The organism is Gilliamella sp. X-57, from assembly GCF_057063565.1.
Genome location: NZ_JBXSQI010000006.1, coordinates 1 through 57,671, shown reverse-complemented (window position 1 = coordinate 57,671; position 57,671 = coordinate 1). Strand labels below are relative to the sequence as shown.

General features: G+C 36.4%; 54 protein-coding genes and 3 CRISPR repeat arrays (1 of these 57 running past the window's edge). Of the genes, 27 read left to right on the top strand and 27 right to left on the bottom strand.

Features of this window, described 5'->3' with window-relative positions; genetic code table 11:
* A protein-coding gene (locus ACYIAL_RS04305; protein ID WP_174796335.1) for an AzlD domain-containing protein crosses the window boundary here: on the top strand, nucleotides 1–270 show its 3' portion. 54 nt of this gene lie to the left of the window's left edge; 270 of the gene's 324 nt are visible here — the last part of the coding sequence; the start codon falls outside the window, past its left edge; it ends in the stop codon at nucleotides 268–270.
* Nucleotides 271–349: 79 nt separating this feature from the next.
* On the opposite strand, the gene ACYIAL_RS04300 is transcribed toward ACYIAL_RS04305, so the two are convergent.
* The 8 genes from ACYIAL_RS04300 to ACYIAL_RS04265 all read right to left on the bottom strand — a co-directional run bounded on the left by ACYIAL_RS04300 (nucleotide 350) and on the right by ACYIAL_RS04265 (nucleotide 8,897).
* Nucleotides 350–1,249 carry a heme biosynthesis HemY N-terminal domain-containing protein gene (locus ACYIAL_RS04300; RefSeq protein ID WP_483751076.1) on the bottom strand — a complete coding sequence of 300 codons (900 nt, stop codon included), beginning with the start codon at nucleotides 1,247–1,249 and terminating at the stop codon, nucleotides 350–352.
* A 10-nt stretch (nucleotides 1,250–1,259) separates the two neighbouring features.
* The gene (locus ACYIAL_RS04295; protein ID WP_483751075.1) at nucleotides 1,260–2,729 is read right to left on the bottom strand and encodes a uroporphyrinogen-III C-methyltransferase; all 1,470 of its coding nucleotides are present in this window, start codon (nucleotides 2,727–2,729) and stop codon (nucleotides 1,260–1,262) included.
* 242 nt (nucleotides 2,730–2,971) lie between these two features.
* Nucleotides 2,972–3,700 (bottom strand): uroporphyrinogen-III synthase, encoded by a 729-nt coding sequence (locus ACYIAL_RS04290; protein ID WP_483751074.1) that lies wholly within the window; start codon nucleotides 3,698–3,700, stop codon nucleotides 2,972–2,974.
* Entirely contained in the window at nucleotides 3,697–4,617 is a 921-nt protein-coding gene (hemC, locus tag ACYIAL_RS04285) for a hydroxymethylbilane synthase (protein ID WP_483751073.1), read from the bottom strand. Before hemC ends, ACYIAL_RS04290 begins: the two co-directional genes overlap by 4 nt.
* Nucleotides 4,618–4,739: 122 nt before the next feature.
* A complete protein-coding gene (purB, locus tag ACYIAL_RS04280; protein ID WP_483751072.1) occupies nucleotides 4,740–6,116 on the bottom strand; it encodes an adenylosuccinate lyase in 1,377 nt (458 codons plus the stop codon).
* Between the two features lie 47 nt (nucleotides 6,117–6,163).
* On the bottom strand, nucleotides 6,164–6,811 hold the full coding sequence (gene hflD, locus ACYIAL_RS04275) for a high frequency lysogenization protein HflD (protein WP_483751071.1): 648 nt from the start codon (nucleotides 6,809–6,811) through the stop codon (nucleotides 6,164–6,166).
* A 1-nt stretch (nucleotide 6,812) separates the two neighbouring features.
* Nucleotides 6,813–7,931 carry a tRNA 2-thiouridine(34) synthase MnmA gene (gene mnmA / locus ACYIAL_RS04270; protein WP_483751070.1) on the bottom strand — a complete coding sequence of 373 codons (1,119 nt, stop codon included), beginning with the start codon at nucleotides 7,929–7,931 and terminating at the stop codon, nucleotides 6,813–6,815.
* A 276-nt stretch (nucleotides 7,932–8,207) separates the two neighbouring features.
* Entirely contained in the window at nucleotides 8,208–8,897 is a 690-nt protein-coding gene (locus tag ACYIAL_RS04265; RefSeq protein WP_174796343.1) for a LexA family transcriptional regulator, read from the bottom strand.
* A gap of 151 nt (nucleotides 8,898–9,048) precedes the next feature.
* On the opposite strand from ACYIAL_RS04265, the gene ACYIAL_RS04260 reads away from it, so the two are divergent.
* The gene (locus ACYIAL_RS04260; RefSeq protein WP_065637466.1) at nucleotides 9,049–9,285 is read left to right on the top strand and encodes a helix-turn-helix domain-containing protein; all 237 of its coding nucleotides are present in this window, start codon (nucleotides 9,049–9,051) and stop codon (nucleotides 9,283–9,285) included.
* Nucleotides 9,286–9,338: 53 nt separating this feature from the next.
* Here ACYIAL_RS04260 and tpiA read toward each other — a convergent pair whose 3' ends face one another.
* A complete protein-coding gene (gene tpiA / locus ACYIAL_RS04255) occupies nucleotides 9,339–10,103 on the bottom strand; it encodes a triose-phosphate isomerase (RefSeq protein WP_483751069.1) in 765 nt (254 codons plus the stop codon).
* Nucleotides 10,104–10,203: 100 nt separating this feature from the next.
* On the opposite strand from tpiA, the gene zapB reads away from it, so the two are divergent.
* From zapB to ACYIAL_RS04235, 4 genes are all read left to right on the top strand, one after another.
* Complete coding sequence (gene zapB, locus ACYIAL_RS04250; protein WP_160431283.1) at nucleotides 10,204–10,449, top strand: cell division protein ZapB; 246 nt, start codon at nucleotides 10,204–10,206, stop codon at nucleotides 10,447–10,449.
* Between the two features lie 78 nt (nucleotides 10,450–10,527).
* Nucleotides 10,528–11,835: a DUF2868 domain-containing protein gene (locus ACYIAL_RS04245; RefSeq protein ID WP_483751068.1), complete on the top strand. Its 1,308-nt coding sequence runs from the start codon at nucleotides 10,528–10,530 to the stop codon at nucleotides 11,833–11,835.
* 1 nt (nucleotide 11,836) lies between these two features.
* Nucleotides 11,837–13,195 (top strand): DUF3482 domain-containing protein, encoded by a 1,359-nt coding sequence (locus ACYIAL_RS04240; RefSeq protein WP_174796346.1) that lies wholly within the window; start codon nucleotides 11,837–11,839, stop codon nucleotides 13,193–13,195.
* Nucleotides 13,143–13,676: a C40 family peptidase gene (locus tag ACYIAL_RS04235; RefSeq protein WP_174796347.1), complete on the top strand. Its 534-nt coding sequence runs from the start codon at nucleotides 13,143–13,145 to the stop codon at nucleotides 13,674–13,676. Before ACYIAL_RS04240 ends, ACYIAL_RS04235 begins: the two co-directional genes overlap by 53 nt.
* 79 nt (nucleotides 13,677–13,755) lie before the next feature.
* On the opposite strand, the gene ACYIAL_RS04230 is transcribed toward ACYIAL_RS04235, so the two are convergent.
* The 8 genes from ACYIAL_RS04230 to rsmE form a co-directional block, all read right to left on the bottom strand.
* A complete protein-coding gene (locus tag ACYIAL_RS04230; protein WP_483751067.1) occupies nucleotides 13,756–14,940 on the bottom strand; it encodes a pyridoxal phosphate-dependent aminotransferase in 1,185 nt (394 codons plus the stop codon).
* A 264-nt stretch (nucleotides 14,941–15,204) separates the two neighbouring features.
* Nucleotides 15,205–18,747 carry a pyruvate:ferredoxin (flavodoxin) oxidoreductase gene (gene nifJ / locus ACYIAL_RS04225; RefSeq protein ID WP_483751066.1) on the bottom strand — a complete coding sequence of 1,181 codons (3,543 nt, stop codon included), beginning with the start codon at nucleotides 18,745–18,747 and terminating at the stop codon, nucleotides 15,205–15,207.
* Nucleotides 18,748–19,036: 289 nt separating this feature from the next.
* Nucleotides 19,037–20,074 carry a phosphoribosylformylglycinamidine cyclo-ligase gene (gene purM, locus ACYIAL_RS04220; protein WP_483751065.1) on the bottom strand — a complete coding sequence of 346 codons (1,038 nt, stop codon included), beginning with the start codon at nucleotides 20,072–20,074 and terminating at the stop codon, nucleotides 19,037–19,039.
* A gap of 100 nt (nucleotides 20,075–20,174) precedes the next feature.
* Entirely contained in the window at nucleotides 20,175–20,585 is a 411-nt protein-coding gene (gene ruvX, locus ACYIAL_RS04215) for a Holliday junction resolvase RuvX (RefSeq protein ID WP_174796351.1), read from the bottom strand.
* A gap of 3 nt (nucleotides 20,586–20,588) precedes the next feature.
* Complete coding sequence (locus ACYIAL_RS04210) at nucleotides 20,589–21,146, bottom strand: YqgE/AlgH family protein (RefSeq protein ID WP_174796352.1); 558 nt, start codon at nucleotides 21,144–21,146, stop codon at nucleotides 20,589–20,591.
* 21 nt (nucleotides 21,147–21,167) lie between these two features.
* Nucleotides 21,168–21,620, bottom strand: coding sequence for a GNAT family N-acetyltransferase (locus tag ACYIAL_RS04205; RefSeq protein ID WP_065637849.1), 453 nt, complete (start codon nucleotides 21,618–21,620; stop codon nucleotides 21,168–21,170).
* Nucleotides 21,621–21,623: 3 nt separating this feature from the next.
* Nucleotides 21,624–22,580 carry a glutathione synthase gene (gene gshB, locus ACYIAL_RS04200; RefSeq protein WP_483751064.1) on the bottom strand — a complete coding sequence of 319 codons (957 nt, stop codon included), beginning with the start codon at nucleotides 22,578–22,580 and terminating at the stop codon, nucleotides 21,624–21,626.
* A gap of 178 nt (nucleotides 22,581–22,758) precedes the next feature.
* Nucleotides 22,759–23,484, bottom strand: coding sequence for a 16S rRNA (uracil(1498)-N(3))-methyltransferase (rsmE, locus tag ACYIAL_RS04195; RefSeq protein WP_174796354.1), 726 nt, complete (start codon nucleotides 23,482–23,484; stop codon nucleotides 22,759–22,761).
* Nucleotides 23,485–23,581: 97 nt separating this feature from the next.
* Between rsmE and folB the strand changes: the two genes are divergently transcribed.
* The 4 genes from folB (at nucleotide 23,582) to ACYIAL_RS04175 (ending at nucleotide 25,685) form a co-directional block, all read left to right on the top strand.
* Nucleotides 23,582–23,953 (top strand): dihydroneopterin aldolase, encoded by a 372-nt coding sequence (gene folB / locus ACYIAL_RS04190; protein ID WP_483751063.1) that lies wholly within the window; start codon nucleotides 23,582–23,584, stop codon nucleotides 23,951–23,953.
* A 29-nt stretch (nucleotides 23,954–23,982) separates the two neighbouring features.
* A complete protein-coding gene (locus ACYIAL_RS04185) occupies nucleotides 23,983–24,984 on the top strand; it encodes an MBL fold metallo-hydrolase (protein WP_483751062.1) in 1,002 nt (333 codons plus the stop codon).
* A 64-nt stretch (nucleotides 24,985–25,048) separates the two neighbouring features.
* Nucleotides 25,049–25,255 (top strand): hypothetical protein, encoded by a 207-nt coding sequence (locus tag ACYIAL_RS04180; RefSeq protein WP_174796357.1) that lies wholly within the window; start codon nucleotides 25,049–25,051, stop codon nucleotides 25,253–25,255.
* A gap of 1 nt (nucleotide 25,256) precedes the next feature.
* Complete coding sequence (locus ACYIAL_RS04175; protein WP_483751061.1) at nucleotides 25,257–25,685, top strand: EamA family transporter; 429 nt, start codon at nucleotides 25,257–25,259, stop codon at nucleotides 25,683–25,685.
* Nucleotides 25,686–25,736: 51 nt separating this feature from the next.
* Here the strand turns inward: ACYIAL_RS04175 and ACYIAL_RS04170 are convergent, their stop codons facing one another.
* Nucleotides 25,737–25,889 (bottom strand): integrase core domain-containing protein, encoded by a 153-nt coding sequence (locus tag ACYIAL_RS04170; protein ID WP_194240589.1) that lies wholly within the window; start codon nucleotides 25,887–25,889, stop codon nucleotides 25,737–25,739.
* Nucleotides 25,890–26,387: 498 nt separating this feature from the next.
* A CRISPR array of direct repeats spans nucleotides 26,388–26,660; the repeat unit is 29 nt; unit sequence CTGTTCCCTATGCACATAGGGATAAACCG.
* An 831-nt stretch (nucleotides 26,661–27,491) separates the two neighbouring features.
* Here ACYIAL_RS04170 and ACYIAL_RS04165 point away from each other — a divergent pair.
* A complete protein-coding gene (locus tag ACYIAL_RS04165) occupies nucleotides 27,492–28,487 on the top strand; it encodes a hypothetical protein (RefSeq protein ID WP_483751060.1) in 996 nt (331 codons plus the stop codon).
* 308 nt (nucleotides 28,488–28,795) lie between these two features.
* On the opposite strand, the gene moeA is transcribed toward ACYIAL_RS04165, so the two are convergent.
* The 3 genes from moeA to rsmI all read right to left on the bottom strand — a co-directional run bounded on the left by moeA (nucleotide 28,796) and on the right by rsmI (nucleotide 33,112).
* The gene (moeA, locus tag ACYIAL_RS04160; RefSeq protein ID WP_483751059.1) at nucleotides 28,796–30,022 is read right to left on the bottom strand and encodes a molybdopterin molybdotransferase MoeA; all 1,227 of its coding nucleotides are present in this window, start codon (nucleotides 30,020–30,022) and stop codon (nucleotides 28,796–28,798) included.
* Between the two features lie 164 nt (nucleotides 30,023–30,186).
* Nucleotides 30,187–31,278 carry a redox-regulated ATPase YchF gene (ychF, locus tag ACYIAL_RS04155; protein WP_160431299.1) on the bottom strand — a complete coding sequence of 364 codons (1,092 nt, stop codon included), beginning with the start codon at nucleotides 31,276–31,278 and terminating at the stop codon, nucleotides 30,187–30,189.
* Between the two features lie 1,006 nt (nucleotides 31,279–32,284).
* Nucleotides 32,285–33,112: a 16S rRNA (cytidine(1402)-2'-O)-methyltransferase gene (gene rsmI, locus ACYIAL_RS04150; protein WP_483751058.1), complete on the bottom strand. Its 828-nt coding sequence runs from the start codon at nucleotides 33,110–33,112 to the stop codon at nucleotides 32,285–32,287.
* A 425-nt stretch (nucleotides 33,113–33,537) separates the two neighbouring features.
* Between rsmI and nlpD the strand changes: the two genes are divergently transcribed.
* From nlpD to ACYIAL_RS04110, 8 genes are all read left to right on the top strand, one after another.
* Entirely contained in the window at nucleotides 33,538–34,608 is a 1,071-nt protein-coding gene (nlpD, locus tag ACYIAL_RS04145; RefSeq protein ID WP_483751057.1) for a murein hydrolase activator NlpD, read from the top strand.
* A 121-nt stretch (nucleotides 34,609–34,729) separates the two neighbouring features.
* Nucleotides 34,730–35,482 (top strand): 2,3-diphosphoglycerate-dependent phosphoglycerate mutase, encoded by a 753-nt coding sequence (gpmA, locus tag ACYIAL_RS04140; RefSeq protein ID WP_065637836.1) that lies wholly within the window; start codon nucleotides 34,730–34,732, stop codon nucleotides 35,480–35,482.
* A 115-nt stretch (nucleotides 35,483–35,597) separates the two neighbouring features.
* Nucleotides 35,598–36,176 (top strand): thymidine kinase, encoded by a 579-nt coding sequence (locus ACYIAL_RS04135; protein WP_065637863.1) that lies wholly within the window; start codon nucleotides 35,598–35,600, stop codon nucleotides 36,174–36,176.
* A 180-nt stretch (nucleotides 36,177–36,356) separates the two neighbouring features.
* Nucleotides 36,357–37,565: an aldose 1-epimerase family protein gene (locus ACYIAL_RS04130; protein WP_483751056.1), complete on the top strand. Its 1,209-nt coding sequence runs from the start codon at nucleotides 36,357–36,359 to the stop codon at nucleotides 37,563–37,565.
* A 266-nt stretch (nucleotides 37,566–37,831) separates the two neighbouring features.
* Entirely contained in the window at nucleotides 37,832–38,440 is a 609-nt protein-coding gene (locus tag ACYIAL_RS04125) for a UbiX family flavin prenyltransferase (protein WP_065637834.1), read from the top strand.
* Nucleotides 38,424–38,888, top strand: a complete 465-nt coding sequence (locus tag ACYIAL_RS04120; protein WP_174796365.1) for a PNPOx family protein — start codon at nucleotides 38,424–38,426, stop codon at nucleotides 38,886–38,888. Before ACYIAL_RS04125 ends, ACYIAL_RS04120 begins: the two co-directional genes overlap by 17 nt.
* A 292-nt stretch (nucleotides 38,889–39,180) precedes the next feature.
* Nucleotides 39,181–39,568: direct repeats of the CRISPR family, unit length 28 nt; unit sequence GTTCACCGCCGTGTAGGCGGTTTAGAAA.
* Between the two features lie 431 nt (nucleotides 39,569–39,999).
* Nucleotides 40,000–42,222 carry a DNA polymerase III subunit gamma/tau gene (gene dnaX / locus ACYIAL_RS04115; RefSeq protein ID WP_483751055.1) on the top strand — a complete coding sequence of 741 codons (2,223 nt, stop codon included), beginning with the start codon at nucleotides 40,000–40,002 and terminating at the stop codon, nucleotides 42,220–42,222.
* 32 nt (nucleotides 42,223–42,254) lie between these two features.
* Entirely contained in the window at nucleotides 42,255–42,593 is a 339-nt protein-coding gene (locus ACYIAL_RS04110) for a YbaB/EbfC family nucleoid-associated protein (RefSeq protein ID WP_160431306.1), read from the top strand.
* Between the two features lie 65 nt (nucleotides 42,594–42,658).
* Here the strand turns inward: ACYIAL_RS04110 and ACYIAL_RS04105 are convergent, their stop codons facing one another.
* Complete coding sequence (locus tag ACYIAL_RS04105; protein WP_483751054.1) at nucleotides 42,659–43,465, bottom strand: cold-shock protein; 807 nt, start codon at nucleotides 43,463–43,465, stop codon at nucleotides 42,659–42,661.
* Between the two features lie 270 nt (nucleotides 43,466–43,735).
* Between ACYIAL_RS04105 and ruvA the strand changes: the two genes are divergently transcribed.
* Together ruvA and ruvB are read left to right on the top strand one after the other, a co-directional pair.
* The gene (gene ruvA / locus ACYIAL_RS04100) at nucleotides 43,736–44,344 is read left to right on the top strand and encodes a Holliday junction branch migration protein RuvA (RefSeq protein ID WP_174796368.1); all 609 of its coding nucleotides are present in this window, start codon (nucleotides 43,736–43,738) and stop codon (nucleotides 44,342–44,344) included.
* Nucleotides 44,345–44,357: 13 nt separating this feature from the next.
* Complete coding sequence (ruvB, locus tag ACYIAL_RS04095; protein ID WP_174796369.1) at nucleotides 44,358–45,362, top strand: Holliday junction branch migration DNA helicase RuvB; 1,005 nt, start codon at nucleotides 44,358–44,360, stop codon at nucleotides 45,360–45,362.
* Between the two features lie 93 nt (nucleotides 45,363–45,455).
* On the opposite strand, the gene cysK is transcribed toward ruvB, so the two are convergent.
* Nucleotides 45,456–46,421 (bottom strand): cysteine synthase A, encoded by a 966-nt coding sequence (gene cysK, locus ACYIAL_RS04090; protein WP_174796370.1) that lies wholly within the window; start codon nucleotides 46,419–46,421, stop codon nucleotides 45,456–45,458.
* A 594-nt stretch (nucleotides 46,422–47,015) separates the two neighbouring features.
* On the opposite strand from cysK, the gene ACYIAL_RS04085 reads away from it, so the two are divergent.
* Both ACYIAL_RS04085 and ACYIAL_RS04080 read left to right on the top strand, forming a co-directional pair.
* Nucleotides 47,016–47,234, top strand: a complete 219-nt coding sequence (locus ACYIAL_RS04085) for a DUF7710 domain-containing protein (RefSeq protein ID WP_174796371.1) — start codon at nucleotides 47,016–47,018, stop codon at nucleotides 47,232–47,234.
* 107 nt (nucleotides 47,235–47,341) lie between these two features.
* Nucleotides 47,342–47,728, top strand: coding sequence for a hypothetical protein (locus ACYIAL_RS04080; RefSeq protein WP_065637827.1), 387 nt, complete (start codon nucleotides 47,342–47,344; stop codon nucleotides 47,726–47,728).
* A 298-nt stretch (nucleotides 47,729–48,026) separates the two neighbouring features.
* Here ACYIAL_RS04080 and priC read toward each other — a convergent pair whose 3' ends face one another.
* Together priC and yfbV are read right to left on the bottom strand one after the other, a co-directional pair.
* Nucleotides 48,027–48,533, bottom strand: a complete 507-nt coding sequence (gene priC, locus ACYIAL_RS04075) for a primosomal replication protein PriC (protein ID WP_483751053.1) — start codon at nucleotides 48,531–48,533, stop codon at nucleotides 48,027–48,029.
* A 5-nt stretch (nucleotides 48,534–48,538) separates the two neighbouring features.
* Nucleotides 48,539–49,000: a terminus macrodomain insulation protein YfbV gene (yfbV, locus tag ACYIAL_RS04070; protein ID WP_483751052.1), complete on the bottom strand. Its 462-nt coding sequence runs from the start codon at nucleotides 48,998–49,000 to the stop codon at nucleotides 48,539–48,541.
* 194 nt (nucleotides 49,001–49,194) lie between these two features.
* On the opposite strand from yfbV, the gene ACYIAL_RS04065 reads away from it, so the two are divergent.
* On the top strand, nucleotides 49,195–50,400 hold the full coding sequence (locus ACYIAL_RS04065) for an acetate kinase (protein ID WP_483747438.1): 1,206 nt from the start codon (nucleotides 49,195–49,197) through the stop codon (nucleotides 50,398–50,400).
* A 66-nt stretch (nucleotides 50,401–50,466) separates the two neighbouring features.
* Nucleotides 50,467–52,617 (top strand): phosphate acetyltransferase, encoded by a 2,151-nt coding sequence (gene pta / locus ACYIAL_RS04060; protein WP_483751051.1) that lies wholly within the window; start codon nucleotides 50,467–50,469, stop codon nucleotides 52,615–52,617.
* A 223-nt stretch (nucleotides 52,618–52,840) separates the two neighbouring features.
* On the opposite strand, the gene ACYIAL_RS04055 is transcribed toward pta, so the two are convergent.
* The gene (locus ACYIAL_RS04055; protein WP_483751050.1) at nucleotides 52,841–53,308 is read right to left on the bottom strand and encodes a MarR family winged helix-turn-helix transcriptional regulator; all 468 of its coding nucleotides are present in this window, start codon (nucleotides 53,306–53,308) and stop codon (nucleotides 52,841–52,843) included.
* Between the two features lie 3 nt (nucleotides 53,309–53,311).
* Nucleotides 53,312–53,743, bottom strand: coding sequence for an SRPBCC family protein (locus ACYIAL_RS04050; protein ID WP_483751049.1), 432 nt, complete (start codon nucleotides 53,741–53,743; stop codon nucleotides 53,312–53,314).
* A 271-nt stretch (nucleotides 53,744–54,014) separates the two neighbouring features.
* Here ACYIAL_RS04050 and guaA point away from each other — a divergent pair, with 271 nt between their 5' ends.
* Together guaA and ACYIAL_RS04040 are read left to right on the top strand one after the other, a co-directional pair.
* On the top strand, nucleotides 54,015–55,598 hold the full coding sequence (gene guaA / locus ACYIAL_RS04045) for a glutamine-hydrolyzing GMP synthase (RefSeq protein WP_483751048.1): 1,584 nt from the start codon (nucleotides 54,015–54,017) through the stop codon (nucleotides 55,596–55,598).
* Nucleotides 55,599–55,982: 384 nt separating this feature from the next.
* A CRISPR array of direct repeats spans nucleotides 55,983–56,317; the repeat unit is 30 nt; unit sequence CGGTTTATCCCTATGTGTATAGGGAACAGG.
* A gap of 1,092 nt (nucleotides 56,318–57,409) precedes the next feature.
* Nucleotides 57,410–57,671, top strand: a 262-nt coding sequence (locus ACYIAL_RS04040; RefSeq protein WP_483751047.1) for a hypothetical protein, incomplete at its 3' end; no start/stop codon positions are given.

Genomic DNA, 57,671 nt, shown 5'->3' with positions numbered 1-57,671 from the left:
CCAAGAGTCATGCCATTTATGTTAGTTCGAAAGTTTCAGTTACCTGATATTATCATTCGTTTTTTGTCGTACGTGCCTTTATGTATTTTAACTGCGCTATTTGTACAAAACCTATTTGTGGCAAAACAAGGGCAGTTTCCAGATTTTAATGTGGAATACTGTTTAGCAACAATTCCAACCGCAGTTGTTGCCTTTTTAACTAAGAACTTGATGTGCATTGTAGTTGCTGGTGTGTCCTTTATGGCGTTAATTCGTTATTTTATGGTTTGATTGAGCAATAACTGATTTTTAATGTTGTTTTGGCAAATTGTTATGTTGAGCAGGAGCAAAAACAGGGCAAATGCCCTGTTTATGTTCTTTCTTTTGCCTCAAGTTTGCTAATCGATTTTGATAGCTTTTTAGCTTCACTATCTTGTCCCAGTTGTTGAAGATAGTTGGCCATTGCTTTTTGATAAGTAATATTATTCAAAATAGCCCTTGGTTGTGAATTCCACCATTTTACGAGTGTTTGTACATCACTATTAGTCGCTAATTGCTCGATTCGACCAATATAAGCTGTTTGTTTAAACTGATCTAATTGGGATTCGCTATACACTTTAGCTTTGTACATTGCAGGCAATAGGTCAATAATTGCTTGGTAGTCACTTATTTCATAATAAAGTTGATTTGCCAATTTAAGTACTTCAACATGACGAGGTTTTTCGTTTAGTAACTGATCTAACGTTATTCGAGCAGCAGTGTATTCACGGTTTTTTAGTTGCAATCGAATTTGTACTAATTGGAAGGCAAATAACGCTTTAGGTTGACAATTTCTAGCGGCTTGTTCAAGTGATTGATTGGCCTTAATGAATTCATTATTATCGATTTGGGTTTGTGCGGCAAGCAAATATGATAAGGTGGTATTTTTTGCCCCTTTAGCACTTTTGAGAAAGAGTTTAGCCGCTTGTTGGTAATCACCCTCTAGCAATAACATTTGCGCTTGTTCTATGCGTTTTATCGATTTTTGAGGTGACTTTAAGCGTAACCAATTGCCTAATGCCGTTTTGGAGTTAAATATTTTGTTAAAAAAACAATAAATTAAATAAAGACACAGCAGGCCAATTAATTCGAGAATGATAAATGAATAAAATGACATACTGACACGATACCTAGCAAATTCAAATATCGCTGAGCCTTGGTGTCCTTGCAATAATGGTCCCAAAAAGAATCCGCCCACTAACACTAAGAAAATAATTAGTATTTTTATCATTATTATTCTCCTATTTTGTCAACGTCGAACGAACACGGGTTTGCATTAGTTTTTCAAGCTCGCCAATGCTAGTTAGGTTGTCTGGTACGTTTTGATTGCTGATGGGTTGATTTTGCAAATTATCAAGCTCATCAATGAAGGCTTTAACGCTTGGTGCATTTCCATCAAAATAAGCATTCCCCCAAATTGCAGCATCATTAAGCGCACGTTGATAAATGAGATCTTGATGTCTTGGCACTGCTTGTGCGGCAATCAGTAGTCGGAAGCGAATGTTTTCGCGTAAATAAAGTGACTGTTCTAAACTCAATGGCGCTTTTAATATTTGGCATTTGGCAATTTGTTTTTCATCTTTTTCCGCTTGTTCTAAGCACGCTTTAAAGTTGTTATCTTTATCGTCAAGCTTTTCAATGGTAATAAATTTATCCACAAAGGTTTTGGCACTAGTTAATAAATTACTCGACCAATTATTGACTGATGATGATACATCATTATTAAACTTATCAGTTGCATTGTGCGCTCGGGTTTGCTGATTGCTACCTGCATCTGCCTTTTCTGTTTGAGCGTCATTGGTTTGTGTACTTGTAGTATCTTCGTTATATAAGGTCATGCCAAGATCGATATCTTTATAATTACCCACTAAAGGTAATTCGGTAAGCGATTCAGATAAACCAATGAGTTTCATAATAATGCCATCAGTATCAATAAAACTTACTTGAGCAAGCGAATTGATATCTTTACTAATGGCTTGTCGTGCTGGTAATAGGCTCGGGTCATCAGCTTGGGCTAGGCTTTCGTCGGCACTTTTTAGAAGTAATCGAGCTGATGTGTAATCTTGGTCATTCCAAATTTTTCGGCCTGCTAAATGTACTAAATAATTTGCTTGTGAAATTAGCCAGACATGGTGATCAGTCGTTGACATGGCAGATAAACGTTCGTTAATGCTTTGTAGACTTTGTTCGGTAAGTTTTGAAGTATCATTTATTTGATTACTTAACTGTTGTTGTATTTTTTGCTGATCACTAAGCTCACGATCAACGCGTTGTTCTAACAAATTGAATTGCTGATTTTGTTTATTAACAGCGTCGGTAATGCTATTTTGTAAATCGGTTGTTATACTTTGCTTAGTTGTCTGTTTTAAATTGGCCAGTTCAGTTTGCAAAGTTGAGATGGTCTTTTTTTGTGCCTCAACTTGCTTGTGACCATAATAAAAACCAAAGCCACCTAAACAAGCGGTTAATGCTATAGCTATAATAGAGAGTTTTGAAACAGGCGCTTTGCTTGTATTATCGGCGTGGTTGCTATTATTGGCTTGTGGACGAGCTTTAGATTCCACTGCTGGACTAGATTGTGTATTTTCTTGATTTTTTGTGTCTTCTTTCATAGTCTTATTCGCTTCATTTTGAATGGCTACTGGTTGACTAAATGAAGTTGTGCTTATTGTTGACAGTGTTGCATTAGCACCATAATATCTTGGTGGCATAAATGACCTCATTTAGATTTATTTGAAATTTATATAGGCATTATGACATAGAGTTAATATTGTTTTAAATAAATTTTAATGATTGTCTTAATAAGCAAGTATCATAGACTACTCTTAGGTAGGTTATTACTATCAATTTAAGTAAATTCACCCATCAGTTTTTAATTTCTATCATATGCTTAGCCTTGAACATCATTTTCTTTCAATACTGACCAATAATTTACTTTCCGAACCCATTTAAATTATTCGGTTATACCGTAGTTTACCGTTACAGCCTCAAAAAGTTTTTGATTATTTGCGCTATTGACCAGTAGAATTTTTTGCCATTTGAGTTGTTTGGCTTTTGCAAAGATTCGTTGACTGGTTACAACAAGACTAGCCTGTGTTTTATGTTCAAGATTGCTATATAATTCAAGTTGGATTAAGTGTTCTAGGCTAGTAATAATGATGATTTGCTTTTCAACATTGCTGGATAATATATTTAGTGAGTAGTGGATGGGGTTACGGCGGTAACAGGTTATTGATTTAACCTTGGCTGCTCGACTAGTTAGTTTTTGCGTGAGTAATTTACGACCTGAATTACCGCATAAAATCAAAATAGTGTGGTGTTGTACAGATTCTTGTTGGAGTTCAGCTAATAATCCTTCGCTATTTTCTATATTAGGATAATCGACTTTAGCAGTGGTAAATTGGTTAAATAATTGTGCTGACTTTTTACCTATCGCATAATAACGCAGGCTAGCTGGTAATATTAGATTGGAAAGGTAAGTGTTAATAACATGTGTTACTTGTGGTGAAACAACGATGACAATGTCGTTGGGTAAAAGTTGATTCAGTTGCTCTTGTAAATTGAGCAGATCATCACCTTGAGAAATATTAAATAATGGCAGATGTTGTGCTGACAGGTTTGTTTGATTAAATAGTTGGGTAAGCTTTTCACCCTCAGGAGAGGGCCTAGTGACATAAATCATCCGCCATTCAATTCCTGTAATATTGCTTTTGCACCTTGTTCTAATAAGCGTTTTGCTAGTTCTTGCCCTAACTTTTCGGCCTCTGATATATCACCTGTTAATGCGGCTTTGATTATTTTAGAACCATCAATGCGCCCAACAAGACCTTGTAATGATAAGATATCATTATTTAATTGGCTATAACAAGCAATAGGCACTTGGCAACCGCCCTGTAATGTTTTATTCATTGCTCTTTCTGCTTGGATACAAACTCGGCTATTTTTGTCATCAAGCACTGAAAGAATATTTAATATTTGTTTGTCATCTGTTCGAGTTTCGATACCAATTGCACCTTGTCCGACAGCCGGTAAAATTAAGCTGGTCTCAATATACTGTTTGATTCTGTCTTCTAATGCTAGACGTTTTAAACCAACTGAGGCTAAAATGATGGCATCATATTCGTTATTATCAAGCTTAGCTAAGCGAGTACCAACATTGCCTCGAAGATCTTTAATTTGTAAATGGGGGTATTTTGCTCGTAACTGACATTGACGTCGTAAACTTGATGTGCCAATTACCGCTCCATTTGGTAGTTCATCTAGATTTGAATACTTGTTTGAAATAAATGCATCACGTACATCATCTCGCTTGCAAATTGTCGCGAGTGTTAGCCCTTCAGGAAACTCTGCTGGAATATCTTTTATTGAGTGGACCGCAATATCCGCTTCACTATTTAATATGGCTTGTTCTAGTTGTTTAACAAAAAGACCTTTTCCACCAATTTTTGATAGTGGGCTATCAAGTAATACATCGCCTTGTGTAACTATCGGTATTAGTTCTACAGTTAAATTTTTGTGTGCCAGTAATAGGTTTTGTTTAACAAAATTAGCTTGCCATAATGCTAAGGGGCTTTTTCGAGTTGCAATGCGGATCTTCAATTATATTTTCCTATTTTATACAAATAATGCACTTTTATTGAGTTGGATAAATGTGCTTATCATCGTCGCCTGAAAGATTAGCTTTAATCAAGTTCAGGCTAACTATGAGATTTAAGTCAGTATTATAGTTTATCAACAAAATGGGTTGCATAACCAATATAGTTAGCTGGCGTTAATTGCTTTAATCGTGATTTTTCGTCTTCTGGTAAATCTAATGAATCAATAAATTGTTTCATTCCCTCTGCATCAACACGTTTGCCACGTGTTAATTCTTTCAATTTTTCGTATGGCTTTTCAATACTGTAACGGCGCATGACGGTTTGGATTGGTTCGGCTAATACTTCCCAGTTGCGATCAAGTTCTTCAAGTAAATAGGCTTCGTTGACTTCAAGCTTGTTTAATCCTTTTAAGGTTGATTGATAAGCAATAATGGCATAACCCATACCAACGCCTAGATTTCGTAATACAGTAGAGTCGGTCAAATCGCGTTGCCAGCGGGAAATCGGTAATTTGCTGCCTAAATGATTCATGATTGCATTGGCAATCCCTAAGTTGCCTTCAGAATTTTCAAAATCAATTGGGTTAACTTTGTGTGGCATGGTTGAAGATCCGATTTCACCAGCAACAGTTTTTTGTTTAAAGTGATTTAATGAAATATATCCCCAGATATCTCGATCAAAATCGATAACAATGGTATTAAATCGCGCCACACAATCAAAAAATTCGGCAATATAATCATGGGGTTCAATTTGTGTGGTATAAGGATTCCATTTTAACCCTAATGAACTGACAAACTCCTCACTCAGTTGATGCCAATTTACTTGTGGATAAGCCACCATATGCGCGTTGTAATTTCCAGTTGCGCCATTAATTTTACCCAGTATCTCAACCGATTGTAGTTGCTTTAATTGGCGTTTTAGGCGATAAGCGACATTGGCAAACTCTTTACCAATAGTTGATGGCGTAGCAGGTTGACCATGTGTTCTTGAAAGCAGCGGTAAATCGCGATAGGCTTTGGCTTGTGAGGTGATTTTGTCAATCAGTTTATTCCAATAGGGCAGTAAAACGGTATCTCTGGCTGTTTTTAGCATTAACGCATAAGATAAGTTGTTAATGTCTTCTGATGTGCAGGCAAAATGGATAAATTCATTAATGATGTGTAATTCTTTATTTGTGCTAACTTTTTCTTTTAAAAAATATTCCACTGCTTTGACATCGTGATTCGTAGTTCTTTCAATTTCTTTAATGCGATTTGCATCTTGCTCATTAAATTGATCTACAATTTGATTAAGATGATTGATAGCTGATTGACTTAACGCTGGAACTTCTAAAATATCTGCTTGTGAGGCTAACTTTTGTAACCAACAAACCTCGACCTGGACGCGGTATTTTAATAAACCATATTCGCTAAAAATAGAGCGTAACTCTGTTGTTTTGTCGCCATAACGTCCATCAATTGGTGAAAGGGCAGTAAGTGCAGTAAGTGCAGATAATTCCATCGGTTTAACTCCGTTGCTATTTTGAAATATCAATTATAAAGTGTAAATTAATTTGCGCGATTAATTTGGTCTAATAGTTGCTGTGCAGCATTACAAATACGTTTACGGCAAAAAATAAACTGAAAGCGACTACCGCCAACTTGATACCATAAAATGGCCGATCGAACACACCCCAAAAGTGCCGTTCTTACTTCAGCTTGTACTGTCGAGTTTTGTAAAAATTCAACTTTGCCAATAACTTTGATTTTCGTTGATATTGGGCTGATAATATCTGAATAAATTCCCGCTAATGAGTAAGACAGATCATTAACATGAGCGCTGACAGTTTCATCATTCATCTCTGAATAAAGTCCTGCGATGCGTTTTAATCGCTGGTCTATCTTATCTAATGCGTCATTATTTTTTAATAATTTGCTTGTAATACTAAGCGTGCCAAACAGGTAACGAATTATTTGCATTTGTTCTTTTTGACCAGACGATAATAGTTGTATTAGCGTTTGTAATCCTGTTTTGATATTTTCAATACCATCATAAACATCGGCCGTTGTTGTTGGCGAGGTTTTAAATACACTTTTTATTGTTTGTTCATAAAGCATGGTATTGCAAGCGCCTGTGTTAGCAAGTTGGGGCACTAATATGGCACTTTGTGCAACACCAGCAAGAGCGATAGCAATATGATGATATTTATTATTCACTTTAGTACTCCTTATTGCTTTTAATTCTTTCTTCTATAATACCACCACCAAGGCAGACTTCATCCTTATAAAAGACAGCAGATTGGCCAGGTGTAACAGCTGTAACAGAATTATCAAACATAACTTTGATTTTGTCATCGCCTAATGGGATAACTTGGCAAGCGATATCTTGTTGGCGATAGCGCGTTTTTACGGTACAACTAAATGGTTTGGTCACTACTTTACGGTCCACCCAATGGAGTTGCTGAGCAATCAATCCATCAGAAAATAGCGCGGGATGATCATGACCTTGTGCCACAATCAGTTCGTTATTGGTAAGATCTTTGTCAACTACGTACCATGGTGTGTCATCGGCTTGTTTTAAGCCACCAATACCTAGCCCTTTACGTTGCCCTAATGTGTGATACATCAGACCTTGATGTTGACCGATGACTTTGCCATCAACAGTGCGAATATTACCTGATTGCGCTGGTAAATATCGCGCTAAAAAGTCACTAAATTTGCGCTCACCAATAAAACAGATGCCCGTTGAGTCTTTTTTAGCTGCGGTAGCTAAGCCAAGCTGTTGTGCAATTCTACGCACCTCTGGTTTTTCGAGTTCACCTACTGGAAACAAGCTTTGACTCACTTGTGCTTCACTTAAGGTATAAAGAAAGTAACTCTGATCTTTGTTAGTATCGATGCCACGTAATAATTCAACCTTGTCGCCTATTTGACGTTTACGGACATAATGCCCTGTGGCAATAAAGTCAGCTGCAAGATCTTCTGCTGCATATTCTAAAAAAGCTTTAAATTTAATTTCTTTATTACATAAAATATCAGGGTTTGGCGTTCGACCTGCTTTATATTCAGATAGAAAATGTTCAAATACATTATCCCAATATTCAGCTGCAAAATTTATAGTATGTAATTTAATATTCAATTTATCACACACTGCTTGCGCATCCGCTAAGTCTATAGCGGCTGAACAATATTCTTCTGTGTCGTCTTCTTCCCAATTTTTCATAAATAATCCAACAACTTCATATCCTTGTTGTTGTAATAAATAAGCCGAGACAGAAGAATCCACGCCACCAGACATACCGACAACGACTTTTTTTTGAGTTTTTATATTTGGCATAATGATTGTATTAATAGGTAAAATTAATAAAAAATTTGGAGCTAATTTTAGCATAACTACGGAAAAAAGCATAAAGTTATGCGGATAGCGATCGCTGTATTGATTTTTTATTTAAATTAACTTTACATTAAATTTATACTAAAACGCATAGTTTCCTGAAACTTTTTTACATTTTTTTAGTTTTGATTTTCGTGTAAAAAAACGAATTTTCGCAAGTTAAAACAGCTTTATCAGTCAAAACTGATAAAGCTGTTATTATTAAAGGTGAAATGGGGCTTAGTTAAGATCTTTTAAAAGATAAATAACAAGTCCAATAATTTTAAAGTTTTGTGATTCATTCTTCTCACCAATAATAGCTGGGTACTTAGGATTATCACAAAGTAATACCAAATTAACACCTTGATTTTGAATTCGTTTAATACAGATTTGATCTTCATATTCAACAGCATACAAATAGCCATCAATCGGTTTGTGATGGGCTTTATTGATAATTAGGATATCATGATTTGATATCGTGGGTTCCATGCTGTCGCCTTTTGCCCAAACCGCAGTTAAGTCTTCGTGATTGCAACCCAGATGTTTTATTAAGGTAATTTCGAACGGAATGGATTCTATTTGGGAATAAGATTTACTTGTTTCGTTCAATTGATGAAATGGAATATAAACTGAATTCCGGCCTCCAGATTCAGATAATAAGCGGCATTCTCCTTTGCCTGTCACTAACCACTCAATAGGTACATCACATTTTTGGGCAATAATGGCCAGTCTATTTAAGGCCGGATAGGTTTTGCCAGATAAGTAATCACGTATTACCGCTTCTGACATACCGACTTTTTTGGCGAAAGCATTTCCTGATGCACCTTCTAATACTAAGTTTAATCTATCCCTAAAATGAATTACCCCTGTCTCGGTTAATATGCGCGTTTTTTCAAATTCATCTTGTTTTTTTACATTGTTTTTAGTCATTTTTTATTCCGTTACTTGTATTCTTTTTGCTTTTGTTATTTTAATTCGTTTTTTTATGTGATATCCTTTGCTAGTGATTTCTTATATTTTAAGTATTGTAATACCGATAATCTTTACAATAGCAAGAGTTTAACTAATAGAGGATCTCATAATGAGAGAACAAGATCAAGACTGGACTCCATCTAGAGTCGTAGGTGAAATTAAAATCAGAGGCGGAAATTTAAGGGCATTATCGAGAGCCAGCGGCTTGCAGGCGGATACGTTGAGAAACGCATTGTATCGACATTGCCCTAAGTATGAGCGAATAATTTCTGATTATTTGCAAGTTCCTGCTGAGAAAATTTGGCCATCACGCTATCAGCCAAAAGCTAAAATTGAAATTAACTAGGAAAATGAAAAGACGCTAATAAGCGTCTTTTTATTATTGGTTATGTTTGTGATTTATTTTTTAGCTTGTTCAGCAGCTTTAACGATTGCGGCAAAAGCATCGGCTTTTAATGATGCTCCACCAACTAATGCGCCATCAATATCTGGCTGAGTAAATAGTTCGGCTGCATTTTTATCATTAACAGAACCACCATATTGAATGATCACTTGTTGTGCTACCTTTGCATCTTGTTTGGCAATATGATCGCGAATAAATTTGTGGACTGTTTGCGCCTGTGCTGGGGTTGCAGATTTACCAGTTCCAATAGCCCAAACTGGTTCATAAGCAATAATAGCACCGTTAAATGCTTGAACGCCAAGCGCTTTAATAACTGCATCAATTTGACGTGCGCAAACTGCTTGTGTTTGACCTGCTTCGTTTTCGGCTTCGGTTTCACCAATACATAATACAGGCACTAAATCCGCCTGTTTAATTACACCAAACTTTTTAGCAATAAATTCATCAGATTCTTTGTGATAAGTGCGACGTTCAGAATGACCAATGATAATGTGAGTTACGCCAACTTCTTTGAGCATATTGACTGATACTTCACCAGTAAAAGCACCCGATAAGTTAACTCCTACATCTTGTGCACCTAAAATAATATTAGACTTATCTAATTGATGTTTGACAAAGTCTAAATAAACAACTGGTGGGGCGATGGCTACATCGCATTGAGTATTGGTTGATAGCTCATTTTTTAGCTCTGCCACTAAGTTTTTTGCCATTTCAATACTACCATTGAGTTTCCAGTTACCCATAACGAGAGGTTTTCGCATAATTTTCTCCAACTTAAGATTTAAAAAGGTGTTGATTTCAGAATGAATTGGTTATAATACTATCTATTATACATCAAATAAATTGAGCTTGAGGAAAAATATGTCATTAGAAATATTAAATCAATTAGAAAGTCGAATCCAACATACAATTAATACTATCACTACATTACAACAAGAGATTGCTACTTTAAAGCAAGGTAATCAAGAGTTGGAGCAACTAATTAATGATAGTTCTGATGAAATGAAAGTGTTACGCGACGAAAACGAAAAACTAAAACAAGATCAGCAAGTATGGCAACAACGTATTCAAACTTTACTAAGCAAGATTGGTGAAATAACACAGTAATTGATTCGATTTTTTTAACGCGACTTAGGTCGCGTTTCTTTTATATTATATTCATCATAATGGCGAAGATTAAATCTAATGCGACAAAAGCTAAAATCACTCTGGCTGACCGAAACCATCCATTTAATTGAAACTGAGTCTGGACGATTTGCCGATCAAGACATTAACCGACAAGTAAGAGCAGAACAAATATCGCTTACAGATCGAATTGTGATGCGAGCAACCATGTTGTCTAAACAAAATGGGCTATATTCGGCGCAAAAAGTACTGCTGCGATCTGTTAAATTCTCTTTTGTGCTATTGTTGTTATTATCGGTGTTTTTGGGGAGCTCTTTAGCATTGGGGGCGTTAAGCCAAAATCCAATCAATTTGTATTGGGCACTTTTTAGCTTATTAGGTGTGCATTTTATTACATTATCTATTTGGTTTGGTTCGTTCTTATTTTTTGCTAATTTTGGTGGCAGTTTATTGATTCATTGTTGGTTATGGTTAGCTAAAAAACTCTCTCAAAAAAAGACAGTCCAGCAACTTATACCTGCGTTTGTTGAGCTGTTTGGATCGCGCATTCGTTGGTTTATCGGTTTTGTGCTTAATCTGTTTTGGACTGTGATCTTAAGCAGTTCGTTATTGGTGTTAGTTGTGCTATTTTCAACCAAGCATTATAGCTTTGAATGGCAAACAACGCTGCTTAGTTCTGATACTGTGATTGCTTTAACTCACTATTTAGGTTACTTACCGTCATTATTTGGTTTTGAAATTCCTAAGGACGAAGTCATAAAGCTAAGCGAACATGCGCTAAGCGCTGGTGAAGTACGTTCATCATGGGCTGTTTGGTTGCTTGGCGTGTTTATTGTCTATGGCTTGGTGGTACGATTTTTATGTATGGTATTTTGTGGTGTTAATTGGTTGGTTAGTTGCCGCCAAATTACGCTAAATACTGCACACCCTGATTATCAGATATTAGCAAATCAATTACAGCCACTGTTTGTTAAGATTGAGGATGCAGATAAATTTGGTAGTACCAGCAATCAATGGTATTTACCAATACATTCAATTGAAAACGGCGAGGGTGCATTTTTGGTTGCCATAGATGTGCAAGAAAGTTGGCATTATCCAGAATCTGTTTCATTTTTAGGTTTTTTAAATACTCGTGAGCAGCGTAGTAAGATTTTAGATTATTTACAATTGACACCAGCCAAAAAACTGTTAATAGCGATTGATACCGATAGATCGCCCGATCGGGGATTATTGAATTTTATTCATCAGTTGATTAATAAATCACAGCAAACTCGTATTTGGTTTATTAATCAAGGCAAACAGTATCATAATTGGCAATTGCTATCTTTTCAGTTAGCTCAACCTGATTGGCTAAGCGAGGACCTTTAATATGTTATCAACGTTAAAATTAGCAGTGGTGGGTCATGCTAATGTTGGCAAAACGTCGTTACTTCGTACTTTGATTCGTAACAGTCATTTTGGTCATGTGTCTGATAGCCCCGGTACTACAAGACATGTTGAATCAATAACATTGCCACTTGAACATAATAAATCGATTGTTTTTTATGATACCCCGGGGTTAGAAGACAGTTTAGCGCTTTATGATTATATTAACCAACTTGTTCCCGCTAATTCAAAACTTGATGGTATTGATAAATTAACATATTTTTTACAAAGTCCAGAATCCGAAAACGTATTTAATCAAGAAGCTAAAGTTATCAGGCAATTGTTAAATAGCGATGCAGCCATTTATGTCATTGATGCACGCGAGCCAGTATTGGCCAAGTATCACGATGAATTAGCTATTTTAGCCAATAGTGATAAACCCATATTAGCCGTTTTAAATTTTATCTCTGATAGTGATCAGAATGAAAAGGAATGGAAAAAGTTACTGTCACGCATTGGGATTCATGCTATCATACGCTTCGATGCTATATTTCCTCCCCTAGATGGTGAGGAGCGTTTATATCATAGCCTTGCTTTACTGGTTGAGCCAGCTAAAGAAATATTAGATAATTGGCTAGATAAAATCGCACAAATTCGCGAATCTCGCAATCAAACCGCAAATCAAATTATTGCTGAAACTCTTGTTGATGTCACGGCCTTTTACGAAATGGCTAAATTAAATGACAATCAAGCAATTACTGATATGCAAAATAAAGTCAGAAAGCGAGAACAAATAGCGATCAACGAATTACTAAAGTTGTATCAATTCGATTCAACTCAAGAGAGTGAAGAAAATTTGCCTTTAATCAAAGGCCGTTATAATGCTGACCTTTTTAATGTTGATGCATTAAAAACGATGGGTATCCATTTGACTAAAGGCTTTGTGTCTGGCGCAACGATAGGTGCAAGTATTGACTTAGCAACCGGAGGAATTTCGCTAGGCTCGGCTGCGTTAATTGGCGCAGCTGTGGGTAGTTTAATGCAAACTGCAAAACATTATGGTGCTAGAATGCGGTATCAGCTTTCTGGTTATAGTAAATTAAGTGTTGATGATGTTATTATTTGTTTTCTTTCTTTGCGATTAATTCGCCTAAAAGAAAGTCTAAATCATCGCAGCCATGCGGACATGAGTCCTGTTAAATTATCTAAATTAGATAAAAGTGAATGGGAAAAGGGAATATTACCTAAAAGCTTAAAGGTAGCAAGACGTTATTCGCATTGGTCGACTTTAAATAAAGGAATAAAAAGAAATGACAAAAAAAGACAATCGACTATTAGGGACGTTGCTGAGCAATTGCATTAATTTACAGCAACTTTTTTTAATAACTACGTTGATCTTTTCTATCCTTATGTTATTTGGTTGTAGTACTAGCCAAGGTCAAGTTGCTGTTAAGAGCAGTAAACCTAGCCCAACTATGTTAGCTAAAATAGAATCTCACTATAAAAAATGGCAAAATACGCCATATCGTTATGGAGGTACAACTTTAGCGGGTAGTGACTGTTCTGCTTTGGTAATGAACTTTTTCAAAAATAAACTTTCAAAAACTTTACCGAGAAGTGCTGCAGAGCAAGCTAAATTAGGTGTCAAGGTGAAGAAGCCTAAAGCAGGCGATTTGGTGTTCTTTAAAACCGGTCGTAGCCGTAGTGGTTTACATGTAGGTATTTACTATGCGGATGGTAAATTTTTGCATGCTTCAACGTCGAAAGGGGTTACCTATTCTAACTTAAATGAAAGCTACTGGAAGAAACATTACTGGATGACACGCCGTTTAACTGGTAGCTAACATTGAGATTTATCTAGTATTTAAATTAAAGCGTTCTTAATTTAATCGATTTAGAGCGCTTTAATTATTAGTTTATGATTTAAATCATCGCTTTATCTCTTAATTCACGCATTACATTTGCGACATAAAGCATTTCGCCCGGTGTGCCGAGTGATATACGACACCAATTGTTCGCAGGGGGAAAATCTCGACCGACTAATATAAATTTATGTTTCATTAATTCACGATAATCATTTAACTTGATAGGTACTTTATGAAACATAAAATTAGTTTCTGATTTAAGATAATGTAGTCCCAACTCTGACAATACTTTTTCCATAATCTCGCGTGACACATCAACCACTTTTTTGGAGTAGGTCAAATATTGAGTATCATTTATCGATGCTAACGCAGCACAAACACCACAATAGTTGAGTTTTTCACCTGCTACATACTGTGCTATATTTTTAATGTTTTCATCAGTACTTACAACGTAGCCTACACGTAAGCCAGCCATAGCATGAATTTTAGAAAATGTTTTAAGTAATACAATATTTTCATATCCTTGTGTAATAAATTTGTCTGCTGATTCAAAAGTAGGATCATTAACAAATTCAGCATATGCTTCGTCGAAAATAAAAATTGTGTTTTTAGGTTTACTTGATATCCATGATTCGATCTCATTAATGCCAAACACAGTCGAAGTTGGATTGTTGGGATTAACAAGATAAACAATAGAAAATCCTTGATAATCTTCAACCGCTTTTTTTAAGCCTGTGATATCAATTTTCCAATCGGATAAACATGGAACTTTGGTTATTTTTAAATTAAAAATTTTAGCAAAATGCTCGCCATCACCATAGGTAAGTTCTGGTATAACTAATTGCGTATTAGGTTTGACAAAAGCAGAAATAGTACTACGGATACCTTCTGATGATCCCGCTGTTAAAAGGATTTGCTTTTCATTAACATGGTGATGTTGCGCCAATGCTTTATTTAATAGTGGCATTTCAGCTTTTGCATATCTATTAGCTTTAGGAACAGCATCAATGGCAGCTTGCTTAGCACTTGGTGACATGCCTAGTGTATTTTCGTTAAAGTTAAGTCGAACAGGATTAGTAGCATCTGGCGTGACAACTTTATTCACCATGGGTAGTGAGAATGAGATCGTTTTTTGTACTTCTTGTGCATACGCTTTTGCTAGCAGTTGATTAACCGATAATCCGGCTATTGCTGCACTTGAAAATGTGATTAATTTTCTTCTACTGATATTTAAGTTAGACATCATGATTCACCTCATGTTTAATTGATCCTTATTGGGTCAATTATTAATTAAGCAAAAATAATACCAAGTTTTTAATGTTCAATAGAGAGCTTGATTTATGTGGTAGCAATGGCGAAAAATAGCAGATGATGTTGTTGCTATCAGTACATGTTGATTTGAATATGCACAATATTGGTGCTTTATTGCTCAAGAAAGTGTATAAAAAGGACCGTTATAAATAACAGTCCTTTGGAGGTTTTTGTCAATTACTGTGGGTAATTAATGTTAGCTATCCGCTGGTGTTTCGATATCTGAAAAGGTTGCCAGCATCTGCAAAAACTGATATTTAGAATCCACCATTTTGGTTGAACGCTCATGCAAGGTATTAGCAATTACAGGTTCAAGTGTTTCTAAACGGCGGAAACGCTGTTCTTTTAATAATATACCAGTTAATGACTCGCTGTTTGGCGCTTTTGAATCTAACACCAAAGCTGGCTTGCCTTCTGCCATACGGCGTGGGTCGTAACGATATAAAGGCCAGAATCCTGATTTAACTAAATCTTTCATCTGCTCATGTGATTTAGCAAGATCATAGCCATGTTCTTCACAAGGACTATAAGCAATAATGAGCGATGGTCCATCATATGCTTCAGCTTCTTGTAAGGCTTTAAGCGTTTGATTTAGTTGCGAACCTAACGCAATTTGTGCCACATATACATGTCCGTACATCATTACACTCACACCAAGATCTTTACGGGCTTTATGCTTGCCTAAATCAGCAAATTTTGATACGGCGCCCATTGGGGTGGCTTTTGATTGTTGACCTCCTGTATTAGAATAACACTGGGTGTCTAGCACCAATACATTTACGTTATCAGTTAAGCTCATGACATGATCAAGCCCACCAAATCCAATATCGTAAGCCCAACCATCACCGCCAATAGCCCAAACTGATTTATCAACCAAGTAGTTTGCATCTTGGATCAACTCTTGTGCTTGAGCTGAGTCTAGGTGAGCAAGCTGTTCACGTAATAACTCGATTTGTTGGCGTTTTTCAGCGATAGATGTCTCTGATGATTTTAATGCTATGACAATCTCGGGCGAAATGTCACCAGTAACAGAATCAAGTAAGCGCAATGCACGTTTTTTATGTTGATCATAAGTAATGCGATACCCTAAAGCAAATTCAGCATTATCTTCAAATAACGAATTTGCCCAAGCCGGTCCACGACCATCTCGATCAGTTGTGTAAGGTGACGATGGAAGATTACCACCATAAATTGATGAACAGCCTGTGGCATTCGCAATTGCTAAATGATCGCCATAAAGTTGTGTTAACAATTTAATATATGGTGTTTCACCACAACCAGCACAAGCACCTGAATATTCAAATAGCGGTGTAAGTAATTGCGATGTACGCACATCAATGCGTTCAAGCGTATTAATATCGCGATCTGGCAATGCCATAAAGTAGTCAAAATTGGTGCGCTGAGTATCAAGGTTGTCGATACGCGATTGCATGTTAATTGCTTTAATTGCAAAATTATTGCGATCACGAGCAGGGCAAACTTCGACACACAAATTACAGCCTGTACAATCTTCTGGTGCAACTTGCAACACATAGCGTTGACCTTTCATATCACGGGCTTTGACTTCAAGCGAGCTTAATGAGTCTGGTGCATTAGCCATATCATCGGGCGCAACAACTTTTGCACGAATGGCAGCATGTGGGCAAGCAACTGCACAGTGATTACACTGAGTACATAGTTCGGGTTGCCAAATAGGAATTTCTTCAGCAATGTTACGTTTTTCCCATTTGGTTGTGCCTATTGGCCATGTACCATCGGGTGGAAATGCTGATACTGGTAAGCTATCCCCCAAACCAGCTAACATAGCAGCAGTGACTGTTTTAACAAAATTAGGCGCGTTAGCTGGCACAATTGGAGGCATCATGGCACTACTTTGGTCAACACAACTAAGTGGAATTTGCTCAAGCGAAGCAATAGCCAAATCAAGTGCTTTCCAGTTATTTTCAACTAAATCTTGTCCTTTACTGCTATAACTTTTTGCAATGACTTCTTTTAATTGGGTAATATTAAAATCATTTTTAAAAATTCCAGCTAGGTGAAAAAACGCCGCCTGCATAACGGTATTAATTCTTGCCCCCAAATTACATTCACGAGCGATTTTTGCTGCATTAATGATATAAAAATGTGCTCGTTTTTGAATTAATTGCACTTGAACTTCTTTAGGAAGGCGGTGCCAAATTTCATCTTTGCTGTACGGCGTGTTAAGCAAAAAGATACCATCGTCTTTTAATTTATCAACAATTTGATATTTATCGATAAACTGGTCTTGGTGGCAGCCAATAAAATGGGCACTGGTAATTAAATAAGGGGAATCAATTGGCTCTAGGCTAACTCGTAAGTGCGAAGTAGTCAAACCACCTGCTTTTTTAGAGTCATAAACAAAATACCCTTGTACATAAAAAGGCGAACTATCACCGATAATTTTAATATTATTTTTGGTTGCCGACACTGTGCCATCACTACCAAGTCCATAAAATAGGGCTTCAAGAGCGGATTTTTGTGGAATAGATTGTTCGGGTAGCGGTAAAGAGAGCCCAGTTATATCATCATAAATACCAACGGTAAATCGTGGCTTAGGTTTATCTAATACCAGTTCGGTAAAAATGGCAAGTACACAACGAGGATCAAACTCTTTAGACGATAACCCATAACGCCCACCTACAATGATCGGCATGCTGGTACGTTCGCCGCGCGATAAGCTTTCAGCAAATGCAGTTATAATATCTAAATAAAGTGGCTCGGCTTGAGCGCCTGGCTCTTTGGTTCTATCAAGAACAGCAATTTTATTCACAGTACTTGGAATAATCTCTAGCAAATGATTGGCAGAAAAAGGGCGGAATAATCTAACTGTTACCACACCGACTCTTTCGTTTTGTTTAAGTAATACATCAACCACTTCTTTGGTAGTGCTTGCCCCCGATCCCATCACCACAATAATGCGCTCGGCATCACTCGCACCATAATATTCAAAAGGTTGATACTTTCTGCCAGTTTCTATTGCAAAAGCGTCCATAGCATCAACAACATGTTGATAGACATTATCATAATAGGTATTTATTGCTTCACGGCATTGAAAGTAGGTATCTGGATTAGCTGATGTACCGCGTGTTACTGGGTTATCAGGTGTTAAAGCACGCGAGCGATAGGCTTTAATGGCTTCGTGTGGTAATAAGTTACGGATTTGGTCATCGCTAATTGGATAGATTTTATTAACTTCGTGTGACGTTCTAAATCCATCAAAAAAGTGAATAAAAGGTACGCGACTATTAAAGCTGGCCATTTGCGAAATTAAGGCAAAATCCTGCGCCTCTTGCACAGAACTTGAACAAAGTATAGCAAACCCCGTTTGCCTAACTGCCATAACATCAGAATGATCACCAAAAATTGAAAGGGCATGCGTTGCAACAGTACGAGCAGCAACATGCAAAACAAAAGGAGTCAGTTCACCGGCTATTTTATACAGCGATGGGATCATTAAAAGTAAACCTTGTGACGAAGTAAACGAAGTTGCTAGTCCACCTGTCATTAATGCACCATGAACAGTCGCAATTGCACCAGCTTCGGACTGCATTTCAATCACTCTTGGCGTATCACCAAATACATTTGGCCTGTTAAATTCAGCCCACGTCCCTGCCTGTTCGGCCATTGTTGAACTTGGAGTAATTGGGTAAATAGCAATAACTTCGTTTGCACGATAAGCGACGGATGACACCGCGCTGTTAGCGTCTGATATGATCATTAAAAAACCTTTTATTTTAAAGTATTACGACATCACTTTGTTATAATATTTTCTGCTATTGTACCAAAAAGTCAGATTGCTTTGAGCTATTTTTATATTAAATTTTTGAGTAAAATCGTTGGAATTGTAAGCTAAAGGATAGACGAATGATAAAGATATAAAAAATAAAACAATGATATATCGGTAATTAAACTATGGGGCATTATTTAAATCGATAAAACTTGAAATAGTCTAAATAGATATTATTCAACTTGTTTAAAGTTGAATAATATCTCAAATAGAATACTCACTACTTAATAATAACACGTTCACTTGATGTAGCGTGCTTAATTTCACCTAATAACCACGCTTTTTCACCATGGTTATTTAGTAAGTTAATTGCTTTATCGGCTGATTGTTTAGGTAATGCGATAATTAAACCGACACCACAGTTGAAAGTTCGGTACATTTCGTGACGACTAACATTGCCAGCTTGTTGTAGCCAATCAAATATGGCTGGCCATTGCCAACTTGATTCATTGATGACTGCTTGAGTATTGTCAGGTAAAACACGCGGAATGTTTTCCCAAAATCCGCCACCTGTAATATGGGCAATGGCGTGCACCTCAACTTGAGCGATAAGATCAAGGACAGACTTGACATAGATCTTAGTGGGTGCAAGTAGGTGATCAGCAAGTGGTATGCCGTCTAATTGTTCGGTTATTGGGTTTACACCACTGACTTCGATAATTTTACGCACTAATGAATAGCCATTAGAATGAGCGCCACTTGAAGCTAATGCAATTAATGCGTCACCGTTTTGCACTTTACTGCCATCAATCATTTTAGATTTTTCAACGACGCCAACGCAAAATCCAGCTAAATCATAATCATTATTATGGTACATACCCGGCATTTCGGCCGTTTCACCACCCACTAAAGCGCACCCTGATTGTTTACATCCCTCGGCAATGCCAGTAACTACAGCCGTTGCAACATCAACATTAAGTTTGCCTGTAGCATAATAATCAAGGAAAAATAAAGGTTCGGCACCTTGCACAATCAAATCGTTAACACACATGGCTACTAAATCAATACCAATTGATTCATGACGGTTTAAATCCATTGCAAGGCGTAATTTAGTCCCTACACCATCAGTGCCAGATACTAATATCGGCTCTTTGTATTTTTGAGGAATAGCACATAGTGCACCAAAGCCGCCTAGTCCACCCATAACCTCTGGTCGTGTTGTTTCTTTAACGACAGATTTGATGCGATCAACAAGTTCATTGCCAGCATCAATATCGACACCAGCATCTTTGTAACTGAGAGATTTATTATTTGACACAGCAAGCAATCCTTACAATAGAAAGTAGATGATTATTTTAGCAAGGATGGAATTTAATGGCGATTAATTATTGATAAAATAACCAATTTATTAAAAATTGCTAATTATTTTCAAACCAACTTTCTAAAATAATGATGGCTGAAGTTGCATCTACATGACCTTTTTCTAATGCACGATAACCACGAGAAGCAAAAATGTGGGATTTTGCTTCAACGGTTGATAACCGTTCATCTTGTAAATGAACTTGATAACCAAACATGCCATGTAAACGATTGGCAAATTTACGCGCTCTTGCTGTCAGCGGTTGTTCGCTGCCATCCATATTTAACGGTAATCCCACTACTAAAAAGTCAGGTTTCCACTCATTTAAAACTTTTTCGATAGCTTGCCAATTAGGAATACCATCGCGAGCTTTAAACGAGCACAAAGGATTGGCGGTTTTAGTAATATCTTGACCAATAGCTGCTCCAATACTTGCCGTGCCAAAATCAAATGCAATAATGGTTGCCATAGGTTATGCATTACCCATTTGGTGTGAGATAGTGTTCATATTGACGCCAAGCGATTCAGCGGCTTTTTGCCAACGCTCCTCAATAGCGACTTCATAGATAATTTGGGGAGCAGCATCGGCAACTAACCAATCATTGCGGGCAATTTCGTCTTCTAGTTGCAATGATTGCCAACTTGAGTAACCTAATGCTAAAAAGATATCTTGAGGTTGCTGGGGAGAACCAATTGATTTAAGCGCATCAATCGAAGTGCTAATCATCACATCATCCGAAATCTGAATGCTTGAAGCAAATCCTTGCTGGGGGGTATGTAAAATAAATCCTTGCTCTTCGGCAATTGGTCCACCACAAAATACAGGATACTCTAATTCAGCACAACTTGTTGGCGAAGTAATTTCTAATCGTGTAAGGACGGTTGCTACGTTAAGTTCCATAATTGGTTTATTTATTATAATGCCCATGGCGCCATCGCGATTATGTTCACAAATATAAATAACCGAATGGCTAAACAACGAGTCATCAAGTGTTGGCATAGCAATAATAAAATGATCTTTTAAATTCATAGGTTCACGTTTCGGTAAATTTTATAAAGCACATTTGCCAATTTTTACGTTGTGTTCAACATGACAGCGCATTAATAATTCAGGTTCATTGGTTTCTTCATTGATCGATTCTGAAACAATATCAAAATTCTGAGCAAGATAAAAATCAATCGCTGCACTATTTTTTTTATAAACATGCACTAACAATTCATTGTGGCGTTGTTTTGCCTTGTTAACTAATGCGTGACCGATTCCTTGCCGACGGTGATCTTGATCAACAAACAGTCCTGAAATATAGTTTTCGGTTAAACCAATAAATCCTTGTACGCCGTTAAGATCTTGCACGTATAAAGTGGACATTGGAATTAGCATTTTTACTAAATCGTAATTTTGTTTAAAAAATTCTGGATTGATAAATTCATGAGCTTGCAAATTACCTTGCAACCATATTGCCATTACGCTGTTTAAATCTTCGGGCTTATATTCTCTAATCATTGCTTAACTCTTTTTATTTAATCGATGTTCAATTGCGTCCATTAACATACCGGTGATTGACAGATCGGGATTGGCGGCTTCAATTTCGCGAATGCAAGTTGGGCTGGTAACGTTAATTTCAGTTAACTTATCACCAATAATATCAAGTCCTACAAATAGTAGACCTTTTTCTTTTAAAACTGGCGCGATGCTTTTAGCAATGTGCCAATCACTTTCGCTTAATGCCCTCACTTCACCATGCCCTCCTGCTGCAAGATTGCCGCGAGTTTCACCTTTCTGTGGGATTCGTGCTAAACAATAAGGTACAGGCTCGCCATCGACGACTAAAACACGTTTATCGCCGTCTTTAATCGCAGGAATAAAGTTTTGAGCCATGCAATAACGAGTGTTATGTTCGGTTAAGGTTTCAATAATCACTGAAACATTAGGATCGTCTTGTTTGATTCTAAATATAGATGAGCCACCCATACCGTCAAGAGGTTTTAAAATGATATCATGATGTGTTTGGTGGAATGCTTTAATATGCTGAGTTTGACGAGTAACCAGTGTCTGAGGGGTAAACTCGGCAAACCATGCAGTAAAGAGCTTTTCGTTACAATCGCGCAAACTTTGTGGCTTATTCACTACTAATACACCTTTGGCTTCTGCACGCTCTAAAATATAAGTAGCATAAATATATTCAGTATCAAAAGGGGGATCTTTACGCATTAAAATAACATCAAGGTTAGTTAATGGTATGCTCTGTTCTTCGCTTACATCAAACCAATGATGATTATCGTTATAAACTGTTAATGTGCGTGTTGTTGCATAAGCTTCGCCATTTCGTAAGAAGAGATCATTCATCTCCATATAAAAAAGTTGATATCCACGTTTTTGTGCTTCATGTAGCATGGCAAAACTGGAATCTTTTTTAATTTTGATATGACTAATGGGATCCATTACAATGCCCAGTTTTATCATGATGACTCCTTACTGATGTTATCTTGTTTAATTGGATTTTATACTAAAACGTTGATATTTTCTGAAACTTCTTAACAGATGTTTTATGGTCATACTCAACGCGGTGCTTTGTGATATCATACTCGCTACAAGCGCAGTTGCAAAGTAATCATTACTTATCATCTGTATTTTGATGTATTTATCCAAGATCACCTAAATGCACTTGCAAAGCCGTTATTGCTGTTAGTGCTGCCGTTTCGGTACGCAAAACGCGTGGGCCGAGCAAAATATCGGTAAACTGATAATTATGTGTCATGCTAATTTCATTAGCGGACAACCCGCCTTCTGGTCCAATCAGCAAATGGATTTGCGTATGTTCATTGCAGAGCTGTTTTATACCATGTTTTGCTTTAGGATGTAAATTAAGCTTTAATCCAGTAGTTAAGTTAGCACACCAACTTTCTAATTTCATGACAGGTTTAATCTCAGGGATTATGTTGCGACCACACTGTTCACAGGCAGAAATAACGATTTTTTGCCATTGTTGAACTTTTTTTTCTAGCCTGCTTTCATCAAGCTTGACACCACAACGTTCAGAAAGTAGGGGAGTAATACTACTGACACCCAATTCAACCGATTTTTGAATAGTAAATTCCATTTTTTCACCACGAGAAATAACTTGCCCTAAATGAATTTCTAATGGCGATTCACGATTATCCAAAATTCTTGTTGCTGTTTTTACCGTAACTGATTTTTTATTGATTTCCTGTATAACAGCAGGAATAATATGGTTTGAACCATCAAATAGAATAATATTTTCACCTACTTTCATGCGTAATACGCGAATAAGATGGTTAAATGCATTATCGTCTAAAGTAATAACGCTATTTTGTTCAATAGTAAAAGGCTGAAAAATTCGAGTCATAATTACATATATATTATATTATTTGCAATAAATTATAGCGTAATTTATCAAGATTCGGTAATCTCTATTTACTGTAACTAGGCTTTTGGAATCAGGTATGAACACATATAGCAAAGATAGAGTATTAATTGAAGGATTAACGGTTTTAACCACCATTGGTGTATATGATTGGGAAAAGACCATTAAGCAAAAGTTAATTCTCGATCTTGAAATGGCATGGGATAACCAACCAGCTGGAGAAAGTGATAATGTTTCTCTTTGTTTAGATTATTTTAAAGTTAGTCAAAGCATCACACAATTTATTGAATCCTCGACATTTGAACTTATTGAATGTGTAGCAGAAAAAGTTGCTGAAATGATTATTAAACAATTTGCTGTTAATTGGCTTAAAGTTAAAGTATCTAAACCAAATGCGATAGTTAATGCTCAAAATGTTGCCGTAGTCATTGAACGGACGGCCAATTGTTAAACTAACTCGTTGTAAAAAAGATTGTAACGATGACAAAGCAAAAGCAAGATTTAACGCCTAAAAAAATGCATCATACAGCTAAAGGACTTCGGCACCATGGATCTTTTAAAATTAAAATAGGTGAGTTTTTGCGTTGGCGTTTAGCGCGTAAAGTGTTACCGCCTAAAGTAGGTTATCAAACCTTTAATCAGACATGGTTTGAACCAATAGACTTTAGCTTATCAGGCGATAGGGTTTGGTGGATTGGTCATTCAACAACCTTAATTCGTTTAGGTGGCAAAATGATATTGACCGATCCTATCTTTTCTAAACGGGCTTCACCCTCACAATTAATTGGGCCCAAACGCCGAACACCGCCAGCGCTAAACATCGATCAACTACCACAAATAGATTTTATCGTGATTTCACATAATCATTATGATCACCTTGATTATCACAGTATACGCCAATTACTTGTGCGTTTTCCTCATATTGTGATGATGGTTCCTCTTGGTTTAAAGCGAACATTATTAAGATGGGGGGCCAAGTATGTTAATGAACTAGATTGGTGGGATCGGGTAACTGTTGATGGGCTTAGTTTTTCGGCAACACCTGCTATACACTGGAGCAATCGTGGGTTATTGGATGTAAATAAGGCATTGTGGTGTGGTTGGATGATTCAATCTAATAGTGATAATCAAAATCAATTAATAACAGTCTATTTTATGGGGGATACATGTTATTCTTCTGAACTAAAAGCAATTGCCCAGCGTTTCCCTTCAATTGATTTGGCACTAATTCCCATTGGTGCTTATGCGCCACGTTGGTATATGCAATCACAGCATATCGATCCAAAACAAGCTGTACAATTGTATGATGAATTACAATGCCTTTCAGCCGTTGCTATCCATTGGGGGGCATTTGAACTTGCAGACGAATCGTTAGATGAACCCCCTAAATTATTAAGTGAACTTCGAGAAGCGCGCACTTTTCATCTTGTAAAAATAGGCGGTTCTTTAGCTATCAATCGCATCAATTCTAGATTAAAATAATCTAAATAAAAACAAACGTAATACGGTTAATTTTTTATACGTTTGCCAAAAAAAGGAGAAAGAAATGAAAGCGGTAGTTATTGGATTATCTTGTTTAATGTTTAGCTTAACGTTAGTCGGATGTGGAGGAAAAAACGACAAAGGCAAAACCTACCATTGGTCAAAAGCTCACGGAGTTTTAGAAGATTGTCGTGGCGTTATGAATAAATCACAACAATGTGAAGCTAATTCAAACAATCAACAATATCTATTTAAAATCGATAAATACTAATATGAGCGCATGGCTTCTTTATGCTTTGCTTTCCGCTATTACTGCGGCATGTGTTGCTATTTTAGGAAAAATTGGCTTACAGCATCTTGATGCCAACACGGCAACAGCCATCCGCGCTATTGTGATGGCTATTTTTTTAGTTGGTGTGGTTGCTATTCAAGGTAAACTTAACCTTATCAATACCTTTTTTAATGATAAAAAGGCATTACTCATTATTGTATTGAGCGGTATTGCTGGCGCGCTATCTTGGCTATTTTATTTTATGGCGATCAAAGAAGGCAAGGTGTCGCAAGTTGCACCAATCGACAAGTTAAGTGTGGTTTTTGCTGTTGTGTTTGCCGCTGTTTTATTTGGTGAAAAGATCTCGTTGTTAGCTGGCGTTGGTGTCGCTATGATTGCAGTTGGTGCGATATTAGTGGCGTTATTTTAATCATGCGCCAATTTGTTGCTATAGCTAAATTGTAGGAAAACGCCAAGTTGTTTACACTTCATGGCTAAAATAATCCTCTAAAAACGCATAAGGCGTTTTCCCTGAAATCGCTTTATGCGGTTTAACGGTATTATAAAAGTTAATAAATCGCTTAAATTTTTGTTGCCTATCTTTTTCGCTGAATATTTGCTGATTATGCCATATCGCAATTCAAAGTTCGTATCACTCTTTCCACTTTGCCATTCGTTTGTGGGTAAGTTGGTTTGGTAAATTTTTGATTGATATTATAGTGTATTACCTGTTTTAACAAATAGGTGTTCACTTGTGCCTTGATATTCACGATCATTATCGGAATAAATACATTAAATGGTATATTATTCTTTATCAATAAAATTTATTAACTCATTAAATTTAAAATAATTTCACGCTGAAACGGTATAGAATCCTGAATATTTTTAACAAAAATTGTGCTTTTTTTAATAAAGAAATACCTTGTTTTATTGCTAACTATGTTATAACTATAAGAAATTTAAAGATTAATTGGTAGAATAAAAAAAGCGCCATATTCTCTATCTTATTTTTAATATTAATTTAATAAAAACAATGTGTTATAAAATCATTGTTATTTTAAGAATAATTAAAAAAGTTGGTAGAAATTTAAACTAAAATATTTTAATTATAAAACAAAATGTTATAATTGGTCTGTTCCCTATGCACATAGGGATAAACCGTGATGTCGAGCATATTGAGCCGTACGGGTTCACTGTTCCCTATGCACATAGGGATAAACCGCAATTAAATCAGAACAGAAATTATCAGTCATTCTGTTCCCTATGCACATAGGGATAAACCGGAACTATTATTGATGATGTTCAAACAGGAGAACTGTTCCCTATGCACATAGGGATAAACCGACGCTAAAGCATCAATTGATAGCGTAATGAGTCTGTTCCCTATGCACATAGGGATAAACCGCACGAATGATGTTGAGGCAACTTCTTTGGGATAAATATTTAGAGTATAAAGAATGGAATGGCAACACATTTTCAAACAAAAAATGACGGAGGTAAATGTTTTTTTAATTCGACGGGAGGCAAGTAGCCTAACGAAGAATGTAATCGTTTCTGATTATACCAATAGGCATAAGCCGAAAAATCGCGTTATAACTCAGCTGTTGAGTTGAAACGTTGGCCTTTTACAAACTCGGTTTTAATTGTTTTAAATGCCGCCTCCGCTACCGCATTGTCATGTTAGGGAATTCGCTATAATTCCCTAACTCAGACTGGTCACTATAGCTATTTTGAACATCTAAGCTGTACATGCCCGAAACCACTACACCCAATCCATTCCACCAATCTAAACAAAAGCCTCAATATTAGGCAAAAAATTGTCAGGAAATATATTGATTTCATTTTATTTTTTGCTTATTAATAATATTTCAATCTATTAAGGCATTTCATAAAACTTAATCAAAGTCACTCCTAAATAATTTTCGCCCAAAAATCCCCCAAAAAAACTAGCCAAGCTTTTTTAAAACGGTTATACTTTCACCGATTTTTAAAAATCAGCTTATTTAATAAGCAAATGGATATAAAAAATCGAAATAAAACATAAATTTACTTGACGGGTGAACAGTAATGCATTATCATTTTAGACACCAGACACCAGCACTGGCAAACCTATGTTTTAAATTTATCAAATAGATGCATCAGATGCGTTTTTCCTCTTGCCTCGTTTATATTCTCGAAGTTATTTCTCAAATCACTATCAAAATTATCCCGAAAAGTCCTGTTGGCATTGTTATTATTGTCATGTTTATGGCATTTGCCAGCATTGGCAGGTCAAAATGGTCGAGGGGATAATCGTAGTGATGCCATAATACTACCATCGTTACAATGGGGAGAGCTCAAGTATGTAAGACCTATTCTTGAAGACCACGGACCAACCAGGTATACTATCCCTGGTATATGGGATCCAGATTATGGAGCCTTAGTCCAATCAACCAATCCGGCATCATATGCGCTAAATTTTCCAACTACAGGAGCTGATGGGCTTTATTTTTATTTACTCATGGTTGGAGAGGTCGATGAATTGATATGGGAGTCATCCCCGCATGAGGGGATCATCACCATATTGTTGGAAAGAGTAACAAAAATACGATGCTTAGAGATCGAATTTGATGTGTGTAGAGGTATAAATAGAAGCATGTCTTTTCTTAAGGTTACGCTAAAAGGTCCAGAGGCAAACTCTCAAAAGCAAAATCCGTACCCAAGTCGAATTGCTGTGCCAAGGTTACCACAGACCTTTGAGATAATAGGTAGAGATAGCGGGGGGAACGAGGTAATTAAATATGGGTTTGTCCTGCAGAAGTGGTTTGTGATCCGTGATGATTATAAATATGTACCGGGGAAAGGGTGGGGGGGGACCTTTCAAGAGCAAGAAGCTTGGTGTCCTAGCTTGGGGTATCGTTTGCCACAGGTCAAAGACCTGACCAATGCAGTCTGTATTGATCGGGGTGATGGTAAGGATTCTACCAACCCCTACTTTGAGTGTCCAGGTAGTAAGTTCGGTGCCATGCCGTCGTCACCTTATAATGGTGTCCAGCGCCGAATAGGGGCTGGATTTGTAACTGAGTGGGGATGGCCGGTGTATTATATTGATGATCTCTACCCCGCTATGTGGATTTGGACGAGTGATTGGGCGGGGGATAGTGACCACGTGTACGGAACGGACCTGTCCGGTGGACCTGTGATGAGAGATTGGAAAGGCAACTATAGAAATACTGTTTGCGTTACTCCTTAGTCTTTATTTGTTAATCTGCAGGAACACGCCGATATTCCTACTGGTTAAAGGAACAAGAAAGTTCAAGCGAGCTTTCTTTAGATCGCTATAAATGGCCTAGCGACTGACCATAAAGCGGTTAGCCAAATCAGTTGCGGTTATTTTTCTTTATGATATAGACGTCATATTTCTTGTCTATGATAAGGCGTTAATGTTGTTTTTTTATGTATATTCATTACTATATTTTCTCAAATTACTGAAAACAACGCGAGGAATTCCTATAGCTAACTATTAGACACATAATAGTTAGCTATAGTTTACATCACAACTTACTTAAGTAACTGATTAAACAGTTCAACGGTCACCATTTCGCCTTTGTTGACATGACCACGATCTTGTTCAAGCACAATAAAACAGTTAGCTTGGTTAAATGACTGCGTAATATGAGAACCTTGTTGACCGGTTGTTGTTACTTCTAACTCACCTTGTTCATTAATTTGTAATATTCCTCTTTGAAAATCTAATCGCCCGATTCTTTTTTTGACGCTAGTTGCAATTTTTACTTTGAAAGATAAATCGATTGATGTGAGTTGTTGTCCTGAAAGCACTAAAATTAGTGGTTGTACCAATTGATAAAACGTCACTAAAGTTGAAACGGGATTACCAGGTAAACCACAAAATAGCGCATTGCCAATTTTGCCAAAGGCGAAAGGCTTGCCTGGTTTCATTGCAATTTTCCAAAAATTAATTTGTCCTAATGTTTCAAGTGCTGTTTTGGTATAATCGGCATCCCCCACCGAAACACCACCACTGGTTATCACTAAATCCGCTTGGTTAGATGCGGTTATTAGCGCTTGTTTGATTTGGGTTGGATCATCAGGAATAATACCGAGATCAATTATTTCGCAGTTAAGTTTGGCCAATAATAATTTTAGTGTAAAGCGGTTGCTGTCATAAATAGCGCCATTGCCAGATAATGGCTGACCAATTGGCGTTAACTCATCACCAGTTGATAAGATAGCAACTTTTAACTTTTTAAAGACAACAAGATCACTAATGCCGAATGTTGCAAGTGTCGATAGTGTTGGTATCGTTAATTTAGTCCCTTTGTTGACTGTGATCGCACCTTTTTTAACATCTTCACCTATACGACGAATATTATCGCCAGCTTTTATGTTACCTAAAAGGGCAATCCCCAAATCAGATTTTTCAGTCTGCTCTTGCATAACAACGGCATCAGCATCATTAGGCACAGGCGCACCTGTCATAATACGCAAACAAGTACCTTTTGGCCAATTAAGATTGCTTATATCATCGCCCGCAAAAATCGCCCCTGCTTGTGGTAACAAGGTTGATTGTTTAAGATCCGCTAATCGAATCGCATAACCATCCATCGCAGAATTATCGAACCGTGGCACATTAATCGGTGAAATCACATTCTCAGCAGTGATTCGATCTAGCGCATCAAATAGTCCGACTTTTTCGCTAGTGAGTGATTTTACGGTTGATACGCTTTGTAGTACTTGCTGTTTGGCTTGTTGAAAAGTGAGTAACATAACAGTGGACTGTCCTTATATTTACCAATCTATTATTGGATCAGTTGACAAGAAGTTTCAGGTAACACTACGTTTAAGTAAAAAATAAATTTTATATCAATATTAATTAGTTATTATGAACATCAATATAACAACGTCGCCAAAAGGCGACGTAAAATAATCAGCTATACATTAAATAAGAAGTTCATAATATCGCCATCTTGCACGATATAATCTTTACCTTCAGCGCGCATTTTGCCTGCTTCTTTAGCGCCTTGTTCGCCACCGTATTTAATAAAATCATCAAAAGCAATGGTTTGAGCACGAATAAAGCCTTTTTCGAAATCGGTATGAATTTTTCCTGCTGCTTGTGGTGCGGTATCGCCAACCGAAATTGTCCACGCGCGAACTTCTTTAACACCTGCGGTAAAATAAGTTTGCAGGTTAAGTAAGCTGTATCCAGCGCGAATCACCCGATTTAAGCCAGGTTCGGTTAAGCCTAAATCTTGCATAAACTCATCACGATCGGCATCATCCAGTTCGGCAAGCTCTGCTTCAATTGCCGCACAAACAGGGACTACCACAGCTTTTTCTTGTTCAGCTATCGCTTTGACTTTATCTAAATAAGGATTGTTTTCAAAACCATCTTCATTCACATTAGCGATATACATAGTTGGTTTTAAAGTTAAAAAGCTCAAGTACTTAATTGCATCAAGTTCTTCTTTACTTAAATTCAGTAACAATAACTTTTTACCTTGTTCTAAGTGTGGTAAACACTTTTCAAGGATTTCTAACTCAAATTTAGCGTCTTTATCGCCACCTTTAGCGCGTTTTTGCAGGCGTGTTATTGCACGTTCGCAAGCTTCAAGGTCGGATAGGGCAAGTTCGGTGTTAATAATTTCGATATCTTCAGCAGGATCTATTTTGCCTGCGACGTGAATAATATTGTCGTTTTCAAAGCAACGCACAACATGACCGATCGCTTCGGTTTCGCGAATGTTAGCCAAAAATTGATTTCCTAAACCTTCACCTTTTGATGCGCCTTTAACTAAACCAGCAATATCAACAAATTCCATGGTGGTTGGCAACGTGCGCTGAGGTTTGACAATTTTAGCCAGTTCATCTAAACGTGGATCGGGCATTGGTACAACCCCAGTGTTTGGCTCGATAGTACAAAATGGAAAGTTAGCTGCCTCAATACCTGCTTTGGTTAGTGCGTTAAAAAGCGTTGACTTCCCTACATTGGGTAGTCCGACAATCCCACATTTAAATCCCATACTGTTTGTTACCTTTTGTCATAAAATGTCTTAAAAATAAGGGGCGATTATATACTAAATTGTGCTATTTGTGCCAATATTCTTATCGATAGATCAACCAATAAATGTCAGAATTACTCACGTTATTTACAGTAATTTGAGAAACGACTGTAATGAATATCCATAAAACAGTATCCCAGACAATAGATAAAGTGTTTAAATTATAAAGAAAATAATTGTCACCGATTTGGCTAAACGTTTTATGGTTAGGCATCCAACCATTTATCAAACCGAAAGACCTTATAAGACATTAAATAACAAGACGCCCATTGCATATAAAACACGAAAGCAGGTGGCGTTATTTTTTAGGTGATTTGTGTGCTCAGATGGGGGGTAGTTACATAACTATTCATTTTTTAAGTTATATTTTTGTAAAAAATATTCAGGATTCTATACCGTTTGGTGATTAATTAAGACTTCACGTATCCCATTTATTAAAACGTGTGATAACCCTATTAATAATCAAAATTCATAAATTTGACAGCCAACGAACAAATGAGAAAAAGATAGGTACTTTAATGATGTGATGGTTACGTTTTAAGTTATATTTTTTGTAAAAAATATTCAGGATTCTATACCGTTTGGTACTTAATTGAGCATTTGCGGTTTCTCATTTGTTAAAATGTATATTCACCTAATATCAATTAAAAATTCACAAAACCTAGCATTTTTCAAATGAATGGGTAAGTGGTAAGCGAGATACCGACTTTAATGATGATGTGGCATAATCAGCAAATTGTTAGCGGTTCAAACGAAAGAAAGAAAAAGTTTGAGCGATTTTTTGCAAAACGCCTTATGAGTTTTTAGATGATTATGTTAATCATGAAGTGTAACAGCTAGACGTTTTGCTACACATTAAACAGATTGGCAATAATCATCTTACTTGTACTCAGTTATGGCTTGCCATAAATCGTTGTTAAAAATTTTGGTTATAAATGTTTTTTATAAGCACTGTTTAGCGGTTTCATTATTGCTCTGCATTTAAACCAATTTGGTAAAGTTGGTTTTTTTTCAGTCCATAGATCTCAGCAGTGATAGCGGCTGCTTTTTTGAGTGGTAGCTCTTTTTGTAATAATTTAAGCGTACTAATTACCTTTTGGTCGATATCATTCTCTGTTTTTGCATGGCCTTCAACGATCAGCACAAATTCACCTTTTTGTCTGTTAGTATCTTCATTTAACCATTCAATTAACTGGCTAACGGTAAAACTGACAATAGTCTCCCACGTTTTGGTCAGTTCTTTAGCTAATACAATGTGTTTATTAGCGCCAAAAATAGTTTGCATATCACTAAGCGAGTCTAGTAGACGGTGTGTTGATTCATAAAAAATCATTGTTCGTGGTTCGTCTAGTAATTTTATAAGGCAATCTTGGCGGGCTTTGCTTTTAGCCGGCAAAAATCCTTCATAAGTAAACTTATCTGAGGGGAGTCCAGCAACTGATAAAGCAGCTATTGCAGCGCAGGCACCAGGGACAGGGACAACGTTTATTCCATTGTCTCGACAGGCTTTAACTAGATGATAACCCGGATCATTAATTAACGGCGTACCGGCATCTGAAATCAAAGCAATTGATAAGCCTGATTTAAGTTTTTCGATCAAAAAATTGGCTTTGTCGTGTTCATTATGGTCATGCAAGGCAAATAACTTTGCTTTAATACCAAGATGTTGTAAAAGTAATCCGCTGTGGCGAGTATCTTCAGCCGCAATCAGATCGACACTTTTAAGTGTATTGATGGCTCTGAGCGTAATATCATCTAAGTTTCCAATAGGGGTGGCAACAATATATAAAGTCATTATTTTAAATCACATTAAATTTTTATAGAAATACGGTAAAGATACTGTACGAAAGCCTATTTTATTGTATATACTCACTACTTTCAAAATAAATCCGACAAAGCCAAATAAATAGTTAATCAATAGCTGCAAAAAATAGCTCGCTTGTAGCAAAATTGCTCATGTACAGATTTAGCTTATATTTTGATTAACAATGGATTAACATAGATTAACAAATAGTGGCATTATGCTAACATAAATTGAATGCCAGCGGTTATAAATCACCAAATTTTGGATGAATTTATTGATTTAAGCTATAAGTCATTAATATAATAGCTTTTTGCTATAAAACCGCTAAAATGTGCTAATAAAACGGTATATATAAAAACGCTATTTAACACTAAAAATAGCGGAAAAAACAATATTCACGAATGAAAGGTGTTGCTTTGAAAAAAATACTTACATTAAGTTGCTTAAGTTTATTGATTGCTGCGTGTACACAAACAGAACAGGCTGAAATCGAAGATATTTCTGGCGCAGGAGGGGCGTCGACGTCTTCTGTTTATACCAAACCACCAGCAAATATTTCAACGAGTGGTCGATCTGCTCCTACGACTTATAATCCACCATCATCAAGACAGTCAACAGCGTCAAATTCTCATACCGCTAACAGCACTAGCAGTAATGGTACGGTAATTAGTAATGAGCGTATTGTTTATAACCGTAATTATGATGACATTCCAAAAGGTGGATATCAAGGTGACACCTATACAGTTAAGCGTGGCGATACTTTATTTTATATTGCGTGGGTAACTGGCAATGATTACCGTTCATTAGCAGCTAAAAATAATATCAAAGAACCTTTTGCCGTTAATGTTGGACAAGTATTAGATGTGAGTGGTGGAACTGTTGTGGTAACCAAACAAACTACAACAAACCATACACCAGCAAATAAAACAAATAGCAATAACTCAGCTATTGCAATTGGGCAAGCCAAAACCAAACCAACAATAACCAAAACAACAACTACTTCGATTACCACAACGGGTAAAAATCAAAAACCGACTACAACTCAAACAACTGAAACCATCATTGAACCTTTAGATGATTCCTCTAGTAGTGCAGCTGCAGTAAGCACATCAAAATCAAAAGTTTCTAATATTGCATGGCGATGGCCTGCACGCGGTAAGATTATTGAAAGATTCTCAAATGCAAGCAAAGGTATTGATATATCAGGCTCAGTTGGCGATAAAGTCATGGCCGCAGCTGATGGGCGGGTTGTGTATTCAGGCAATGCGTTACCGGGTTATGGCAATTTAATTATCGTTAAACATAATGATGACTATTTAACGGCGTATGCGCACAACCAATCTATATTAGTAAAGGAACAGCAGTTCGTGCGCGCGGGTGAACAAATTGCCACAATGGGAGCAACAGGCACTTCGTCGGTCAGATTGCACTTTGAAATTCGCTACAAAGCACAATCCGTTGATCCATTAAAATATTTATCAAAATAATAAACGTTTTGGGTTAATAGAAAAGGTTAACCCAAAACAGATGACATGCACGGTAATCACAGAGCATGTCTATAAACAAAATACACTAAAATTAAATTTACGTAATAAAGGAGTGATATTCATGGCTGTTAAAAAATTAGTGCTAATTCGGCATGGAGAGAGTGTTTGGAACCAAGAAAACCGTTTTTGTGGTTGGACTGATGTTGATTTATCTGACAAAGGTAATAAAGAAGCTGCTGAAGCAGGTAAATTACTAAAAAAAGAAGGTTTCACATTTGATTATGCTTACACTTCAGTATTAAAACGCGCCATTCACACATTATGGCACGTTTTAGATGAAGTCGATCAAGCATGGTTACCGGTTGAAAAAAGCTGGAAACTAAACGAACGTCACTATGGTGCATTACAAGGCTTAAACAAAGCTGAAACGGCAGCAAAATATGGCGATGATCAAGTAAAATTATGGCGTCGTGGTTTTGCAATCACACCTCCAGCGCTTGAAAAATCAGATGAGCGTTTTCCGGGGCACGATTCACGTTACAGCAAATTACCTGAATCAGAATTACCGTTAACTGAAAGTTTAGCATTAACGATTAAACGCGTATTACCTTATTGGGAGTCAACCATTGCGCCACGCGTTGCTAAAGGTGAACGTGTTATTATTGCCGCTCATGGTAACTCACTACGCGCGCTTGTAAAACATTTAGATAACATCAGCGATGATGATATTATCGAACTTAATATCCCAACGGGTGTACCATTAGTGTATGAATTTGACGACAACATGAAAGTCATTAAACACTACTATTTAGGTAATGCTGACGAAATCGCTGCCAAACAAGCAGCTGTTGCAAACCAAGGCAAAGCAAAATAATTATTCCTTAAACAAATAAAAAGGTAGGTTATTTAACTTACCTTTTTTATTGTCTACATTATGGCTTTTTATTCATTCAATTTTATTGATTTATTTTCATTTTGAGAGCGTTATTTTGTCTAAAATCTATTATATCTATGGCGTAATGAATGCCGGAAAATCCACCGAACTGTTGCAAATTGATCACAACTACTTAAGTAATAATATGCAAACGTTACTGCTCAAATCATCGGTCGACACGCGCGATTCGGCTGTCGAAATCGTCTCTCGTTTAGGATTACGTAAAAAGGCGTTACAGCTTGATGATACAACGGTTGATGATATTATTGATCACATCAAACAAAGCAACTATGCTTGTATACTCATCGACGAAAGCCAGTTTTTATCGCGCAATACTATCTGGAAGTTATCAGATGTGTGCGACGAATATGGCGTGCCAATCATGTTCTTTGGCATTAAAACGGATTATATGGGGCACCTGTTCGAAGGATCTAAAACGCTACTTGAAATTGCCGATAATTTTAGAGAACTCAAAACCGTCTGTTGGTGTGGCAAAAAAGCGACTATGATCTTATTAGAAGGGCAAGATGGTCAAATTGTTAAATTTGGTAACTCCATCCATCTTGGTGACAGTGAATATCACTCGGTTTGTCGAAAACATTGGAAGGCTGGACAAATAAGACCTAAAGACTGATCATCTAAATATTTCACACTTATTTTGGTCTATAAATCACATTTATGCATGTGATGCTATAATATCGAAAAAGTGTGAATGATCTCTCATTTTTACGATTTTCTTTTATTGATTCTTTTTATTTTATGTCATATTAACTGAAACGATTCAGTGCTATTTTGTTAACCATGAGGGATCACCATGAAAATCAAAATTGTTTCATTAGCTGTAATACTTAGTTTGGCTAGTTATAACGCCAATGCTAAAGAATTTGTATTAACTGATAACGAAAAAGATATCGCCAAAGGTAATTGGTCGGTTTCAAGCCAAGATTTAGGTGTTAACGGTCAAAAATTCACTATTCAAAATACCGTACTTAAAGGCGGTAAACAAGATGGAACCGAACTTCTAACGATTTCTAGTGATAATTTCACGATTAAATTAATTCCAACACGAGGATTAGGTATCTTGTCTGTTGTTGGTGATGGTATCCGTATGGGATGGGACTCACCGGTAAATGAAGTTGTCAATCCTAAATATATCAACTTAGAAAGTCGTGGTGGGATTGGATGGCTAGATGGCTTTAACGAAATGATGGTTCGCTGTGGTTTTGAATGGACAGGTCATGCAGCGCAAGCTGATGGTATGATGTATACCTTACACGGTCGAGCTCAAAATACGCCGGTCTCTAAACTCATTGTGAATGTATCTGACAAGGCACCCTACACCATAACGGTTAAGGGGTTAATTAAAGAAAATACTTTCAAAAAAAGCAATCTCGAAACTTGGGCATCACTAAGTTATGTACCAGGAAGTCAAGAATTTACGGTTCATGATGTTGTCACCAATAAGAGTGATTATACCCGCGATTATCAGATCATCTATCATAGTAATTTTGGTACGCCGATTCTTGAAGAAGGCGCAAGGTTTGTTGCCCCAGTTAAGGAAATCTCACCATTTAACGACTATGCGAAAGGGGGGATTAATACATGGCAAACTTATCTAGGTCCAACAAAAGGCTTTGACGAAATGGTATTTAATGTCTATCCGTTTGCTGATGAAAATGGTCAAACACAGGTGATGGTAACCAATAAATTGGGTGATAAGGCCGCAGGTATTGCCTTTAATACTAAACAGTTACCCGTACTATCATTATGGAAAAACACCGATACCCTTAAACAAGGCTATGTTACAGGCTTAGAGCCAGGCACCAGTTTTGCTTATCCAGTAACTATCGAACGTGAGCAAAAACGTGTTCGTCAGTTAGAGCCAGGGCAAAGTACAGAATTTACCTTAACTTATAGTTTATTGTCTAGCAAAGATGCTGTCACAAAATATGAGCAAAAAATCAAAGCTATTCAAGGTAACCAAGAAACCAAAGTAGTTAATGAACCCATGGCTAAAGAGTAAGCCATTACAAATGGCTATCAATAGATTGATAGCCATAAACATAATCAAATATGCTAATCCATCATTCCTTAATTTACTTATTATTAATGTAATAGCCATGCAAGTAGCCATCAGCTACTTGATTCGCTACCAATAGATAGGTATAGTCGTCTACTTTATAGCTAGCTTTCATATGGCTTATTATTAAAATAAGGTTTCATTTGGCGACTGCTTAACATAATGATTAATGATTTTTATTGTAATTTGATATTAATATAGAGATAGACATGGCAACGCAGCGAATAATTATTGGCATTAGTGGGGCAACTGGTTTTGCTTATGGGATAAAAGCGTTAGAGCTTTTAAAACCGCTTGATATTCAAACACATTTAGTTATATCAAAAGCGGCACAAATAACGCGCGCTTACGAAGTGCCCAACACCAGCTTAGCGCAAATTGAATCACTGGCTGACAAAGTCTATCCTGTCAACAATATTGGCGCAGCCATAGCAAGTGGATCGTTTAAAACCATGGGTATGCTAATTACACCTTGTTCAATGCGAACACTTGCTTCTATTGCACAGGGATTATCAGATAATTTACTCACCCGTGCTGCTGATGTTGTTTTAAAAGAGCGCCGCCGCTTGGTATTAATGGTTCGTGAGTCGCCCCTAAATTTAGCTCATCTAAAAAATATGGAAACAGTCACACTTATGGGCGGTGTAATTTGCCCACCGGTGCCAGCACTATATCAGCATATTGCTAGCATTGATGATATTATTACCCACAGTGTCGCCAGAGCACTTGATTTATTTGGCATTGATATCCCGTCCCTGCCACGTTGGGGCGAAGATTTGCACCTGAACACTAAACCGAATAATGCCAGTAGAGCCTAAAGATATCATGCAAGTCGATCCTAAAATCATCAAATTTATCAAAAAACAGCATGTATTATCGCTTAGCGTTATCTTGCCTGACGACAATCTCTGGGCATGTAATACCTTTTATGTGTTTGATGAAAAGTTAATGAATTTGTATCTGCTTTCCGAATTAAAAACCGATCATGCCAAAGCCATGTTAAAGCATCCGCAGGTTGCAGGTACGATTAACATAATCCCTAAAACAGTTGCACAAATCCAAGGTATCCAATTTCAAGCCACAGCAACGCTTTTACAAAAAGAGCAAGCCGTACATGCTTATAGGTTATATTATCAGGCATTTCCCTTTGCAAGGGTGATAAAAGCACCAATTTGGTCATTGCAGTTGCAACATATAAAGATGACAAGTAATTTATTGGGGTTTGGTAGGAAAATTCATTGGCTAAAAGGCGAGAATAATTTTTAGTGTACTCTCCTGTTAGTTATGGTGTGGTTTTTGGGAAGGGATATAAGGGGACTATCTTGCCTTAAAAACAACAAGATCAAAGTTAATTTAAATCAATGCGATATCTGAATATCTTTTAATGGCTAAATTGACACATTATCGAAACAGCCAAAATCCAGCCAACCCTTTTTTTAATCAAAAAATTAAAATCAATAAAAACAATAAATTAAAAATGTCTTATAAAAAAGGGTTTTTGAAAACAAAAATCCTATTTGCCTTTTGCCAAACAAGGTTTATAGTATATCGGCTTCTAGTTCACCGCCGTGTAGGCGGTTTAGAAAATATCCCCAGTGTGTGATGGGTCATAGCCGAGTTCACCGCCGTGTAGGCGGTTTAGAAATATTAGCGTAACAGTACAGGGTTGGCTTTATGGTTCACCGCCGTGTAGGCGGTTTAGAAATTAACGCTTTTCTTTGTTTATTAATTGCTATTGTTCACCGCCGTGTAGGCGGTTTAGAAAAATTAGGCATCTTTTTAACCACTTCACGCATTGTTCACCGCCGTGTAGGCGGTTTAGAAATGACAGTGCCGGCCATGGTTTGAACTTACAAGGTTCACCGCCGTGTAGGCGGTTTAGAAAGTTGCTCCGCTTCTGTTGCACGGGGAGGGGGGGGTTCACCGCCGTGTAGGCGGTTTAGAAATTTTCTAACAAAGTTGATGAACGGATAAGCCAGTTCACCGCCGTATAGGCGGTAAGTCTCAAAAAAGCAGAAATCATGATATAACTTATTGATTTATATAAAAATAAAAAAACAAACAAAATCAGTGCCCTGTATAAACAATTCTATAGAGAGGGGGGGAAGATACCGCTTTTATAACAGCCAGAGGTTAATATTGCCATTAATCGGTGTCAGAGTGAGCCGACAATTGAGTAAGGTTAGCACGTCAAATAAGGGGCGCTGGGTTATATTTGTCAGAAATAAATTCTAGTTGTGCTGTATAACCGAACTAAGACTCTTGTAAGTTGATTTGTGTTGTTTAATATTGCATCGATTATTGACCGTATAAAGACTATTTTGCCTGTTTATGGTATGATTAGTGCCAAATTCAATGGCAATAAGTTATGGTGATGATGAGTTATCAAGTTTTAGCACGCAAATGGCGACCAAAATCATTTTCTGAAGTTGTAGGGCAGCAGCACGTCCTAAAAATTCTGTCTAATGCGCTTTCGCTTGGGCGGGTTCATCATGCTTATCTGTTTTCGGGCACGCGAGGTGTGGGTAAAACCTCGATTGCCCGTTTGTTAGCAAAAGGGTTAAATTGCGAAACGGGCATTACCGCAACGCCGTGTGGAGTTTGTGATAATTGTCGCGATATTGAGCAAGGACGATTTGTTGATCTGCTCGAAATTGATGCGGCCTCGCGCACCAAGGTTGAAGATACGCGTGAAATCCTTGATAACATTCAATATTTACCAAGCAAGGGGCGCTTTAAGGTTTATTTGATTGACGAAGTACATATGCTATCGCGTAGTAGCTTTAATGCACTTCTTAAAACCCTAGAAGAGCCACCTGAGCATGTTAAGTTTTTATTGGCGACTACTGATCCACAAAAATTACCTATAACAATATTGTCACGCTGTTTGCATTTGCATTTAAATGTGCTTGATACCGCATTAATTGGACAGCAACTTGAGCATATTTTGCAATTAGAACAAATCAACAGCGATGCTAAAGCCATTGCGTTATTAGCTAAAGCTGCTAATGGCAGTATGCGCGATGCGCTAAGTTTGACCGATCAAGCCATTGCCCTTGGTAATGGTAAGGTCGATGCCGAATCGGTGGCGGTTATGCTTGGCACGCTTGATAAGTCGATTCCGTTTGCTATTGTTGAAGCATTGCATAATGGTGAGGGTAATGCCCTAATGCAACAAATTCAAGCCGCCGCTGTGCAAGGTGTTGATTGGGATAATTTGTTAGCCGAAACCATTACTTTATTGCATCAAATTGCGTTATTGCAAGTGGTGCCAACCGCATTGGGGGATTATACCGATAACGAAGAGCGAATTCGTTTTTTGGCGCAATATATGGCACCTAACGATGTGCAGTTGTTTTATCAAATTTTGTTAATGGGGCGTAAAGAACTTGCTTTTTCGCCCGATAAAAAAATTGGCGTCGAAATGAGCTTTTTACGCGCTTTGGCTTTTATGCCAAAGGCGGTTGATGCGGTGCCGGCTGTGGTTAGTTCGGCGTCTGTCCAAGGCAATAGGTCGCAACAGGTGCAATCCCAAACCAAAGCACAGCCCGAACGGCAATCGCAAGTTCAAGCCGTTGAGCATACAAATATTCCAAAGCAAGTAGAAGTTAATCATCAGGTTGAAAATCAACCTCATATTCAACAATCCCAGCCCATTCGCGCTACAAGTTCAACTGTGAACCAGCCGGTTAATACCCATAAATCAGCTATATCACAACAAGTTGTGGCTAGTTCATCGTTAACATCCAAGGTGAAAAGCCAGCCCCAAGACACAAATAATTTGGCACCCGTTGCGCCATCAACAATGGAACAAGTAGCTGATGGCAAAACTGCAACGGATGAGCTAGCGATTCCCGATGAAGTTTCGTCGATAACTAAAAGTGTTTTAGAAATGCGTATGCAGTTGATGAAAGGGGAACAAAATTCAAAAAAGTCTGAATCGGTTGATAAGATTCAACCAAAAAGTTCGGTCATGCGTGAATCACTCACAAGAATTAAACAGAACGTCGCGATCGTAGGTGATGCCAATGCTGATAGCCACGATAGTGGTGGCGATGATGACAAAGAAGAAATCACCGCCGAAAACTATCAATGGCAAGCCAGTGGTTTGATTGCCATGAAAGAAGAGCTAGTGGTGAATACCAAAGCTTTTCGTGAATCACTTAACGGTGATAAAACCCCCGAAATGGCAAAAAAATTGATTGACGAAATGGCACAAAAAGATGCGTGGTGTGCCGAAATTGAGCAATTAGATTTGTCACCTTTGATTAAGCAAATTGCGGTCAACTCTGGGTTTGAACAGATCGACAATAACACTATTGTGTTACATCTGCGTTCAGCCGTTAAACATTTGATTAATTCGGCCAATAATGTGGCTAAAGTGCAAAAAGCACTTTGTGAACATCGCAAGCAAGAGCTTAATGTAAAGATTATTGTTGATGATAATCAAGACTATAAAACGCCCATTGAAATGCGTGAAGCGTTATATCAACAAAAACTAGCGCAAGCAAAGATAACTATTGCCGAAGATCCAAAAGTGGCAACAATTTGTCGATATTTTGATGCCAAGATTGATGAATCAAGTGTTCGTCCTGTATAATCATGGCGATATTTTTTTAACGAGGAATTATTATGTTTTCAGGTGGAAAAGGTGGTTTGGGTAATTTAATGAAACAAGCCCAACAAATGCAAGCAAAAATGCAACAAGCCCAAGAAGAGATCGCTAAATTAGAAGTGACAGGCGAATCGGGTGCAGGTTTAGTTAAAGTAACGGTTAATGGTACACATAATTGCAAACGTGTTGAAATCGATCCGTCACTTATGACTGAAGATGATAAAGAGATGTTAGAAGATCTTATTGCTGCGGCTTATAACGATGCGGCTCGTCGTTTAGATGATGCACAAAAAGAAAGAATGGCACAAGTTACTGGTGGAATGCAATTACCACCAGGTTTTAAAATGCCGTTTTAAGCGTAGATTATTTTGACAGTAGGCGGAAAGGCAATCATATTTCCTTTCCGCTTTTTTCGCCAAAATTATTTTCCAATAAAAATAAAATCGTTTACTAATTTTTCATTATCATAAGTAATATCGCTTAACCGCTTTTTGTAAATTTCACACAAATCATATATCGAAATTTCTTTGACTTTTACATTATCAAAATCGCTTATCTCCTTGCTTTCTCCTTTGGTAATGATCCAAACTTGTTTATTTTTGCCCGTTAATGGAATCGTTTTAGGGGTGATTCCGCCGTCATTTTTTTTAATGTTGAAGGTTAATTGTGCTTTTTGGTTCAGTTTATTGATGTAGTTTTCTATTTGTTCTTCTTTAAACGATTCAAAGTTTTTTTGTAGCGTACAGTCATACATTACAGCTAAATTTTCGATAATAAAAAAACCATCGGCCTTACCCGCTTGATTATCACGATCAAATTGAAATATTTTGTTTAAACCAATCACTTTTAATAAATTGAAGACTGAGTCTTCAAACGCTAGTGGATCATCAATGTATTTGATCTGTTGGACTGAATTTATTAAAAGTGTTTGATAGCCTTTGACATCAATTTTATTTGCCAAAGATTTATTATCAGACAAACTCTGTTCACTGTTTTCTGTTGCTTGATCTTTGATAATTTTGATATTTGTTGCAAATCGTTGACCTGAATCTTTTTCATTCGCAGTAAATGCCACTCGTAGGCCTATTTCTATTTCTTCTATAGGTAAATTATCAAAATCCTTTTTAGCAAAATAATAATCCTTTCCTTCATCCAAAGCTCTTATAAATCCATAATAGGCATCTTCATTATTTTTATCTTTACAAAGTTTTTTTATCTGACTAATCATATATCTAACGCTCCTTAATGGAATAAATTATGACTTTAAAACATCATTTTTGATTATTGAATAATTACAACGCTATAAACAAATCGGCCATTTTTACCAGTATTATATATAAATTTGTTCCATATATCATTTAGTTAAATGATATTTGCTGTAATTAATATTTGATTTAACTGTCTATTTATACAGTTTTTCTTTATTATTTTTTTGCTATCAGGTAAACTACACCTTATTATTTGCTTATTTGTTACGCTTTATTATTAAGGATATATTGTGATTGGTCGTTTACGTGGCACCATTATTGAAAAGCAACCCCCTAAAGTGCTGATTGAAGTCGCTGGCGTTGGTTATGACGTGTTTATGCCGATGACCTGTTTTTATGAATTGCCCGAAAACGGGCAAGAAGTCATTGTGTTAACCCATTTTGCCGTGCGTGAGGATGCGCAAGTGTTGTATGGTTTTAATCAAGAACAAGAGCGTGAATTGTTTCGTGAACTCATTAAAGTTAATGGCGTGGGGCCTAAATTGGCATTAGCCATTTTATCAGGCATGTCAGCGTCGCAATTTATTAGTGCTGTTGAACAAGGTGAAATTAAAACCTTAGTTAAACTGCCGGGCGTGGGCAATAAAACTGCACAGCGGTTAATTGTTGAAATGAAAGATCGCATTAAACATTTTGGTGAACAATCGTCAAGTCCTAGCTCGACTGTTGAAATAGGTAGCATTCAAAAAACGGCTAATCAAATTGAAAGTGAGGCGGTTTCGGCTTTAATTGCATTAGGTTACAAACCACAAGAAGCTAGCCGTATTATTAATAAAGTGATTATTCCTGACATGGATTGCGAAACGCTGATTCGTGAAGCCTTAAAATCAGCATTATAAATAGGGATTGATTATGATTGAAGCGGATCGTTTAATTGCCCCACAAGTGCAAAAAGAAGAAGAATCATTAGATCGTGCAATTCGTCCTAAATATTTGGACGAATACATAGGTCAACCGCAAGTTCGCGAGCAGATGAAAATCTTTATTCAAGCCGCTAAACAGCGTCATGATGCGCTCGACCATGTGCTTATATTTGGCCCTCCAGGACTTGGTAAAACAACGTTAGCCAATATTGTGGCCAACGAAATGAATGTTAATTTACGCACTACATCAGGCCCTGTATTAGAAAAGGCCGGCGATTTAGCTGCCATGCTGACCAATTTAGAGCCTAACGATGTGCTGTTTATTGACGAAATCCACCGACTTTCCCCTGTAGTTGAAGAAATTTTATACCCCGCAATGGAAGACTACCAATTAGATATTATGATTGGCGAAGGACCTGCAGCGCGTTCAATCAAAATCGATCTTCCTCCTTTTACATTAATTGGTGCAACAACTCGCGCCGGTTCGTTAACTTCGCCACTGCGAGATCGCTTTGGTATTGTGCAGCGCCTTGAGTTTTATCGAGTTGAGGATTTAGAATATATTGTTAGCCGTAGCGCTAAATTTTTAGGTATGGATTTGTCAGATGAAGGTGCACATTTAATTGCTAAACGTTCTCGTGGTACACCGCGAATTGCCAATCGTCTTTTGCGCCGTGTACGCGATTATGCTGATGTAAAATCAAAAGGGATTATCGACAAAAAAATCGCAACTCAAGCGCTAGATATGCTTGATGTTGATAATGAGGGTTTTGATTATATGGACCGCAAATTGTTGCTAGCTATTATCGAAAAATTTATGGGCGGTCCAGTTGGATTAGATAATATTGCCGCTGCAATTGGTGAAGAGCGTGAAACGATAGAAGATGTGCTCGAACCGTTTTTAATTCAACAAGGTTATATTCAACGAACACCGCGTGGCAGAATCGCAACACCACATGCGTATCGCCATTTTGGCATTATTCAGGATAATTAGGTAAAGGTTGAGAGCGATTTAATGTTAATAAAAAACGTGATTATTGGATAAATCACGTTTTTTTATTACTAATTTTATATTACTAATTTTTACTTAACCGAGTTCTTTTTCAGTAAAAATACCACTAAATAAATCGGTACTTAAATAACGCTCGCCAGAAGATGGCAAAATCACCACAATGGTTTTGTTGGCATATTCAGGTAATTTTGCTAAGCGATCCGCAGCAAAAACGGCAGCACCCGATGATATCCCAGCTAATATACCTTCTTTTTCCATCAATTCGCGAGCTGTTTCGATAGCGTCTTCGTTTGATACTTTTTCAACTATATCAATTAAACTTAAATCAAGATTTGTAGGAATAAAACCAGCTCCAATGCCCTGAATTTTATGCGGTCCAGGCTTAATAGTTTCGCCTGCTAGTGCTTGGCTAATGACGGGTGAATTGGTGGGTTCAACGGCAACCGCAGTAATATTTTTGCCTTGTGTTTTTTTGATGTAACGCGTTACGCCAGTGAATGTGCCGCCCGTTCCGACACCAGCAATAAAAATATCGATTTGACCATTGGTATCTTGCCATATTTCCGGTCCTGTTGTTTTTTCGTGGATTTCTGGGTTAGCAGGATTACTAAATTGTTGTAGCATGAGGTTCTTTTTAGGATCACTTGCCACGATTTCTTCGGCTTTTTCGATTGCGCCTTTCATCCCTTTAGCTGCTTCAGTTAAAATTAAATTCGCACCTAAGGCTTTTAGCAGTTTTCGACGTTCAATGCTCATGCTTTCAGGCATGGTTAAAGTTAATTTATAGCCACGAGCAGCAGCAACTGCCGCTAGCGCAATACCTGTATTACCGCTTGTTGGTTCGATTAATTCAACATCAGAAGTTAATAAACCACGTTTTTCGGCATCCCAAATCATGTTAGATGCAATGCGACATTTAACACTAAAGCTGGGGTTGCGCGATTCAACTTTAGCTAATATATTGCCATGACCAAAGTGTTTTAAACGAACCAGCGGAGTATGACCAATGGTTTGTGAATTATCATCAAATATTTTACTCATATTAGAATCCTTGTTAATTGCTATAGGAAATAGCATGGCGTTGTTTTGCTAATAACACTTATTATAAATAGAACGAAAAAAGATGGTACTAATTAATCATTATAACAATATTCATTTTGGGTATAAGAATAATGTCTATTTTTGAATATCAATAGTTAAGTAAAGTTGCTATTGGTTATAATATAAGTAGAAGTGATGAGTGAGAATGATCGTTTTTAGCTTAAACAATTAACTTGCTTTTAAATAAAATCAATTGTTACTTTGAATATAAAAAACATACCGTTTACATGTTGTAGAATAAAGCAATGCAATCTATTTATACGAGATTGCATTAGGAATAAGACGGTATTTAGTTCGAATATTTACAGTGAATGAAAACTAGCAGCGATTTTATTAAAAATTTTCTTTATGGGGAGTATCAATCAAGATGCTTTTAAATAAAAGAGTATATATAAGTAGATTATTGAAAAAGATTCAACCCAAGACGGTTTATTAGCATAAAGACAAATTTGTATATAAAATTATGTGTGACTATTTGGAAGGTTATCTTTACTAAGTTGGAAAATGAATAGATGAGTTATTAGGTGAAATAGTATGAAAGAATATCGTTGGGTGTGGGTTTTTAAGCGAGATGACATTTCAATGGTGTCTGCGGTATTTTCGTCTCTTGAAAATGCAGATAACTGGGTAAAGCTTAATAAGTTAACTGGCGTTTTAACTAAAATGCCAATAGATATTGGTGGTTATGATTGGTGTATACAAAATAATGAGCAAATGCTTGAACACTATCATTACCAAAAAGGTATTAGATAAAATTATAGTAAATAACTAGGCTAAGGTTGTTTAAATCATTCTATTTTGGATAATGTTAAGAGTAGATAATTACAAGCACTGATGTAAATGTTATCAAGAAACACGACATGAAAGAAAATATAACGAATAGTGAAATAAAATTTTTAGCAAATACTATTAACTGTTATACCGAAAATGAGGTGTTTATTATTGGCATCAGTGACGATCCAATATCTCCCAACCATTACTTAATCTTATCTCGATATGATGAGGATGATGTAGATGAATCAATCGGTATTCAAACTCATCTAACTGGGATGGAAGTGGCTAAAGCAATTAAACGTATTGTTTTGAAAGCAAACATACTTACCATAGAGATAAATAAGCATAACACCGAACAAGTACGGGCTAAAAAAATGATTATTGAATTTAGTGAAATTGATAAAACGTTGTTAATAACATATATTAACAACATTTTTTTAAACAGTTCGGTAAAGGTAATCATTAGTGGATAAAAACCTGAATGATAACATGCTTTATCAACAAATATTTATGGATTGTATCGCACAACAAATATCTGAAAATCACAACCTATTAGACATTAGAAAAACACTGGTCTATTTCAAAAATAAAGGTATATCAAAAGATTGCATGTATGCATGTTTGCAAAAATTAAGATATACGAATAATGAAGAGGTGATTTTAGAGTTAATGGATTTTGTAACAGGTTTTTGTCGATCTGATTTGTCTATATACTAATATACGCTTATAGGTGGTGCTTAGCTGTATTTTATCATCAAGTTTAATATAAATTTATCCATCAATATCATTTTCAATTTCTAATTCAATCTTCTTAATCGCCTGTTCACAACGGTAAATTCGGTTATCAAGTGCGGCTATTTTGCTTTGGTTGATGACGTCTTGCGATAGTTCTAGCTCGTATTTCATTTCTTGTAATCGGCGCAAATAATCTAAATGGCGCATGTGTTTTTGGGCTAGGGTTTCTTCAATAATGGCTTTGGGTTCTTTTTGGCGCAAGTTATGGGTGGCAAGTTCGCGCGTTAGGGCAGCCATTTGGTTGACTAATGTTTCTGATAAAAAAGTAATTTGCTCGATTTTTTCTGATTCGATATTTGCGACTAATGCTTGATACGTTTGTTTGATTTTTTCAAGGTAAAACGTTTTATCTGTGACAATTTTATTGGTATGAAAAAGTTGTTCGTCAAAATAAGGCTCTTTAAATTTCTGTTCGTTAGCCAAATGAACTTGTTGTTCTAATTGGTCAATTTGTTTTTGTAGTGTAGTGAGTAAATTTGCCATTGCAGTTAGTCTTCGTTATAAGGTGGAGTATCATCATCTTGGCCAAAATAATCGCCTAAATGCAATTTGGCTAGATTGATAAGTTTCATAAATGCTTCAAATGTCAATTTGTTATTTTGTATACTATTTTCAGTGATGATTTTTTTAGCTATTAATTTTGTTTTTAACTGGTTATAACAGTCAATTAAGTTAAGGGGTAGGGGCGATAACGCACGTTTTCCTAACCAAAAAATCCCCTGTAGTGGCAGGCTTAAGGTAAATAGTATTGTTATTGCCGTGACCGCAATTTGTGCTGGCATGTAATATTGCCAAACCAGCAAACCAATAACGATAGGGGGTACGTATTGAGTTGCGGTTTTTATGAGGTTAATGATTTTTAATTCAGGAAATGAATGCGCTAGTTGTTTGTCAGTTGGGCAAAGCTTCATATATCTTTGCCCAGCTTTAAATGTGTTTATTAGATTCATATTTTTGTGACTCCTCGACATTCACTTCTTATTATCTTAAAATAGTACCATTCAAATTGGGGACTCTCTCTATTCTATCTCAAAAAGTAAGATATCAGAAGTCACCTTAGCGTAGTCACATTGATTTTAAATCATGTGCTTAGTTACCAATTTTGATTGGTATATATCTTTTTATTCAATCTATAGGAATTACTATGTCATCAAGTAATAACGCTCTTGTTCTTAATTGCGGAAGTTCATCATTAAAATTTGCTATTATAAACCCTGAAAACGGTGATGAATTTCTTTCTGGATTAGCCGAATGTTTTAACCTGCCTGATGCACGTATTAAGTGGAAACTTGATGGCGTTAAAGGTGAAGCATCTTTAGGTGCAGGCGCTGCACATAGTGAAGCCATTAAATTTATTGTTAATAGTATTTTCCCACAAAAACCAGAATTATTAGACAGCATTAAGTCTATTGGTCATCGAATTGTTCATGGTGGTGAAAAATATACAAAGTCAGTTGTGATTGATGATTCAGTCTTAAAAGGTATTGAAGATGCCGCTGCTTTTGCTCCATTACATAACCCTGCGCATTTAATTGGTATTCGTGAAGCATTTGCTGCGTTTCCACATTTAAAAAATAAAAATGTGGCTGTTTTTGATACAGCTTTCCATACTACAATGCCAAAAGAAGCTTATTTATACGCGATTCCGAACGAATTATACACAGAACACGGTATCCGTCGTTATGGCGCACATGGTACAAGTCACTATTATGTAAGCCAACAAGCAGCCAAATTATTAAATAAACCAGTTGAAGAAACAAATGTGATCACTTGTCACTTAGGCAATGGTGCATCAATCACTGCTGTTAAAAACGGTAAATGTGTCGAAACTTCAATGGGCTTAACGCCACTTGAAGGTTTAGTCATGGGGACTCGAAGTGGTGACATCGATCCAGCTATTATGTTCTTCTTACACGACAATTTAAAAATGTCGGTTGCTGATATTAATAATCTTTTAAACAAAAAATCAGGTTTATTAGGTTTGACTGGTGTAAGTAGCGACTGTCGTTATGTTACCGATAATTACGAAACAGATGAAAACGCTAAAAACGCTTTAGATGTGTTTGTTCACCGTTTAGTTAAATATATTGGTGGTTATGCAATGCTTTTAGACGGTCGTTTAGATGCTATCATCTTTACTGGTGGTATCGGTGAAAACGCTGAAGAAGTGCGTCGTATGGCATTACAAAAATTAACTATTCTTGGTTTTGAACTTGATCAAGAGCGTAACTTAGCTGCACGTTTTGGTAAAGGTGGCACAATCACCAAAGATGGTTCAGCTATTGCAATGGTAATCCCAACTAATGAAGAGCTTGTTATTGCTCAAGATGCTGCGCGCCTAACTGCGTAATAAATATTTAAAACCGCCTAAATGGCGGTTTGTTTTTTATATAAAAAGAATTAAGAGGTAACAATTATGTCTCGTACTATTATGCTCATTCCTACTGGTACCAATGTTGGATTAACGGGTGTGAGTCTTGGTGTTATTCGAGCTATGGAGCGTCAAGGTATTAACTTAAACGTGTTCAAACCAGTAGCACAACCTAGAGCGGGTGGTGATGCGCCAGACAATACCACAACGTTAGTTAGTCATAACACTTCAATCCCAACACTAAAACCGCTTAAAATGAGCCATGTTGAAAACCTATTAGGTTTAAATCAACAAGATGTGTTAATGGAAGAAATCGTAGCCCTTTATGCTGAAAACACGAAAGGTGCTGATGTTGTTTTGGTTGAAGGTATTGTACCCACGTCTGATTATCCTTTTGCTAATGAACTCAATAATAATATCGCTAAAACGCTTGGTGCCGAAATTATTTTTGTGGTCAATATGGGCAAAGATACGCCAGAGCAACTTAGAGATCGCATTGAAATTGCTCGATCTAACTTTGGTGGCATTAAAAACGAAAAAATCGTTGGTGTGATTGTTAATAAAGTTAATGCGCCAGTTGAAGAACAAAGCCTTGCTCGTCCTGATGTTGCTGAAATTTATCACACTCCTAAATTTGATGATAAAAAAATCACTATCGATGATTTAAATGCACATAGCCCATTGCCAGTACTTGGATGTATTCCTTGGAATATGGATTTAAGTGCTTGTCGTTCTATTGATATCGCTAAACATTTTGACGCAAAAATTATTAATGAAGGTGATATCAAAAACCGCCGTATTAAACATATATCTTTCTGCTCACGTAGTGTGCCTAACATTATCAGTCATCTACAACCAAATGCACTGTTAGTGACTTCTGCCGATCGTGCTGATGTATTAGTGACGATTAGTCTAGCTGCTATGAATGGTGTGGCTATTGGTGGTGTGCTTTTGACTGGTGGTTACGAAATCGACGAAAAAATCGCAAAATTATGCCAACCTGCTTTTGATACAGGGTTACCTGTATTTACAGTTAAAACTAACACTTTCCAAACGTCAATTAATTTACAACAATTCAATTTAGAAATCCCTGTTGATGATAAAGATCGTATGGAAAACACCCAAAATTATGTGGCTGACCATATCGATGCTAAATGGGTTAAATCATTAAATGAGGTGGTAAATTCTGCACGTCGTCTGTCTCCTCCTGCATTCCGTTACCAATTAACTGAACTTGCGCGTAATGCGAAAAAAGTAGTGGTATTACCAGAAGGTGATGAACCAAGAACAGTTAAAGCAGCCGCAATTTGTGCTGAGCGAAATATCGCTAAATGCGTATTAATTGGTAATCCGGACGAAGTGCGTAAAGTTGCCGCTTCTCAAGGTGTGAGTTTAGGTCAAGGTGTTGAAATTGTTGATCCTGAATTAATTCGTGAAAAATATGTACCTCGTTTAGTTGAATTACGTAAAAATAAAGGTATGACAGAAGTAATTGCTCGTGAGCAACTAGCTGATAATGTAGTACTTGGTACAATGATGCTTGAAGCAAATGAAGTTGATGGTTTAGTGTCAGGTGCTGTGCATACAACTGCTAATACTATCCGTCCACCATTACAATTAATTAAAACTGCCCCGGGTAGTTCACTGGTTTCATCAGTATTCTTTATGTTAATGCCTGATCAAGTGTATATTTATGGTGACTGCGCAATTAATCCAGATCCAAATGCACAAGAGTTAGCCGAAATTGCGATTCAATCAGCTGATACAGCAATCGCCTTTGGTATTGAACCACGCGTTGCGATGATCTCTTACTCAACAGGTAGCTCGGGTCAAGGTGCTGATGTTGAAAAAGTGAAAGAAGCAACTCGCATTGCTCAAGAAAAACGTCCAGATCTTATGATCGATGGTCCATTGCAATATGATGCCGCGGTAATGCCAGATGTAGCAAAATCGAAAGCGCCAAATTCACAAGTAGCAGGTAAAGCAACAGTATTTATCTTCCCTGATCTTAATACAGGTAATACTACATATAAAGCTGTACAACGTTCAGCGGATCTTGTTTCGATTGGTCCTATGCTACAAGGTATGCGTAAACCTGTTAATGATTTGTCTCGTGGTGCATTAGTTGACGATATTGTCTACACCATTGCATTAACCGCAATTCAATCAGCACAGGAACAAAACGCTGCAAAATAAGTTTAGCAAAACGTTCTAACTATAGATAAAAGGTGATGTAATATCGCCTTTTTTAATTAAATTTAGTCAAGTAATGAGCTTTAAAAGGTTGAGTTATAACGATTCAGTTTTAAAGTATTTTGTTCTAGAAATTTGAGACAAGGTCTTCAAAAACTTATTTTAAGTCAAGTCCAAGCATTCAAAGTTGATAAAAACAATAAATAATAAAAATTTATAAATGATGTTATCCCTTCATGTTGGTTTTTAATAGTGTTAATAACATTTCCATAAAGTGTTCTTTATCACCTTGTAATGTTGAAAAAAAATCTTTATCTATTTGTTCAACCAAAGGTACAGTTTCATTTGCTTTATTCAATCCTTTTTGTGTTAATTGAATGGATTTTGCTCGACTATCTTTAATTGAGCAAGAGCGTTTTATATAATCTTTTTTTTCTAAATTCTCTAATATTTGGGAAATTGTCATCACATCGATATTTGTTTTATTTGATAAAATAACTTGTGTTATTTCGTCTGGTTGCTGTGATAGATAAGCAAGCGTTGCAAGCACTATAAATTGAGGATGAGTGATAGACTGTTTTTTCAAGCAATTTTTGATATTCGTATGCCAGGACGAATAAGTTTTCATAAAAATAAAACCAATAGATTCAGAATCAGTTTGGAATTGAGTCAAAAACTTATTGTCCTTTGTCATAATTTACCCTTCAACTAAGCCATTTAATTTGTAAGTTTTATCTATAATATCATCTGAAATCTGTTTTATAAAATCATAGGATGCTTTAGTATCCATTTTTGGATCCGGTTTTAGAGAAATTTCTGATTTTAATGCATATTGATTATGCGATATTTCAATAATTTGATGTGAGAAAAACAATAAACCTATTTCAGGCATATCAAATTGTTCTGTAAATTCTTGCTCATCAATAATCTTTGATAAAGTCACTTCCATTTCCGGTATATTTTGTAATTTGAAAATACCTTTAGACCCTGTTTTTAAGTCACCAAATATACGAAAGTATTCAAGATCAGTTTCCCACAATTTTCTTAAATTAAGATCAGTATAGTATTGCCAAATTTGAGTTGGTTTAGCTTTGGTTGGTAATATGAAAGAAATTGAAATGGTATTCATAGTGTCTCCTTTTAATAAGTTAGCTTGTTATAAGTTTGCTTATTATAAGTTTACTTATTAATTAAGTAAAGAAAATTCAAGTTTTTGATTTGTTGACTTATTACAAGGTTAATTTGATGACTAGATATTGGACTTTGTAATAAGATGATTTCAAAATTATTAATAATATAAAATATTTATAATTGTTTTTAATTAATGCTCTCAATTTAATTGGTAAATGGTACAATATCAGCCTAATTTTGTATTAGTTCATAGTTTAGGAATAAAATTGATGAAAAAAGACATCCACCAGCAGCGTATTTTAATTCTTGATTTTGGTTCGCAAGTTACCCAATTAATTGCTCGCAGAATTCGTGAAATTGGTGTGTATTGTGAACTTTGGCCGTGGGATGTATCAGAAGAAAAAATTAAACAATTTAATCCTAAAGGTATTATTTTATCAGGTGGTCCAGAAAGTACCACAGAAGCTAATAGCCCACGAGCTCCAGAATATGTCTTTAATGCTGGCGTACCCGTGCTTGGGATCTGTTATGGCATGCAAACTATGGCCATTCAAGTTGGTAAGGGTGGTCAAGTGACCGGCTCTAACCAACGTGAATTTGGTTATGCTAAAGTGGATCTTGTGGGATCGTCAAAATTAACTGATGGTATATTGGATAGTACAAGCCAACAAGGTATTCATCAACTTGATGTTTGGATGAGTCACGGTGACAAAGTAACAGCCTTGCCTGACTGTTTTACTCTGATTGGCCATACTGAAACTTGCCCATTTGCTATTATGGCTAATGACGAAAAACAATTTTATGGTGTTCAATTCCATCCAGAAGTGACTCATACAGTTAAAGGTTTCGAGTTATTGCAACGTTTTGTGATTGATATCTGTCACTGCGAAAAACTTTGGACGCCATCTTCAATTATTACCGATGCTATTGCTCGAATTAAAGAACAGGTTGGCAATGACAAAGTCTTACTCGGTTTATCGGGTGGAGTGGATTCTTCTGTTACAGCATTGTTATTGCACCAAGCGATTGGCGATCAATTAACTTGTGTATTTGTTGATCATGGCTTATTACGCTTGAACGAAGCGCAACAGGTTATGGACATGTTTGGTAATAAATTTGGCTTAAACATTATTGCCGTAAATGCCGAAGATCGCTTTTTAGCTGCACTAAAAGGTGAAGCTGATCCTGAAGCTAAACGCAAAATTATTGGACGTGAATTTGTTGCTGTATTTGATGAAGAAGCAGCAAAATTAAAAGATGTAAAATGGCTGGCTCAAGGCACTATCTATCCTGATGTTATTGAATCGGCCGCTGCTGATACTGGTAAAGCCCATGTAATCAAATCACATCATAATGTTGGTGGCTTACCGGAAGATATGAAAATGGGCTTGGTCGAACCTTTGCGAGAACTATTTAAAGACGAAGTCCGCAAAGTGGGTTTAGAACTTGGTTTACCTTATGACATGCTTTACCGCCACCCATTTCCAGGACCAGGCTTAGGCGTGCGAGTACTTGGTGAGGTTAAAAAAGAGTATTGCGACCTGTTACGTCAAGCTGATGCTATTTTTATTGAAGAACTTTATAAAGCTGATCTATACCACAAAGTCAGCCAAGCCTTTACCGTATTTTTACCAGTACGTTCGGTTGGCGTAATGGGTGACGGTCGCAAATACGACTGGGTTGTTTCACTGCGTGCTGTTGAAACCATCGATTTTATGACCGCACATTGGGCTCATTTACCTTATGACTTTTTAGGGCGAGTATCCAATCGAATCATCAACGAAGTTAATGGTATTTCTCGTGTCGTATATGATATAAGCGGAAAACCGCCAGCTACTATAGAATGGGAATAGCTAACCGTTCCTAAAACTGGTTTGAAAATTTTAAAAAAAACAGTCTAAAAATAGGCTGTTTTTTTATTTTATAAATACCAAAAATGAGAAGCTAGTTGGTTGGAGCCATTTCTATAAAATAAACCACTAAAAAATAGAGTATTTGCCACGATCAAAAGTATTTAAATATAAATAAATCAGAAAGTATGCAAATTGTATCAATAAAAGTGACTGATTTTTGTCAAAAGTTTTAAGAAATACCCATGTTATAGTCAAGACTGCATACTTAACCTAATGAAAAAACATGCAACCTATATATTCTTTTGAGCATATTCAGTAATGACAGGCAAAAAACTATTTTTATAGGGGACAGTGGGGTGTTTTTTAAAAAAGCCCAAAATCGGGCGGTTTATCCCTATGTGCATAGGGAACAGCTGATTGCCCTTCAAATTGCTCTAATGATAAACGGTTTATCCCTATGTGTATAGGGAACAGCAGATAACAGATAAAGGCGTCGAAATTGATGACGGTTTATCCCTATGTGTATAGGGAACAGGGTGTGGTTGATGCTATTAAGGTTAATGAAATCGGTTTATCCCTATGTGTATAGGGAACAGGCGCATCTGTTTCTTCATCAACACCGCCGTAGCGGTTTATCCCTATGTGTATAGGGAACAGGGCTGCAATCACCGCTGCACATTCTGTATTATTGGTTTATCCCTATGTGTATAGGGAACAGACCAATTATAACATTTTGTTTTATAATTAAAATATTTTAGTTTAAATTTCTACCAACTTTTTTGATTATTCTTAAAACAACAATTATTTTATAATGCATTGTTTTTATTAAATTAATATTAAAAATAAAATAGGAAATATTGCACTTTTTTTATTCTACCAATTAATCTTTAAATTTCTTATAGTTATAACATGGTTAGCAATAAAACAGGGTATTTCTTTATTAAAAAAATACAATTTTTGTTAAAAATATTCAGGATTCTATACCGTTTCAGCGTGAAATTATTTTAAATTTAATGAGTTAATGAATTTTATTGATAAAGTATCAGGTTGCTTAAATTGCTTGTTCAACAAAGACGTTAAGCAGCTACCACATACTGGTATAACTAACAGAACTAATTCATATTAACCAATATTTATTTAACCATTTTTTAAAAAAGATTAAATTTCACACTAAAATCATGTATAGCTTTTTAACTAAACTGTTTGTTATTTGCATTCAGTGATAAAAGGATAAGATATAAATAATATATAGGAAAACATTGAGTTATTTACATTTCATGATTATCGCGTTTCCGTTATTCTACCAATTAATTTTTAAATTTCTTACAGTTATAACATAGTTAGCAATAAATCGGGGTATTTCTTTATTAAAAAAGGCGTAATTTTTGTTAAAAATATTCAGGATTCTATACCGTTTCAGCGTGAAATTATTTTAAATTTAATGATTTAATAAATTTTATTGAGAAAGAATAAAGTTGTTTACATTGCTTGTTCAATAAAGGTGTTTTTAAATGCAATCATTTAATAAATTATTTTTGATAAAGAATAAGATTGCTTAAATCCCTTGTTCAACAAAGGCGTTAAGCCGCTATCACTTACCGTTTTAACTAACTGAAATTATTCACATTAAATAATATTTATTTAACATTTTTTTTTAAAAGATTAAATTTCACACTAAAACAGTGTACAATTTTTAGTTCAATTGTCTGTTGTTTAAACTTAATGATATAAAATATCAGTGTTAAATAAAAAAATAACTAAAAATAACACCGATTAATTTTTATAAACTGGATATAAGGGGGGAGGAAAACATGTCAAACGAACTTAATCGTCTTTTGGGTCAGCTCGGTGACGGGTTTGGCGATTTAATGGCGGGATTGAGTGGGGTTAGCCATAATCGCTATACCTTAACCGTTGACGGGCTGGGCGCGCCGATGTCGGTTTTGCATGTCGACGGTGATGAGTCGTTAAACCAGCCTTGGCGTTATGTTATCTCCTTTACTAGTACTGACAAAACCTTATCGCCTGATTCCTTTCTTAATCAAAAATCGACTTTCTCCTTTAATCCCGTTA

Excerpts from the sequence above, each read along its gene's own strand:
- ACYIAL_RS04300 (WP_483751076.1), bottom strand. The coding sequence starts at position 1,249 with ATGATAAAAATACTAATTATTTTCTTAGTGTTAGTGGGCGGATTCTTT.
- ACYIAL_RS04295 (WP_483751075.1), bottom strand. The coding sequence starts at position 2,729 with ATGCCACCAAGATATTATGGTGCTAATGCAACACTGTCAACAATAAGC.
- ACYIAL_RS04290 (WP_483751074.1), bottom strand. The coding sequence starts at position 3,700 with ATGATTTATGTCACTAGGCCCTCTCCTGAGGGTGAAAAGCTTACCCAA.
- purB (WP_483751072.1), bottom strand. The coding sequence starts at position 6,116 with ATGGAATTATCTGCACTTACTGCACTTACTGCCCTTTCACCAATTGAT.
- mnmA (WP_483751070.1), bottom strand. The coding sequence starts at position 7,931 with ATGCCAAATATAAAAACTCAAAAAAAAGTCGTTGTCGGTATGTCTGGT.
- ACYIAL_RS04265 (WP_174796343.1), bottom strand. The coding sequence starts at position 8,897 with ATGACTAAAAACAATGTAAAAAAACAAGATGAATTTGAAAAAACGCGC.
- ACYIAL_RS04260 (WP_065637466.1), top strand. The coding sequence starts at position 9,049 with ATGAGAGAACAAGATCAAGACTGGACTCCATCTAGAGTCGTAGGTGAA.
- tpiA (WP_483751069.1), bottom strand. The coding sequence starts at position 10,103 with ATGCGAAAACCTCTCGTTATGGGTAACTGGAAACTCAATGGTAGTATT.
- zapB (WP_160431283.1), top strand. The coding sequence starts at position 10,204 with ATGTCATTAGAAATATTAAATCAATTAGAAAGTCGAATCCAACATACA.
- ACYIAL_RS04245 (WP_483751068.1), top strand. The coding sequence starts at position 10,528 with ATGCGACAAAAGCTAAAATCACTCTGGCTGACCGAAACCATCCATTTA.
- ACYIAL_RS04240 (WP_174796346.1), top strand. The coding sequence starts at position 11,837 with ATGTTATCAACGTTAAAATTAGCAGTGGTGGGTCATGCTAATGTTGGC.
- ACYIAL_RS04235 (WP_174796347.1), top strand. The coding sequence starts at position 13,143 with ATGACAAAAAAAGACAATCGACTATTAGGGACGTTGCTGAGCAATTGC.
- ACYIAL_RS04230 (WP_483751067.1), bottom strand. The coding sequence starts at position 14,940 with ATGTCTAACTTAAATATCAGTAGAAGAAAATTAATCACATTTTCAAGT.
- nifJ (WP_483751066.1), bottom strand. The coding sequence starts at position 18,747 with ATGATCATATCAGACGCTAACAGCGCGGTGTCATCCGTCGCTTATCGT.
- ruvX (WP_174796351.1), bottom strand. The coding sequence starts at position 20,585 with ATGGCAACCATTATTGCATTTGATTTTGGCACGGCAAGTATTGGAGCA.
- ACYIAL_RS04210 (WP_174796352.1), bottom strand. The coding sequence starts at position 21,146 with ATGAATTTAAAAGATCATTTTATTATTGCTATGCCAACACTTGATGAC.
- ACYIAL_RS04205 (WP_065637849.1), bottom strand. The coding sequence starts at position 21,620 with ATGATTAGAGAATATAAGCCCGAAGATTTAAACAGCGTAATGGCAATA.
- gshB (WP_483751064.1), bottom strand. The coding sequence starts at position 22,580 with ATGATAAAACTGGGCATTGTAATGGATCCCATTAGTCATATCAAAATT.
- rsmE (WP_174796354.1), bottom strand. The coding sequence starts at position 23,484 with ATGACTCGAATTTTTCAGCCTTTTACTATTGAACAAAATAGCGTTATT.
- folB (WP_483751063.1), top strand. The coding sequence starts at position 23,582 with ATGAACACATATAGCAAAGATAGAGTATTAATTGAAGGATTAACGGTT.
- ACYIAL_RS04185 (WP_483751062.1), top strand. The coding sequence starts at position 23,983 with ATGACAAAGCAAAAGCAAGATTTAACGCCTAAAAAAATGCATCATACA.
- ACYIAL_RS04180 (WP_174796357.1), top strand. The coding sequence starts at position 25,049 with ATGAAAGCGGTAGTTATTGGATTATCTTGTTTAATGTTTAGCTTAACG.
- ACYIAL_RS04175 (WP_483751061.1), top strand. The coding sequence starts at position 25,257 with ATGAGCGCATGGCTTCTTTATGCTTTGCTTTCCGCTATTACTGCGGCA.
- moeA (WP_483751059.1), bottom strand. The coding sequence starts at position 30,022 with ATGTTACTCACTTTTCAACAAGCCAAACAGCAAGTACTACAAAGCGTA.
- ychF (WP_160431299.1), bottom strand. The coding sequence starts at position 31,278 with ATGGGATTTAAATGTGGGATTGTCGGACTACCCAATGTAGGGAAGTCA.
- rsmI (WP_483751058.1), bottom strand. The coding sequence starts at position 33,112 with ATGACTTTATATATTGTTGCCACCCCTATTGGAAACTTAGATGATATT.
- gpmA (WP_065637836.1), top strand. The coding sequence starts at position 34,730 with ATGGCTGTTAAAAAATTAGTGCTAATTCGGCATGGAGAGAGTGTTTGG.
- ACYIAL_RS04130 (WP_483751056.1), top strand. The coding sequence starts at position 36,357 with ATGAAAATCAAAATTGTTTCATTAGCTGTAATACTTAGTTTGGCTAGT.
- ACYIAL_RS04125 (WP_065637834.1), top strand. The coding sequence starts at position 37,832 with ATGGCAACGCAGCGAATAATTATTGGCATTAGTGGGGCAACTGGTTTT.
- ACYIAL_RS04120 (WP_174796365.1), top strand. The coding sequence starts at position 38,424 with ATGCCAGTAGAGCCTAAAGATATCATGCAAGTCGATCCTAAAATCATC.
- dnaX (WP_483751055.1), top strand. The coding sequence starts at position 40,000 with ATGAGTTATCAAGTTTTAGCACGCAAATGGCGACCAAAATCATTTTCT.
- ACYIAL_RS04110 (WP_160431306.1), top strand. The coding sequence starts at position 42,255 with ATGTTTTCAGGTGGAAAAGGTGGTTTGGGTAATTTAATGAAACAAGCC.
- ACYIAL_RS04105 (WP_483751054.1), bottom strand. The coding sequence starts at position 43,465 with ATGATTAGTCAGATAAAAAAACTTTGTAAAGATAAAAATAATGAAGAT.
- ruvB (WP_174796369.1), top strand. The coding sequence starts at position 44,358 with ATGATTGAAGCGGATCGTTTAATTGCCCCACAAGTGCAAAAAGAAGAA.
- cysK (WP_174796370.1), bottom strand. The coding sequence starts at position 46,421 with ATGAGTAAAATATTTGATGATAATTCACAAACCATTGGTCATACTCCG.
- ACYIAL_RS04085 (WP_174796371.1), top strand. The coding sequence starts at position 47,016 with ATGAAAGAATATCGTTGGGTGTGGGTTTTTAAGCGAGATGACATTTCA.
- ACYIAL_RS04080 (WP_065637827.1), top strand. The coding sequence starts at position 47,342 with ATGAAAGAAAATATAACGAATAGTGAAATAAAATTTTTAGCAAATACT.
- priC (WP_483751053.1), bottom strand. The coding sequence starts at position 48,533 with ATGGCAAATTTACTCACTACACTACAAAAACAAATTGACCAATTAGAA.
- yfbV (WP_483751052.1), bottom strand. The coding sequence starts at position 49,000 with ATGAATCTAATAAACACATTTAAAGCTGGGCAAAGATATATGAAGCTT.
- ACYIAL_RS04065 (WP_483747438.1), top strand. The coding sequence starts at position 49,195 with ATGTCATCAAGTAATAACGCTCTTGTTCTTAATTGCGGAAGTTCATCA.
- pta (WP_483751051.1), top strand. The coding sequence starts at position 50,467 with ATGTCTCGTACTATTATGCTCATTCCTACTGGTACCAATGTTGGATTA.
- ACYIAL_RS04055 (WP_483751050.1), bottom strand. The coding sequence starts at position 53,308 with ATGACAAAGGACAATAAGTTTTTGACTCAATTCCAAACTGATTCTGAA.
- ACYIAL_RS04050 (WP_483751049.1), bottom strand. The coding sequence starts at position 53,743 with ATGAATACCATTTCAATTTCTTTCATATTACCAACCAAAGCTAAACCA.
- guaA (WP_483751048.1), top strand. The coding sequence starts at position 54,015 with ATGAAAAAAGACATCCACCAGCAGCGTATTTTAATTCTTGATTTTGGT.